32 protein-coding genes, 6 tRNA genes, 2 rRNA genes and 1 pseudogene are annotated in these 43,012 nt (G+C 34.5%); 34 read left to right on the top strand and 7 right to left on the bottom strand.

Features of this window, described 5'->3' with window-relative positions:
- Positions 1-9 precede the first annotated feature (9 nt).
- From rrf (PGC35_RS21335) to PGC35_RS21365, 8 genes are all read left to right on the top strand, one after another.
- A 5S ribosomal RNA gene (gene rrf / locus PGC35_RS21335) occupies positions 10-125 on the top strand.
- A gap of 160 nt (positions 126-285) precedes the next feature.
- Positions 286-411: ribosomal RNA gene (gene rrf, locus PGC35_RS22245) — 5S ribosomal RNA — on the top strand.
- A gap of 586 nt (positions 412-997) precedes the next feature.
- Positions 998-1,072 (top strand) — tRNA-Asn (locus tag PGC35_RS21340).
- A gap of 13 nt (positions 1,073-1,085) precedes the next feature.
- Positions 1,086-1,158: transfer RNA gene (locus PGC35_RS21345), tRNA-Thr, on the top strand.
- Positions 1,159-1,348: 190 nt separating this feature from the next.
- Positions 1,349-1,424 (top strand) — tRNA-Val (locus tag PGC35_RS21350).
- 21 nt (positions 1,425-1,445) lie between these two features.
- Positions 1,446-1,529 (top strand) — tRNA-Tyr (locus PGC35_RS21355).
- A 6-nt stretch (positions 1,530-1,535) separates the two neighbouring features.
- Positions 1,536-1,610 (top strand) — tRNA-Gln (locus tag PGC35_RS21360).
- Between the two features lie 16 nt (positions 1,611-1,626).
- Positions 1,627-1,699: transfer RNA gene (locus PGC35_RS21365), tRNA-Ala, on the top strand.
- A 51-nt stretch (positions 1,700-1,750) separates the two neighbouring features.
- Here PGC35_RS21365 and PGC35_RS21370 read toward each other — a convergent pair.
- Together PGC35_RS21370 and PGC35_RS21375 are read right to left on the bottom strand one after the other, a co-directional pair.
- Positions 1,751-2,296: a histidine phosphatase family protein gene (locus tag PGC35_RS21370; RefSeq protein WP_375220617.1), complete on the bottom strand. Its 546-nt coding sequence runs from the start codon at positions 2,294-2,296 to the stop codon at positions 1,751-1,753.
- A gap of 21 nt (positions 2,297-2,317) precedes the next feature.
- The gene (locus tag PGC35_RS21375) at positions 2,318-3,199 is read right to left on the bottom strand and encodes a LysR family transcriptional regulator (RefSeq protein WP_375220618.1); all 882 of its coding nucleotides are present in this window, start codon (positions 3,197-3,199) and stop codon (positions 2,318-2,320) included.
- A gap of 105 nt (positions 3,200-3,304) precedes the next feature.
- Here PGC35_RS21375 and PGC35_RS21380 point away from each other — a divergent pair, with 105 nt between their 5' ends.
- The 11 genes from PGC35_RS21380 to glmS all read left to right on the top strand — a co-directional run bounded on the left by PGC35_RS21380 (position 3,305) and on the right by glmS (position 15,978).
- Complete coding sequence (locus PGC35_RS21380) at positions 3,305-4,396, top strand: citrate/2-methylcitrate synthase (RefSeq protein ID WP_375220619.1); 1,092 nt, start codon at positions 3,305-3,307, stop codon at positions 4,394-4,396.
- 58 nt (positions 4,397-4,454) lie between these two features.
- Positions 4,455-5,036, top strand: a complete 582-nt coding sequence (locus PGC35_RS21385) for a GNAT family N-acetyltransferase (RefSeq protein WP_375220620.1) — start codon at positions 4,455-4,457, stop codon at positions 5,034-5,036.
- Between the two features lie 70 nt (positions 5,037-5,106).
- Positions 5,107-6,006 (top strand): arginase, encoded by a 900-nt coding sequence (gene rocF / locus PGC35_RS21390; protein ID WP_053591359.1) that lies wholly within the window; start codon positions 5,107-5,109, stop codon positions 6,004-6,006.
- A gap of 353 nt (positions 6,007-6,359) precedes the next feature.
- Positions 6,360-6,935: an RNA polymerase sigma factor SigW gene (gene sigW / locus PGC35_RS21395; protein ID WP_053591360.1), complete on the top strand. Its 576-nt coding sequence runs from the start codon at positions 6,360-6,362 to the stop codon at positions 6,933-6,935.
- Between the two features lie 12 nt (positions 6,936-6,947).
- Positions 6,948-7,577: a zf-HC2 domain-containing protein gene (locus tag PGC35_RS21400; RefSeq protein ID WP_375220621.1), complete on the top strand. Its 630-nt coding sequence runs from the start codon at positions 6,948-6,950 to the stop codon at positions 7,575-7,577.
- A gap of 131 nt (positions 7,578-7,708) precedes the next feature.
- Positions 7,709-8,545, top strand: coding sequence for a diadenylate cyclase CdaA (gene cdaA / locus PGC35_RS21405; protein WP_056830840.1), 837 nt, complete (start codon positions 7,709-7,711; stop codon positions 8,543-8,545).
- A complete protein-coding gene (locus PGC35_RS21410) occupies positions 8,538-9,821 on the top strand; it encodes a CdaR family protein (RefSeq protein WP_375220622.1) in 1,284 nt (427 codons plus the stop codon). The genes cdaA and PGC35_RS21410 overlap by 8 nt, the downstream gene beginning before the upstream one ends.
- A 36-nt stretch (positions 9,822-9,857) precedes the next feature.
- Positions 9,858-11,210 (top strand): phosphoglucosamine mutase, encoded by a 1,353-nt coding sequence (glmM, locus tag PGC35_RS21415; RefSeq protein WP_375220623.1) that lies wholly within the window; start codon positions 9,858-9,860, stop codon positions 11,208-11,210.
- Positions 11,211-11,332: 122 nt separating this feature from the next.
- Positions 11,333-11,842 (top strand): type 1 glutamine amidotransferase domain-containing protein, encoded by a 510-nt coding sequence (locus tag PGC35_RS21420; RefSeq protein ID WP_056830836.1) that lies wholly within the window; start codon positions 11,333-11,335, stop codon positions 11,840-11,842.
- Between the two features lie 125 nt (positions 11,843-11,967).
- Positions 11,968-13,572, top strand: coding sequence for a gamma-glutamyltransferase family protein (locus PGC35_RS21425; protein WP_375220624.1), 1,605 nt, complete (start codon positions 11,968-11,970; stop codon positions 13,570-13,572).
- A 603-nt stretch (positions 13,573-14,175) separates the two neighbouring features.
- Entirely contained in the window at positions 14,176-15,978 is a 1,803-nt protein-coding gene (glmS, locus tag PGC35_RS21430; protein WP_375220625.1) for a glutamine--fructose-6-phosphate transaminase (isomerizing), read from the top strand.
- A gap of 327 nt (positions 15,979-16,305) precedes the next feature.
- Here the strand turns inward: glmS and PGC35_RS21435 are convergent, their stop codons facing one another.
- Together PGC35_RS21435 and PGC35_RS21440 are read right to left on the bottom strand one after the other, a co-directional pair.
- Positions 16,306-18,000 (bottom strand): UvrD-helicase domain-containing protein, encoded by a 1,695-nt coding sequence (locus PGC35_RS21435; RefSeq protein ID WP_375220626.1) that lies wholly within the window; start codon positions 17,998-18,000, stop codon positions 16,306-16,308.
- Positions 17,979-20,048: an ATP-dependent nuclease gene (locus PGC35_RS21440; RefSeq protein WP_375220627.1), complete on the bottom strand. Its 2,070-nt coding sequence runs from the start codon at positions 20,046-20,048 to the stop codon at positions 17,979-17,981. Before PGC35_RS21440 ends, PGC35_RS21435 begins: the two co-directional genes overlap by 22 nt.
- A 204-nt stretch (positions 20,049-20,252) precedes the next feature.
- Between PGC35_RS21440 and PGC35_RS21445 the strand changes: the two genes are divergently transcribed.
- The 9 genes from PGC35_RS21445 (at position 20,253) to PGC35_RS21485 (ending at position 32,531) form a co-directional block, all read left to right on the top strand.
- The gene (locus PGC35_RS21445; protein ID WP_375220628.1) at positions 20,253-21,062 is read left to right on the top strand and encodes a TnsA endonuclease N-terminal domain-containing protein; all 810 of its coding nucleotides are present in this window, start codon (positions 20,253-20,255) and stop codon (positions 21,060-21,062) included.
- A gap of 25 nt (positions 21,063-21,087) precedes the next feature.
- Complete coding sequence (locus PGC35_RS21450; protein WP_375220629.1) at positions 21,088-23,253, top strand: Mu transposase C-terminal domain-containing protein; 2,166 nt, start codon at positions 21,088-21,090, stop codon at positions 23,251-23,253.
- Positions 23,237-24,952: an ATP-binding protein gene (locus PGC35_RS21455; RefSeq protein WP_375220630.1), complete on the top strand. Its 1,716-nt coding sequence runs from the start codon at positions 23,237-23,239 to the stop codon at positions 24,950-24,952. Before PGC35_RS21450 ends, PGC35_RS21455 begins: the two co-directional genes overlap by 17 nt.
- 11 nt (positions 24,953-24,963) lie before the next feature.
- Positions 24,964-26,880: a TnsD family Tn7-like transposition protein gene (locus tag PGC35_RS21460; RefSeq protein WP_375220631.1), complete on the top strand. Its 1,917-nt coding sequence runs from the start codon at positions 24,964-24,966 to the stop codon at positions 26,878-26,880.
- A 13-nt stretch (positions 26,881-26,893) separates the two neighbouring features.
- Positions 26,894-28,729, top strand: a complete 1,836-nt coding sequence (locus PGC35_RS21465; RefSeq protein WP_375220632.1) for a TnsD family Tn7-like transposition protein — start codon at positions 26,894-26,896, stop codon at positions 28,727-28,729.
- Between the two features lie 576 nt (positions 28,730-29,305).
- Positions 29,306-30,769 (top strand): ATP-binding protein, encoded by a 1,464-nt coding sequence (locus PGC35_RS21470; RefSeq protein ID WP_375220633.1) that lies wholly within the window; start codon positions 29,306-29,308, stop codon positions 30,767-30,769.
- A gap of 266 nt (positions 30,770-31,035) precedes the next feature.
- Positions 31,036-31,407 (top strand): YobA family protein, encoded by a 372-nt coding sequence (locus tag PGC35_RS21475; RefSeq protein WP_375220634.1) that lies wholly within the window; start codon positions 31,036-31,038, stop codon positions 31,405-31,407.
- Between the two features lie 133 nt (positions 31,408-31,540).
- Positions 31,541-32,251 (top strand): TnsA endonuclease N-terminal domain-containing protein, encoded by a 711-nt coding sequence (locus tag PGC35_RS21480; RefSeq protein WP_375220635.1) that lies wholly within the window; start codon positions 31,541-31,543, stop codon positions 32,249-32,251.
- Positions 32,252-32,261: 10 nt separating this feature from the next.
- On the top strand, positions 32,262-32,531 hold the full coding sequence (locus PGC35_RS21485; protein WP_375220636.1) for a hypothetical protein: 270 nt from the start codon (positions 32,262-32,264) through the stop codon (positions 32,529-32,531).
- Positions 32,532-33,028: 497 nt separating this feature from the next.
- On the opposite strand, the gene PGC35_RS21490 is transcribed toward PGC35_RS21485, so the two are convergent.
- From PGC35_RS21490 to PGC35_RS21500, 3 genes are all read right to left on the bottom strand, one after another.
- Positions 33,029-35,566 (bottom strand): ATP-binding protein, encoded by a 2,538-nt coding sequence (locus PGC35_RS21490; protein WP_375220637.1) that lies wholly within the window; start codon positions 35,564-35,566, stop codon positions 33,029-33,031.
- Positions 35,567-36,198: 632 nt separating this feature from the next.
- Positions 36,199-36,582: a VOC family protein gene (locus tag PGC35_RS21495; protein WP_375220638.1), complete on the bottom strand. Its 384-nt coding sequence runs from the start codon at positions 36,580-36,582 to the stop codon at positions 36,199-36,201.
- A 120-nt stretch (positions 36,583-36,702) separates the two neighbouring features.
- Positions 36,703-37,641: a sigma-70 family RNA polymerase sigma factor gene (locus tag PGC35_RS21500; protein ID WP_375220639.1), complete on the bottom strand. Its 939-nt coding sequence runs from the start codon at positions 37,639-37,641 to the stop codon at positions 36,703-36,705.
- Between the two features lie 395 nt (positions 37,642-38,036).
- On the opposite strand from PGC35_RS21500, the pseudogene PGC35_RS21505 reads away from it, so the two are divergent.
- The 6 genes and pseudogenes from PGC35_RS21505 to PGC35_RS21530 form a co-directional block, all read left to right on the top strand.
- Positions 38,037-38,488: pseudogene (locus tag PGC35_RS21505) on the top strand (helix-turn-helix domain-containing protein).
- 99 nt (positions 38,489-38,587) lie between these two features.
- Complete coding sequence (locus PGC35_RS21510) at positions 38,588-39,088, top strand: phosphoribosylanthranilate isomerase (RefSeq protein WP_375220640.1); 501 nt, start codon at positions 38,588-38,590, stop codon at positions 39,086-39,088.
- Between the two features lie 255 nt (positions 39,089-39,343).
- Positions 39,344-39,670, top strand: a complete 327-nt coding sequence (locus PGC35_RS21515; RefSeq protein ID WP_375220641.1) for a hypothetical protein — start codon at positions 39,344-39,346, stop codon at positions 39,668-39,670.
- An 832-nt stretch (positions 39,671-40,502) separates the two neighbouring features.
- Positions 40,503-41,633: a serine hydrolase domain-containing protein gene (locus tag PGC35_RS21520; protein WP_375220642.1), complete on the top strand. Its 1,131-nt coding sequence runs from the start codon at positions 40,503-40,505 to the stop codon at positions 41,631-41,633.
- Positions 41,634-41,903: 270 nt separating this feature from the next.
- Positions 41,904-42,443 carry an HAD-IIIA family hydrolase gene (locus PGC35_RS21525; RefSeq protein WP_375220643.1) on the top strand — a complete coding sequence of 180 codons (540 nt, stop codon included), beginning with the start codon at positions 41,904-41,906 and terminating at the stop codon, positions 42,441-42,443.
- A 199-nt stretch (positions 42,444-42,642) separates the two neighbouring features.
- Positions 42,643-43,012, top strand: a 370-nt coding sequence (locus tag PGC35_RS21530) for a RidA family protein (RefSeq protein ID WP_375220644.1), incomplete at its 3' end; no start/stop codon positions are given.

Genomic DNA, 43,012 nt, shown 5'->3' on the forward strand with positions numbered 1-43,012 from the left:
AACTCAAGGTCTAGTGATGATGGCGAAGAGGTCACACCCGTTCCCATACCGAACACGGAAGTTAAGCTCTTCAGCGCCGATGGTAGTTGGGGGTCTCCCCCTGTGAGAGTAGGACGTCGCTGGGCATAGAAAAGTCGTTACCGAGCAATCGGTGGCGGCTTTTTTCTTTTGTACTAGAAAAAAAGCCGAAGGCAAAGAATTGTAATAAACTTGCGAGAAAGTAGAGGAACAAAGAGTTCGAGGAAGCAAGGAAGAGAGACTCGCAGCGTATGATATACGCGAGAATCGAACGACCGCGGCTGACGAAGAAATCTGCCGTTCATCTGCTTTTGCAGCCCGAACACGGAAGTGAAGCTCGCGCGCCGATGGTAGTTGGGGGTCTCCCCCTGTGAGAGTAGGACGTCGCTGGGCAATTGAAAAGTCGTCACCGAGTAATCGGTGGTGGCTTTTTTTGTTGTACTAAAAAAGCCGAAGGCAAAGAATTATAATAAACTTGCGAGAAAGTAGAGGAACAAAGAGTTCGAGGAAGCAAGGAAGAGAGACTCGCAGCGTAGGACAGTAGAAAAAATGGGTCATCTCAGAGAAAGTGAACCCTTTATTGTGAGAAATGGTCGCTTTCATTATCAAATTGATTGCTTTTAGATTATCCTTAGTCGCTTATACGACTCATTTGGTTGCTCTCCAAGACAAATTAGTCTCCCTTATCCATATATAACAAGATTGGTCTCGGATTCACCTGAAATGGTCTCGTATCGAAAGAAATGGTCTCGAATCTAACTTTAATAGTTGTGAATTAAGCAAATTTAGTCTCGTTCTGCCATTAATTGTAATCCCTTAACCACTTTACAATTTATTCAAGCGATCTATCAAAATTATTTCTTAGGAAATAATTAATTGCATGAAAAAAGCTGAGAAATTGTTAGGTATTTATTAAATATATACTTGAAATTTAACAAAGGATTGCTATAATTATATTTGTACTTTAAATATCATCCGTTCCGAAGTAGCTCAGTGGTAGAGCAATCGGCTGTTAACCGATCGGTCGTAGGTTCGAGTCCTACCTTCGGAGCCATTTTTTTGTCTATGCTTCCATAGCTCAGTAGGTAGAGTGCTTCCATGGTAAGGAAGAGGTCAGCGGTTCGAATCCGCTTGGAAGCTTACATATGGAGTAGAAATTTTACAAACTACTTAGAACTACTTGTCTTAGTAGAATAAATATGTTACTATTATTCTTGTCCAGTTTTGACTGACCCTTATTCATAAATCAGGAGAAGCAAGCAGGTCAAGAATACAAATGAACGATAGAAACGCAGAGATGTGAAAGCTTATCGTGAATTTATATAACCCAGGAGGATTAGCTCAGCTGGGAGAGCATCTGCCTTACAAGCAGAGGGTCGGCGGTTCGAGCCCGTCATCCTCCACCATTTTATTTTTTATATAGCTTTGGAGGGGTAGCGAAGTGGCTAAACGCGGCGGACTGTAAATCCGCTCCTTAGGGTTCGGCGGTTCGAATCCGTCCCCCTCCACCAGTTTATTGGGGTATAGCCAAGCGGTAAGGCAACGGATTTTGATTCCGTCATGCCCTGGTTCGAATCCAGGTACCCCAGCCAACACTGTTTTAACTTCGGGGCCTTAGCTCAGCTGGGAGAGCGCCTGCCTTGCACGCAGGAGGTCAGCGGTTCGATCCCGCTAGGCTCCATCTAAAAAAAGGGTATTCCATTCATATGGAATACCCTTTTTTCTATATTCATTATTCTTTCCAAACACGGTGAATTGAATATTCATCATTGGTGAATTGCATTAAAAATACATCTGGATTGCTTAGACTCTTCCATTGCTCAAAGCCAAAATTATCCTGGTAGTGTCTCAATAGTAAGGACAGAATATTTCCATGTGTCACGATAACCGTATTTTCTATATTACTATCTAAGATTTCCTCCACAACTTCCACTATTCGTGCCTGTGCTTCACTACTAGCTTCGCCGCCTTCTAACTTTAAGTCCATATCATCAAAAGTATTCCTTAACTTATCAAGCCAGTCTGGCAGGTTACTCGTGCTTAATACACGTTCTGATAAACGTGTATCTATTTTAATTTCTAGATTTCTATCCTTTGCATATGGATCAATCGTTTGTCGAGCTCTTAAATAAGGGCTTGAAATTATTTGGTCTGCACGAATGTTATTCAAGGAGCTAGCAAGTTCAAACGCTTGCTTGTAACCTTTTTCGGTTAGGGGTGCGTCTGCTTCCTGCCCTTCCGCTTGGCAATGCCTAATTAAAAATAGTTTCTTTTTCATTTAATCACCTCGTAAAATTAATTATCCAAAATAGTAGTTAGATATTTTTTCTATAAACTCCTGCTCGAGATCTCCCCTATTTTTAAGTAATAAAAATGTTTTTACTTTGGGAAGTGGAAATAACTCGAAAGGTACATTCATCACACGGCCTTCGGTTAATTCTCTTTTGATAATGGATTGTGGAAGAAATGAAATACCTAAGCCTTCTTGAATAAAGCGTTTTACTATATGTGCCTGCGTAACTTTCATTGTTCGTATGTTAGTCACTCGCTTGCGCAGCTGTAAAAGAAGTGTATCCCACACAACTGGATGGTGATGAGTGAACAAATAATTGCTGGATAAGTATTCTTCTGGATTCACGATAGGTCCCGATTCCTCGTCATACCCATCGGAAGGAACAACAAATATAAGAGGATCTTCATAGAGCTCAATAGATTGTATTTCTTTCCGTGTAGCCTCTAGTGCTGAGATGCCAATATGAACATCTCCTTTCCATACTAAATCTTCAATGACATTAGATTCTTCAACTCTTATAGATACTTCCAAGTCCGGATGTTTGTCCATAAATGAACGTAATATGTAGGGCAAGATGGTTTCCGCCATTAAGGGAGAAATGGCGATAATCCACTTGTGGGTATATCCTTCAGTAAAAGCATGTAATCGATGCACGCTTTCTTCTAAGTTCTTTGTAAGTAGAACAGCTTCTTCATAAAACAATTTACCAGCATCAGATAAACCTACGCGTCTGTTTGTTCGGTCAAATAAAGAAATCCCTAAATATTCTTCTAATAATTTTATATGAACCGTGACGCCAGGCTGAGAAATTAGTAATTTTTCGGACGCTTTTCTAAAATTACATGTTTCGGCAGCGACAATAAAAGTCTTCAACCATTGATATTCCATTTTTCTTCTCCTTTTAATTAAAAAATATAATCAACTTCATTTAAATTATTTAATTTTATTAATTATAAAACTTTCTTATACTAAAGAAAAGGAAGGGGTATGAATATGTTTCAAAAAGGATTAAAAGGTGTAGTTGCAGTGCATACAAAAGTTGGTCTGGTCGATGGTGACAAAGGAGTATTGAGATATCGTGGGATGGACGTAAAAGATCTAGTACTAGATTATTCATTTGAAGAAGTTGCTTACTTCTTATTGTATAACGATTTACCTTCGGAGAATGAACTGCAGGAATTCCATAAAAAACTAATAAAAGGTAGAAAGTTACCGGAATATGTCTGTACAATCATCGATACTCTTCCGACAACAGTTTCTATTATGGATGCCATGAGAACAGTTATATCTGCATTTGGTACAACTGAATTTTTACAAAAAGACAAGATGGACCAAGCGATTTACTTAACAGGTGCGCTTCCAGTAATAATTGCAAGGCATTATAGAAAGCAACAGGGATTTCCGTTAATCGAGCAAAATAGTGATTTTTCGCATACAGAAAATTATTTGTGGATGCTCCAAGGTACTCCTCCAACTTCAGTGCAGGTTAAAGCACTGGAAACGTATTTAAAGCTAACAATGGAGCACGGATTAAACGCCTCAACTTTTGCAGCGAGAGTGACTATCTCGACCGAATCTGATGTACCTGCGGCGATTACTTCTGCCATTGGTACAATGAAAGGTCCATTACATGGAGGAGCACCAGCCGAAGTATTAAATTTGCTCGATGAAATAAAAGAGGAAGCAAGGATACGACCAGTTATCGAAGAAAAGTTAAAAAATGGTGAAAAGGTTATGGGTTTTGGACATCGTATTTATAAAACCGAGGATCCTCGATCTATTTTGCTAAGAGAAGCATGTGTCCGTTTGCAAGGCTCTGATCCTTGGCTAGATTTGGCGACAAAGGCTGAAAAAGAGATTACTTCACTATTAGAAAAATACAAGCCAGGAAGAAATCTATATACGAATGTAGAATTTTATGCAGCGGCTATTATGCGTTCAATTGACATGCCTGCTGTTTTATTTACTCCAACATTTAGCATAGCACGCATGGTAGGGTGGAGTGCTCATATACTAGAACAGATAGAGGATGCATCTCTCTTTCGTCCACAGTCTCTATACGTAGGAGATATATTAACAAAATAATTCTTTTCAACACCTCACTTTTTCTATTATGATAAAAGAAAAAGTGAGGTGTTTGGATTTGGCAGAAGTAATTGTATTTGGAGATGTGACATTACGTCCATTAGAACAAACAGATATACAACATTTATGGGAGTTGTATAACCCTAAAATCTTTGAATTTATGTTGAATAAAGTAGAAAGCTATGAACAGCTAGAGCAATGGCTACAAGTAGGAATCCGACAAATGAACATTGCCAAAACCGCTCTCGCATTTGTCGTAGAACATACCGACACAAAAGAAATAATTGGTACGACACGTATATATGGAATCGACACAGCAAATCATGCGTGTGAAATCGGTTCAACTTTCTATGGTCAAACGTTTCAACGAACACATGTTAATACGACATGTAAATACCTGTTATTAAAACATTGTTTTGAAAATCTCGGAATGATTCGAGTTCAATTTAAAACCGATGAATTAAATGTGAAGTCACAACGTGCGATTGAACGAATAGGTGGAGTAAAAGAAGGTGTTTTACGGAATGAGCGCTTGCGTTCAAATGGAACCGTAAGAAATGCAGTTGTCTACTCAATAATCGATAGTGAGTGGGCAGATGTGAAAAATCATCTCGTTCAGCTTATGAATAAATATTCATGATTTTGCTTGGTTGAGCCAACAGCCCTTTAGGATTTACAATAGGTATATAAATAATTGGGGGTATAAAATCATGAATAAATTAAATATAACTATTGTTGGTGTACCGATGGATCTTGGTCAAAATAGAAGAGGTGTCGATATGGGACCGAGCGCTATTCGTTATGCAGGTGCAATTGAACGTTTAAAAGCACTTGGCCATACGGTAAAAGACAAAGGCGACATAGTAATAGGAAGAAAAGAAATGTCAAAGAATACAAAGCTACGTAATTTGGAAGAGGTAGTTGAGGGTAATACAAAGCTTGCAAACGAAGTAAGGGAAATTATAGCAGAAGGTGATTATCCTTTGATTTTTGGTGGAGATCACAGTATTGCTATTGGAACGCTAGCGGGATTAGCAGATAAATATAAAAACCTTGGAGTAATTTGGTACGATGCACATGCGGACTTAAATACGGAAGAGACTTCACCTTCAGGTAATATACACGGGATGCCATTAGCTGTGAGCCTGGGATTAGGACATACTGACTTAGTAAAAATACGCTCATACACTCCTAAGATAAAACCTGAAAATGTAGTAATTATTGGAGCGCGCTCCGTAGATCCTGGTGAACGCGAATTAATCAAAGAAAAAGGCATTAAGGTGTTCTCTATGCATGAAATAGACAAACTTGGAATGACGAAAATAATGGAGCAAACAATCGAGTATTTCCAAGAGCGAGAAGTGGATGGAGTTCATCTATCACTTGACTTAGACGGAATAGACCCAATCTACACACCGGGTGTTGGTACTCCAGTTCCTGGGGGAATTACTTATCGTGAAAGTCATTTAGCTATGGAGATGCTTTATTCATCAAACCTAATTACTTCGGCTGAGTTTGTGGAAGTAAATCCTATACTTGATGAAAAAAATAAGACCGCAGATGTTGCAGTTGCCCTCATGGGATCATTGTTTGGGGAAAGTCTTATATAACGTGTAAAAAAGACATTTAGGTGTCTGCTCAGGCTGTAGAGAAACTCAAAAAAAAGAGTTATCTACAGCCTTTTTATAGATGTATAGAAAAAATAACATTTTTTTCTGAAGCTTACCGCAGGAGAGTGGCAGAGCCGCTTCGTCTATGGTCCGGTAAGGTGTCGGTTGTTTCGCTTTTTCTGCAGGAATGGATCGGACGTTCAATCTTTTGAGGTGTTAGCTTTTTCTTTTAGAAAATATCCCACAATTGGAAGATTTTTTGATAAAATTAAAATAAAGAAAAAATAAATGAAACCTGTTACTACCTTTAATCGTATAGGTAAGACAGCCGCATGGAGCGGAGGGGAATCACGATGGATGCGTTGGTGAACAAGCGAATAAAACAAGTGTTAAAAGGCGACAAAGACGCATTCGCGGAGATTGTTGACCTGTATCAGCATAAGCTCTTTCAAGTTTGTTTTCGTATGTTAGGGAATCGTCATGAAGCAGAAGATATAGCACAAGAGGCTTTTGTAAGAGCATATATTAACATTCACACGTTTGATCAAAAAAGGAAATTTTCCACTTGGCTGTATAGAATTGCTACGAATTTATGTATAGATCGTATTCGTAAAAAAAAGCCAGATTATCATTTAGATGCAGAAGTTGCAGGTACAGAGGGACTTAATATGTATTCTCAAATAGCGGCATCAGAAGAACTTCCCGAAGAAGAACTGATGAAGCTCGAGTTACAGGATCGAATACAATATGAGATAAGTCGATTACCAGACAAATATCGATCAGCGATAGTCCTGAAATATATGGAAGAATTATCTTTACAAGAAATAAGTGAGATATTAGAATTACCACTTGGGACAGTAAAAACAAGAATTCATAGAGGTCGAGAAGCACTTAGAAAACAGCTAAGTAAACAGCCTAATTTTTTATAGGAGGGAATCACGATGAATGCATGTCCAGAGCGAATTGTTCACTTTATGCATGAATACTTAGATGGTGAAATTAGCCGTGAACATGAGCTTGAACTTAAATCTCATTTGCAGTCATGCGTGGATTGTCAGGCCCATATGCATGAGTTAAGCGATGTAGTTGCCTTCGTAAAGGGAGCGGCTCGTGCAGAGGCACCTACTCATTTTACCAAATCAGTTATGGCAAAACTTCCAAAAGAAAAATCTCATGCTGGTGTTAGTAGATGGTTGAGACAACATCCCATTATTACTGCAGCAGCATTGTTCTGCTTATTTATGAGTAGCGCTCTATTCACAAACTTCAATGAGGAGCAGCAGTTCTCTTTCACCAAACAGGAAAATGTACTTGTCAAAGGAGAAACAGTTATAATTCCTAAAGGACAAGTCGTGAAAGGTGATCTTGTTGTGAAAAATGGAGATGTTCAAATTGACGGTGAGCTGGATGGGAATTTAACTGTCATTAACGGTTCTAAATATATGGCATCTACAGCAGTTATTACAGGAAAAACTGAGGAAATCAATGAAGTGTTTGATTGGCTATGGTTCCATATAAAAGATGCGGGCAAGCAGGTTGTTTCATTTTTTGAAAATGAGGAAACTAAATAATTTACAATTACCTTTTCAAATAGAAGTCTACCTTATTTTAGGTAGACTTTTTTGCTTCATAAAGGCGGAATGTTCATTATCATGTTATACTTACAGAGTATGGATTTGTTATGAAAAGTGGGGGATGCCACATGTCGTTTATGGAGCAATTTACGGATTTAATGCCAGTAAACGTAATTGTAAACATTTTAGATGTTTTATTTGTCTGGTTTGTTATTTATAAGTTAATTACCCTTATAAGAGGAACGAAGGCAGTTCAATTATTAAAAGGGATATTTGTTATTATTATTGCGCGGGTAGTGACTGACTTTTTAGGTATGGATACGTTAGGTTGGTTGCTTGACAATGTAATTAATATTGGATTTTTTGCAATTATAGTTATATTCCAGCCAGAAATCAGAAGAGCACTTGAACAAATTGGTAGAGGGAAATTGTTTGCAAGAAGTTCTCTACAAGAAGAAGAAGAGCAAAGCCGTCTTATTACTGCGATGACCAAGTCAGTTAGTTATATGGCAAAGCGTCGAATTGGAGCTTTAATATCGATTGAAAGAGAAACAGGTTTATCGGATTATATCGAGACTGGTATTCCATTAAATGCGAATATCACCTCCGAGTTATTGATTAACATTTTCATTCCTAATACCCCATTGCATGACGGAGCAGTAATCGTGCAAAAAAACAAAATAGCTTCTGCCGCTTGTTACTTACCGCTATCAGAAAGTCCTTTTATATCTAAAGAGCTTGGAACAAGACACCGTGCAGCAATCGGGCTGAGTGAAGTAACAGATGCTATAACCATTGTTGTATCAGAGGAAACGGGTGCAGTTAGTTTGACATCTAACGGTGATCTCCATAGAAATCTATCCATGGAAGAGTTTCAAGCACACTTGAAGCGACTTTGGTTTGGACCAACGGATGAACAAGTAACTTCTTCTAAATGGTTATGGAGGGGGAAACAAAATGGATAAAATGATGGATAGTCCATGGTTCTTACGAATAATAGCATTAACTTTAGCTATTCTGTTATTTGTTTCCGTGAAATCAGAAGAGAGTACAGGTTCAAGTACTAGTGGAACTCAAATTGATGTATTACGAGACGTACCGGTTGAAGTTTATTATGATGATGAAAACTCAGTCGTAACTGGTGTTCCTGAAACAGTTACAGTAAATATAGAAGGCCCAACACAAGTAGTATTATCCGCTAAAATGATGAAGGATTATAAAGTATTTGTGGATTTGAGAAAGTTAACCTATGGTGAGCATAGAGTTGCTATTTCAAATGAAAATTTTTCTGATAAATTAAAGGTTCGAATAGACCCTGTATACGTAAATGTAAATATTGAAGAAAAAATATCGAAGGAATTCCGAGTAGATCCGGATATGAATGAAGGCTTGTTAGCAGAAAATTACATCGTTAAGTCCTATGACGTCAATCCAAAAATGGTTACAATTACAGGTGCAAAAAGTGTCATAAATAGCATAGGCTATGTAAAAGCAACTATAGTTGGAGATCCAGGAATTACTAAATCTTTTGATCAAGAAGCGAGTGTAAGAGTTCTGGATCGTGATTTAAACAAACTAGATGTGACAGTGGAACCAAAACAAGTACAAGTAAAAGTAAAAGTGGAAGAACTTAGTAAGGAGGTCCCTGTTGTATTAAGACCAAAGGGTTCACCGAAGCAAGATGTGACGATTAATAGGTTGACTACTAATGTAGAAACGATACGACTATATGGGCCTCGAGCTGTTCTTGATAGATTTGAGCAGTTGACTGTTGATGTAGATATAAGTAAGCTAGAAAAATCTGGGGATTTCGACGTGAAGTTAGCGATTCCGGATGGAGTTACAAGGATGTCGCTCGACAAAGTAAAAGTTACCGCAGATGTCACGCCTGCTCCAGTAACAGAGGAGCCTACAGAAGAAGATAAAGATAAGGAAGAAAAAGAAGAATCTGTATCAGCTGTCAGTGAAAAAACTTTTGAGCAAGTTACAGTGGAAGTTAGAGGACTTTCCGATCAGCTAGTGAGTGAATTTCTAGCTCCTACAGACGGTTTAGTTACTGTGAAAGCTAAAGGAACACCAGAAGCATTAGAAAAGATAAATAAGAACAATATTGCTCTATATGTAGAAGCACAAAATGCACAAGTGGGGGAGAATACTTTTCCGTTAAAAATGGATGCCCCTACAGATGTTCAATGGGAAATGTCTGCGTCCGAGATAAAGTTAACAGTAAAAGAAGCTTAATACGCAGGACAACAGGTTTTTAAGGAGAGAAGATTAATGGGAAAATACTTTGGAACAGATGGTGTGAGAGGAGTAGCAAACTCAGAACTAACACCGGAACTTGCTTTTAAATTAGGACGCTTTGGCGGATATGTACTAACAAAAGAAACAGAAAATCGTGCGAAGGTTTTAATTGGGCGCGATACTCGCATATCAGGTCATATGTTGGAAGGTGCTCTTGTAGCAGGACTTCTTTCTGTTGGTGTTGAAGTAATGCGTCTCGGAGTAATTAGTACACCAGGTGTTTCTTACTTAACAAGAGTGATGAGTGCCGATGCAGGAGTAATGATTTCAGCATCTCATAATCCGGTTGCAGATAATGGTATTAAATTTTTTGGTTCAGATGGGTTTAAACTTTCTGATGAACAAGAAGAAGAAATTGAAATTTTACTAGATGCTGAAAATGACGAACTTCCACGTCCAACAGGAGCAGGTGTTGGATCAGTATCTGATTACTTTGAAGGTGGACAAAAGTATATCCAATACTTAAAACAAACAGTTGATGAAGAGTTTGTTGGACTTCATGTAGCATTGGATTGTGCAAATGGCGCAACTTCTTCACTAGCTGCACATGTTTTTGCAGACTTAGAAGCTGATTTATCCACAATGGGAGCATCACCTAACGGTTTGAATATAAACGATGGTGTAGGATCTACACATCCTGAAGAGTTGTCGAAATTTGTGCTAGAAAAAGGAGCACATGTTGGACTTGCATTTGATGGGGATGGCGATCGATTAATTGCTGTAGATGAAAAAGGGAATATTGTAGATGGCGATCAAATTATGTATATTTGTGCTAAGCATTTAAATACACAAGGACGTCTAAATAAAAATACAGTTGTTTCCACAGTTATGAGTAATATGGGCTTTTATAAAGCGCTAGAAACACATGAAATGACTAGTGTAAAAACGGCAGTTGGAGATCGTTATGTTGTAGAAGAAATGAAAAAGAATGGGTATAATCTAGGTGGAGAACAGTCAGGGCATATCGTGTTTTTAGACTATAACACGACAGGAGATGGCTTGTTAACTGGCTTACAGCTTGTAAACATTATGAAAATTACTGGAAAAAAACTTTCAGAGCTTGCTTCCGAAATGACCATTTACCCACAAAAACTTGTAAATGTTCGCGTAACTGACAAACATGCTGTAACGCAAAATGAAAAAGTAGCTGCAATCATAAGCGTAGTGGAAGCGGAGATGGCAGGCAATGGACGCGTTTTAGTTCGTCCATCTGGTACAGAGCCGCTTGTACGTGTAATGGTAGAAGCTGCAACTGAAGAGGAATGCGAAAATTATGTAAACCGAATCGTCGAAGTGGTAAAAGCAGAGATGGGTTTAGCTGAATAACATATATAAAAATCCGACATGATGTCGGATTTTTTTTTTTTTTTACTTCTTATTTGAATGTTTAGTTTAGATACTTTTGTGGAATAACAAGAGAGAGAGACAAACAGATAAGGAGTGACGAAATGGCTAAAGTAGCAACATTAGTTACAAATATGTTTGAAGACGTGGAATATACGAGTCCAGCACAAGCATTAAACGACGCTGGTCATGAAGTATTCATTATTGAAAAACAAGCAGGAAATGAAGTGACAGGTAAACAAGGTGAAGCGAATTTGAAGGTGGACTATGGTATCGATGATGTAAAGCCAGAAGATTTTGATGCACTATTTATTCCTGGCGGTTTTTCGCCGGACATCTTACGAGCAGATGATCGCTTCGTTAATTTTGCTAAAGCGTTTATGGATGATAAAAAACCTGTATTCGCAATTTGCCACGGACCACAGCTTCTCATTACCGCTAAAACATTAGAGGGGCGTGACGCTACGGGGTATAAATCGATAAAAGTCGATTTAGAAAACGCTGGAGCTAATTTCCACGATGAGGAAGTATTTGTTTGTGGGAATCAACTCGTAACAAGTCGAACACCAGATGATTTGCCAGCATTCAACAGAGAAATTGTGAAATTGTTGTAGATTAAATGGTTGAAAGGCATTCTTAAATGAATGTCTTTCTTTATTTTTTAATTATTCGAATATTCATATAGATTCCCTTTGTTAAATGTATTATAATAATTTATCTAATATTAAGGGGGACTCTTATGGATTATTTATATCATCCGTTTCAAGCAAAACGCCATACTGTTTTTGCTAAGAAAGGTATGGTGGCAACATCGCAACCATTAGCAGCACAAGCAGGTTTGGAGATTCTTCAAAAGGGCGGAAATGCTATTGATGCGGCCATAGCTACAGCTGCAGCTTTGACGGTAGTAGAACCAACATCCAACGGGATTGGTGGAGATGCATTTGCTCTCGTATGGACAAAAGGTAAATTACATGGTTTGAATGCATCGGGTCCAGCTCCACAGTCAATTTCTGCAAAAGCAATTCGAGAAAAGGGTCATGAAACTATTCCTGCATTTGGTCTTATTCCTATAACGGTTCCCGGTGTCCCGGCAGCATGGGCCGAGTTATCCATTCAATATGGGAAACTCCCTCTTCAAGAAGTGCTCATCCCGGCAATCCGATACGCAGAGGAAGGTTATCCTTTAACTCCAATCCTTGGTAAGTACTGGAAAGGGGCATATAAAAGGTTCAAAAGTACTTTTACTACAGAGGAATTTGCAGCTTGGTTTGAGACGTTTGCACCGGATGGGAGAGCTCCTGAAATCGGAGAAATTTGGTCCTCTCCAGATCATGCTAAAACATTACGAGCAATTGGTGAATCAAATGCACGAGACTTCTATGAAGGAGAAATTGCTACTAAAATAGAAGATTTCATGAAAAAACACGGGGGCTTCTTATCCAAAGAAGATTTAGCAACATACAAACCTGAGTGGGTAGAACCAATTTCTACGAATTATAAAGGATACGATGTATGGGAAATCCCTCCAAATGGACAAGGCATGATTGCACTTATGGCATTAAATATATACAAGCAACTTAATAAGCCAGAGTGGCAAAATGCAAATATCCTTCATGAACAAATAGAGGCGATGAAGCTGGCATTTACGGACGGGAAAGCGTTCATTACTGACTTAGATGCAATGCCTGTAAAAGTAAATCATTTATTATCAGATGAATACGCTAAATCGCGAGCAGAAACCATTTTGGAAGAAGCAAGCGATCCAGAACCGTATGAATTACCTAAAGGCGGTACTGTGTATTTGGCAACTGCTGATGAAGAAGGGAACATGGTTTCATACATACAAAGCAATTATATGGGGTTTGGCTCAGGTATTGTTGTGCCAGGGACTGGTATTGCATTGCAAAATAGAGGACATGATTTTACATTAAATGAATCACATCCTAACTTTATTGAACCGGGGAAACGTACATTCCATACAATCATTCCTGGATTCCTAACGCAAGATGGTCAAGCAGTTGGGGCATTTGGAGTGATGGGCGGATATATGCAGCCACAGGGTCATTTTCAAGTAGTGACCAATACAATTGATTATCTATTAAATCCCCAAGCTGCTCTTGATATGCCACGCTGGCAGTGGATAAAAGGAAAGACGGTTCACGTAGAACCTGAATTTCCTAACTATCTTGTGCAAAGCTTAGTTAGGAAGGGGCATGACATTCATGTCGCATCCGACACCGGATCTTTCGGTCGTGGGCAAATAATTTGGAGAAACCCTGAAACAGGAGTCTTGCAAGGTGGGACGGAATCTCGAACAGATGGATCCATTGCTGTCTGGTAGATTAGTAGTTTTCTTGATTCGTTTGAACCTTTTTTAACCATAGTTCCATCAACCTGCTTGCAAAAGAGTCCGTATACTGGCTCTTTTGCTTAGCAAAATATCGTTTTATAGCATATATAGATAGAGGTACTTAATTGACTATCATATGTAATTTAAGTATTATAGATAAAGTGCAGACCCAGAAAATTTAATCGTTTCTGTACCCGCGTTGAAATGGAGGGAAAAGAAAACGCGTAAAAATAAGGAAAACAATTATAGCGCCTGAGCTGAAGAAATTGGACGAAACAGATCTTCAGCAGACGAGGTGGAGGTTATCGAATTTTCGGCGGATGCCTCCCGACCGTATTTGCCCGGTTGTTATTCTTTTTCATAAACCATGCAAGTGATTGTATGACAGAGGGAAAAGAAGGCATTCTTAGCATAATGAGCTTGGTAAGACTTAGTAGAAACAAATTCTTCATTCGAATGTGGAACTAACCGCAGGAGCAAAAGCCCTTCTTTGCGACGAGTAACCGCAGGAGCAAGTAACGAAGAATGCGAGCGTTTCTCAACAGTCTGAAGCAAGTTTATTTTGACATGAATGTAAACGGAGGAAATGAAATTATGTGTGGAATCGTAGGATATATTGGTGAATCAGATACAAAGGAAATTCTATTAAAAGGTTTAGAAAAATTAGAGTACCGCGGATATGACTCGGCGGGAATCGCTGTGTTAAATGAAGAAGGTGTAGTCGTTTTTAAAGAAAAAGGACGTATTGCAGACTTACGCGATGTAGTAGACGAAGAGGTAGGCGCTAAGCTTGGAATTGGTCATACACGTTGGGCTACTCACGGTGTTCCGAATCAGTTGAACGCCCATCCACACCAAAGTACTACAAAGCGTTTTACTTTAGTGCACAATGGTGTAATTGAAAATTATCACCTTATGAAAAAAGCGTACTTAGCAAATGTAGAAATGGCATCTGACACGGATACAGAAGTGATTGTACAGCTTATTGAAAAATTTTCACAAGATGGTTTATCTACTGTAGATGCGCTTAGAAAAACATTGCATCTTATTCACGGATCATATGCAATTGCTCTTATTGATAGAGAAGATCAAAACACAATTTATGTAGCAAAAAATAAATCACCTCTTCTTGTTGGATTAGGAGATGGATTTAATGTAGTAGCATCTGACGCAATGGCAATGCTCCAAGTGACAGAGCACTATGTAGAACTTCATGACCAAGAAATCGTTATCGTGCATAAAGATTCTGTTGAAATTCAAAAGCTTGATGGCACAAAAGTAGAACGTGCTCCATACAAGGCAGAACTTGACATGAGCGATATTGAAAAAGGGACATATCCTCACTATATGTTAAAAGAAATGGATGAACAGCCAGCTGTTATCCGTAAAATAATACAAGCGTACCAAAACGAACAAGGCGAGCTTACAATCGACCAAGCTATTTTAGATGCACTGAATGAGGCAGATCGTCTGTACATTATCGCTGCAGGAACTAGCTATCATGCAGGATTAATTGGGAAAGAATACTTTGAGAAAGTTGCAGGTATTCCAGTAGAAGTGCATATTTCTAGTGAATTCGGCTATAACATGCCACTTCTATCAGCAAAACCAATATTTATGTTCATCACGCAATCAGGTGAAACAGCAGATAGCAGACAAGTGCTAGTGAAAATCAAAGATAAAGGCTTCCCAACTATTACGATGACTAACGTGCCTGGGTCAACCCTTTCTCGTGAAGCAGACCATACATTACTACTTCATGCTGGCCCTGAAATTGCCGTTGCATCAACAAAAGCGTATGTTGCACAAGTTGCGACATTAATGGTAACAGCATCTGTATACGCGCAATCTCAAAACAAAGAATTAGACTTTGATGTTGTCAAAGAACTAGGTATTGTAGCAAATGCTGTCCAAACAATTGTCGATTCCAAAGAAGAAATGGAAGAAATCGCAAAAGAATTTTTAGCAACAACTCGAAATGCATTCTTCATCGGACGTAACATCGACTTCTACGTAAGTCTTGAAGGTGCATTAAAACTAAAAGAAATTTCTTATATCCAAGCAGAAGGTTTTGCAGGTGGGGAATTAAAACACGGTACAATCGCTCTAATTGAAGAGGGTACACCGATTATCGCACTTGCAACTCAGCAAGCGGTAAGTTTAAATATTCGCGGTAACGTAAAAGAAGTAGTAGCACGTGGTGCAAACCCATGCATCATCGCAATGGAAGGCTTTGAAGAAGAAGGCGATCGATTCATTCTTCCGAAAGTACACGAGCTATTCGCTCCACTCGTAGCAGTAATTCCACTTCAACTAATAAGCTACTACGCTGCTTTACACAGAGACTGTGACGTCGATAAACCAAGAAACTTGGCGAAATCGGTAACTGTGGAGTAAGTAAAATATTATTTGTGGCTGTTTTTGTTTGTGTCCAGTTACAACATAGTTGGTAACTTTACAACATAGTTGGTAACTTTACAACATAGTTGGTAACTTTACAATATAGTTAGTAACTCAATCAGATATGAACATTAATTTACCATTTCAAAAAAACAATCATAAAGCATGAAAATGGTTATAAATCTATAAATCAAAATTACTGTTAAAGACGCCTGTGGATGCTACAAAACCACAGGCTGTTTTTATTTGATGTAAGAGTTAGTATTAAATAAATTTCGTGAGACCTCATCTGTAAAAATAAGACCGAATTAGGTACTTTTTTGCTTATAAGTATATGTGGTCTATATTTAGATGCGTTAACTCCTGAAGTAATTTACTAGAAACATGAGGGACATTGATATATAATTTCTTTTTTGCTCTACTTAATGCGACATAGTAAACGCGGTGATCTTCTTTACTCATATCAGGTGTCAGCAAAAATTCAAGGCTTTTTACACTATTGGTCTCTGGAATTACAACAAGAACATTATCAAACTCATCGCCTTTTGACTTGTGGATAGTCTTGAACTCACTTATATCATCTGAAATTTTTACTTCAGTTGCTGCTCTCTTATAAAGTAGTTGTTCATAGTAGTCTTTCACTTTTCCACTCGAAATTTTTCCTTTAATTCCATAATGACCAAAAATGTAATTGTTATAAAAATCTTTAATATTTCCCTCGCAAAAATTGTTATATGCTTCTAAGAGTCTTTTCAGATTGTTAAATGCTTTCTTATCCGAGAATCCATCAATCTTTCTGTAAGCTTTTTTCATAAATTTGATGGCATCTTGCAACTTCAATTGTCTGCCGTATTCAATTGCATGAATAATATAATAAACCATCCATCCTCTCGAACTATCTCCAAAAATTAAATCTATTCCCTCAGTGTAATTATCCTTGAAATTATATTTAATAGCATTAGTCTCATTATTTCGGTAAGCCAGTGTATAGAAACTGTTAATCCCAAGAGTTTTTGAAACATACTTATGAGCTGTAAATGAACTCCCAATTAACAATACAGGCATCTCGCCAACCTTTTTGTCTGGACTGCATTGATCAAAGTCCTTCTGGGTTCGTATATGATTTAGTATATTGATGATTTGTTCAGTAGATCTATGATTGTTTTCTAAATAATGAAGTGACATACCATCAAGTTTAAATTCATCAAACAAATTTTCATCAGTACCCTGAAATGAGAATATAGCCTGACAAGGATCTCCAATAACTCCGATTACCGTTTCTTTCTCGGCAATTAATTTAATAATTTCAGCCTGTAAAGGGCTTGTGTCTTGAAACTCATCTAGTAGAATATAAGGAAATTTTGCTCTAATAATTTCTCGTATTTCATTTTTTTGAAGTAGAAGTAAATATGAAAAGTATAAAACATCATCATGACTCAAAAGTCCATTTTCCCAACATAATTCTTTATAAACTATGTATGAATTTTTTTTGATATTATAGCGTCCAACCTTTGATTGGTATACTTTGAGAAAATTCAATTCTATTGTAGTTCCATTTAACATCCATATTAAATTTCCCAAAGAATTAGCTAGATCCTTATTGAGACTCTCATCAAAATATTGTTTACTTCTAGTTTTGTATTCTTGAAGTAAAGACCTTCCTAATTTCACTTCTTCGTGTCCGTCTAAATGCTCAATTGGAAAAGGACAGTCATCTAGCATCCATAAATACGGTTTTAAAATATGTTTGTAAAGAAAGCTATGTATAGTGCTTACTTCAACATCTTCACCTGTATCTTTGAGACGACTTTTTAAGGTTTCTACACCGATATTAGTGTAAGTAATACAAGCAACTTTTTTACCTTTCGATAACTTTTTTGATTGATTTAAAATCCAGTGAATATGATGAGTTAAAAACGTGGTTTTTCCTGCACCGGGACCTGCATAAAGTTTGAAGTGTTTGTCAATTGGTATATTTTCCTTACTATCTTTTAACTTTACTGCTTTTGAGAAATCCATGTTATCGCCTCTTTAATATAGTCTGGTGGACTAATTTTATCTTTGTTACTTGTAGCAACAATATAAGCTAATTCCTGTGCTACTTCGCCTTTTTTTATAGAATTTAAATATCGTCCGGCTATTATTTTCGCTTTTATCTTTTCCACTGTTTTAGGTTCATCAATTTTTGCACTACTAACATACTCTCTAACTTCCTTTCCATAATTATTATTGCTTAATATATCTGTAATAGTTTGAATTGACTTCCCATCATTAAAAGCGCTCATTAATCGTTTTATTTCTTCTTTATTAGAGACCGATTCTGTTAGTAGGCTTTCAGTAGTAATATTTTTCAATAAAAGATCATATTCAAATGTTGAACTTTCATTTTCTTTTTGGCTAAATACCTCTATTAAATCGTGTTTATTGTTTTTTCTTTTATCAATCAACGTATTCGAATAAGATTTATATTCATAGTTATTTGGGGCAGCGTCTAGAAACAATGGTGAACATGCAACCCAAGAAGCACCCTTCTTTCTTTCTTTTCTAACAGGATCTAGATCTGTAATACATGCAATTTTTTTCTTAATAGCATACTCGCTCTTTTCTTGATCAAACAATTTTAAAAAGTGATCAAAGTAGCGACCACCAATATTAATGATTGAAGTATGCGTATCCACTAGGTCAATACCCATCTTTTTTGCAAACTCTGGAACTAACAACAGCTCTGCTAAACCCTCCACCAAAATTAAACTGTGAGCAAAGAACATATCAGCTTTTGTCACATCAATAAAACGTTTTACGTAATATTTCGATTTTTGGTCTTCGGTGCTATCAGTAAATACTCTCCCTGGATAAGCCACATGAATATTTTCCTGTTCTTTTTGCAATACAATGATATCATCCAATTCAACAGCTGCAGTGATATTTGGTGAATGAGAGGTAATAAAAATTTGATTTACTTGCGAACTTTGATTTTCTTTTAAGAACTTCAAAAACTTATATTGCATATTTGGATGTAAATGTGCTTCCGGCTCTTCAATAGCTAAAATTGAATAGACCTTTGCATTTGAGCCTAAGTAATCTCCGGAAGCATCTTTCTGCATTTTTGCTAGCAGTAGAGAAATGTAAATCAAGTTATTGTAGCCAAGACCATTATGTATAGCGGGAAGTTTAATACCCGTTTCACTTTCTATAATTAGTTTTAGAGCAGAATATAGTTCTGTATCTAATATTGTCCCATCAAAAGAGGGCTTCATACCTCCAATTCCAGCTCCAGTATCTTCAACATATTTAAGCATGTGAATGTTGCCTTCACTCATCCGGGCTTGCAATGAAGTAATCAAAAGTTGTGCATCAGTTGAAAAAGCTTTCTTCTTAGCCTTTATTTGTTGTATTTTTTCATCTTTGTTAAGATTTTCATTTATTTTAATCTCGTAGTCCATAAAAAAATCTATTACTTCTTTTAGCAAGGTATTTCTTCCAGTGAATAGATCACGTTCAACATCTCTAATGGCAGTTAAGAATTGAAAGGCAAATTTATTTATGTTTTCTTGATCTATTAGATTTTTTTGTTCTGGATTTCCTACATAAATTTTTTGTGTGTATTTTCTCAAAAAAATGTTACGAATAGTGTTCCAGTATTCTTCAGTTTGGTTTTCATCTATGCTAGACATCGTTTTTACGTAAGAATCTACTTCCTTATCTGGTAGGAAGAACTCGTAGGTAATGCTAGCTTCATACGGACTCTCAATTTTAGTAAGCCAAGTTGATACAGTTACAAGGTGATCGGAGTACTCAGGTTCCGCTAGTGACTCAACTAATTTTGCTGAAATTATTATTTTTGGGGGAGCCTTTTTTAATTCTGCAGTAGTAATAGTTCTATTAAAATCATCAACAGATAAACGTTTGTTCTGTTGATTGTCAAATAATAACTGCAATGCTTTGATAACTGTTGTCTTTCCAGCATTATTTTGACCGATTATCACATTAGTACCTTCGTGAAATTCAATTGTTGTTCTAGAATTAAAAGTTCTAAAGTTCTCTATACTTAATTCAGCGATATACATGGTTCAATTCATCCTTTACTTTAAGGTTCCTACTATTTTTTAAATAGTGTTTTAAAATAGTCCATTAAGGTTATTATACTACATATAAAATAAATAATTTGACTTTTCTGATATATCAAATTCAAAGTGAAAATTATTACAACTATCATTGAGGTGCATAATGGAATACCGTTATGTGCCTTTTATTATATTGGAGGTTGTTAAATGAGTAATAGTAGTGTTAGTAAGTCACATGTAAATCGTTTGAATGATGGGAGGGGCCAGGGGAGAGGGAAAGACTATACACCTTTTATACAAGCAAATGACAATAAGGTAGCTTCTGAGGGGTGGTTGACAAGGACGCTTGGTTGGAAAACAAGGAGAATCCATCATACTCTTTCCAAACATGAATACCAGTTTCTTCTTGTTCAGGAATGGTCGGACAGTGTGGTTGATATTCGGGAACAATATCCGTTGACCCCAATAGAACTGACTATTGAAATTGCAGATAAGTTAAATATTCGCCATCCACATTACAAAGGTGAGAAGGTAATTATGTCAACTGATTTTATGTTAAGTGTTGTAAATGAAGACGGAGAAATAACTGATGTAGCTAGAACTATAAAACCAGTAACAAAGCTTACAAAGAGAACATTAGAATTATTTGAAATAGAGAGGCGGTATTTCCAAGAGATAGGTATAAGTTGGAAAATGGTATTTGATACACCAAAACCAATAAATATGATTAAAAATATAGACTGGATGTATGATGCAAAATTTTTAGGTACACGGCCAGGTGTTGACTCAGAAATAATAGATTTAATTTGTGATCCTTTACTTAAAGCTCTTGACTCTTGTAGCCCAAAAGATTCTATAAGTAAAAACTGTTTGAAATGCGATATGAAACTTGGTTTGGAGGCTGGTACATCTTTATATATTGTTCAACACATGTTGGTAAATAAATTATGGAAAACAGATATGAATTTGCTTATAAGAGAAAATAGACCTCTAACTTTGATTGTTAATGGACAGTAGTATAAAAAATATGAGGTGAGTTATTATGCATATATTTGAAAATACCATAATAGAATTTGAGAATGTTTCCAACCAAGAATTAGTGTTGGAAAGAATATTATGGATTTCTGAGGATCGTAGTGAAGTAGTTCTTATAAATATAAAAGACAAGAAAAAAATGCAATTTCCCTATTTTCGTTCTTATCAAGATTTAATCCAGCAAATTGAAGGTGGAGTTGCAAGAACACATCATATAGAGCCAGATATAAGGTTAATTAAAGCCGATGAAGAATATTCGAAAAGGCATATTGAAAGCAGAGATATTAAGTGGGAGATAATAAAGTCAATAGTTACGAAAGAACCAGAGATATACTATCCAGAATCTAGAGGTTTAATGGTTAGAGAGGTAATGAGTAATACAGGAAAACAAAGAAAAACTATCCATGAATGGATAAAAAAATACTGGTTTTATGGAAAATCGATTAATGGTCTATTAAATAATTACCTTGATTGTGGTGTAAATAATAGACAATATTCTGATAAGAAAGCTGGTCCAAAAGCTGAAGATGGAAACGAATATATTATCCGCGATGAAGACAAGGAAAATTTCCTTTGGGCAATAAAAAAATTCCATATTGAACAAGGATTAACTATTACAGAAACCCATAAAAAACTTTTACAACATAGGTATAATACAGGATTTTATCGAGAATTTAACGAAATGGTACCCATAGTAGAACCCGAGAAATGTCCAACAATAAGAATGTTTCGCCATTGGTATCAAAACAATTTTAACAAAAAGCAGAAATACAGTGCGAGGTATGGTGAGCGGAAAGCAGAGATGAATGCAAGAGCTTTTAAGGGAACGCCAGAGGAAAATGTTCAAGGTCCAGGTGCTTATTATGAGATTGATTCGACTCCAGCAGATGTAATTCTTGTGTCGTTAGATAGAGAAACGGTAATAGGAAGGGCACATGTATACTTTGTCAAAGATGTTATGTCCCGAATGATTGTCGGTGTAAACATTTGCACCAACCCATCTTGGGAAGAAGAAATGGTAGCTTTAGAAAATGCTTCTACTAATAAAGTAGAGTATTGTAAAAGGTTTGGAATAGAAATAACGGAAGAAGATTGGCCTTGCCTTCATTTGCCTAAATTTATTGTTGGAGACCGTGGAGAACATAAAAGCAGAAACTCAAATAATTTAGTGGACATTAATGTGAGAGTCGGAAATACACCTTCATATCGTGGAGATTTTAAGCCATATATTGAACAACAATTTCGTAGGTATAATGCAAGAATACGAGAATCCATACCCGTTAGTGCCGTTCGAAAGGAGCATCGAGAAAGAGGGGACAAGAACCCAGAGAACTATGCAGTCCATACAATCGAGGCTTTTTCGAAATTGACTATTTTATTTGTCCTTGAGTTTAACAAATCTGCTTTACCAGATGAATATCTAATGACGAGGGAGATGTTTGAGGAAAAAGTTGAATTAACTCCATTGGGAATGTGGAATTGGGGTTTAAAAAAGAATCTCCTCCACGAAATGCCACGGGATTTAATTAGACTAAAATTACTACCAAAAGGAGAAGGGTTAGTAACAAGAAGTGGTATTATCTTTAAGAAAATGACCTTTTCTTCAGATAGAGGTTTTGAGGAAAAGTGGTTTGAACAAGAGAGCGTTTATGGACAAAAAAAAGTAATTGTGAATTATGATCCTAGAAATTGTAGTAGTATCTTTATTAGTTTAAAGGATGGAACATTTGAACAGTGCTTCCTAACACCAAAATTCAATGATTATAGGGATTTACACTTCAATGATGTTAACGTGTTAATGAGTTATAAGAATAAACAGCTAAAACAGTTAAAAAAACAACGGGTAAATATAGAGGGACCCCTAGATGCTGTTGCAGAAAGTTTGTCTTTATCTGAGAAAGAGAAAACAAGTGATGCACAAAGAGGAATGCCGAAATCTGGAAAGTTTAAGAATAAGCGACTTGCACGTAATTTAGACAAGAGGATGACTTCTAGTGAGGATGCATGGACTACAGTTAAGAGAGAGGAACATATTCAACATGTAAGTAATGAGGTCTCAAGTAATAGTGAAAATACAAAGCGTCTATCCGAAAATACAAAAATGACAGATATGCAGCTTTTCCTGATGTCTAAAAACAAGGAGCGTCGAGAAAATCGTGGAAGTGAAAAGTGATCGATTTATCTATTTAAAGGGCTATCAAGTAAAAGCAGATTATAAAGACCAAATCGTACCTGAAAATATAGGGAATCCTTTTATTGAGGCACTTCCTAATCGTTTGTCGCGAGAAGAACTCTATGATTTGCTATATTCAGTGCCAATGTTCAATGGTAATATAGAAAGCCTCGATGACGAAGATAGAATTGAATTGGTACAACAAATAAAACCAAGTTTTTGGCTGCCCATTTCGTCGCACTTCAATAAATATAGAAACTTATATAGTATGATAAAAATTGGTTACCAGTCTAGGAATCCTATGACACCTTTATATCACAGGCATCTTTCTGTTGGATATGACAAAATATTTGAACATGGAACTGATGAAAAAGGAATGAATTTACTCGGACAAATTCAAACTGCTCAACAGTGTGCAGAAATTGGATTAAGTGGCATGGGGAAATCTAAGTCATACGATAAACTTTTATCGTTAATTCCTCAAGTGATTCATCATACTAGCTACAAGAATAATCAATTAACTTGTAAACAAGTAGTTTGGCTTAAAATTGAATGTCCTAGTAACAAATCAATAGGTGCTCTGTGTCGTAATTTTTATACAGCTGTAGATGACTTGTTGGGCACCACATACTATGCGGATTTAGCAGAAAAGGATGGGAGAATTGAAGTATTAGCTAAACGTATGGCAAAAGTTGCTGGCTTAATAAATTTAGGAGTTTTAGTAATTGATGAAATTCAAAGAGTAAACCGTGCTCACTCAGGCGGAGATGAGAAGATGATTGATTTCATTACAGAATTAACTAATTCAATAGGTATTCCAATTATAATTATCGGAACTTTTAAAGCTCTATATATCTTTAAAACAAGCTTAGCGAATACTCGCAGGGGAGTATCAGATAGCTATGGAGAAAATATCACGGACAGAATGAAAGATGAATGGGAATGGGAACAGTTTATTGAAAGTTTATGGGATCTGCAATATACCAAATGCTTCACTGAAATAACTCCTGAAATTAAATCTGCCATGTATTATCATACAATAGGAATACCAGATTTTGCGGTCAAACTGTTTATGCATATACAATCCCATGCAATTCTTTACAGTGATACTGAAAAAATTGATGTCGATATGATAGAGATAGTTGCTAATAAAACATTAAGACTAGTACAGCCTATTTTTGAACGTATACGAAATGGTGAGGAAGTAAACCCCGATGAGTTTGATGATTTAAAACCTGACTGGATTTCATTTAATAGTTATCTTATGGATATTCGTCACCGTATCCAAATTGACGGTCAGATGTCGGAAGAACATAAAAGAATTTTATTGCAAAGAAATAAGAAAATTTTGATTGAACAATTAACTAGTTTTGCTGCAAGGATGGGTTGTACAGAGGAAGAAGCTAAAAAGTATGCAATAAGAGTGGAAAGAGAAAACAGTGGTTTAGAAGATAATGAGCAGTTGTATGCAGAAATAGCAAAATTAGTATTGGAAAACAAAGGTATTATAGCTGACGTAGAGGATAATAAGCAAATAGATAACAAAAATAAAAAAAGGAAAAAACAGCCTAGAAATTATGATCATGATGATATTAGATTCTTGGTTCTTGAAGGTTTAAATGAAAATAAAACCACTGATGAATCACTCCGCGATGCTGGGCTGGTTGGTTTATATGACGAATTCGCTATTAGTGATTGAGGAGGCTCGATATGACCAATATTGTATCTTTTCCAACTATGTTTCCAGATGAAGATTTTCGAAGTATTTTATTTAGATATCATTTACGTTCCCCACATTCATCTTATCTGAAAAATAGAAAAGAATTATTAGGAAAAGCATATTCTACCATGGTTATGTACCCTCAAAACCTAATAAATGTTATCAATCAGCTTGGAGTATCGGAAGAATTTATTACAAACCTTGTTGATAATCACACATTTTATCCTCTATTTAGACCATTTGTAAATAAAGAACTACATAACACAATAACAAATAGATTTTACAATTCTAGTAGAGGTTTAGGATTAATAAATAAAAGATTGGAAAACCAGTTTCTATCAAAAAATATTAGGTATTGTCCGTCTTGCCTAAGTGATGATTATGTAAGGTTTGGAGAAGTATATGTGCATAGAACTCATCAATTTTCTTTTTTAACCGTTTGTCCTATTCATGAAATTAAACTTATTCATAGTTGCTCCCAATGCGATATACCTTTTGCAAGTAGTAATGCAAATTTATTGTTATTGGAACCCACCTGTTCGAATGGTCATGCTATTAATGAAAACACGGAACCAGAATTGATGGATACCTTTAAATATGAATTTTTAGAGGATCTCCAAACACTTATGTCATCTAACAAATTATCATTAAACTATGTTTATCAACAATTAATGGTTCTCTTAGGAAACAGAGGATACATTCATTTTAAGGGAGAAGTGATTTTTAAGAAAGATCTTGTTCTCGATATGGTTGATTACTATGGTAAAGAAGTTCTAATTGAGCTGGGTTTGAATATTAAAGAGCTTTTGAAAACTAGAGTAATGCCAACTCTATTCACTCTAGACGATATGAGGAAGCAAATTATTTTTTACATTTTATTAATGCGTTTTCTTTCAGGTAATACGGATAACTTCTTAAAACAGGCGGAAACTTATTATTTCCCATTACCATTCGGGTATGGCCCATGGATATGTAATAACCGAATATGCCCCAAGTATAATCAAAGGGTAATAAATATATGTACAAGAAAAGTACATGAGTGGATTACTGGCTATTTTACTTGTAATCATTGCGGAATGACTTATTATAGAAAAAGTTTTCCTCATGAGGAAGATGAAAATCTATTTTCAATTGAAACAATGGGCACATTATTTATTAATCGGTCAAAAAAATATTATGAGAATGGGTATAATATTACTCAAATCGCGGAGTTTCTTCAATCAAATAGAACAACCGTTAGAAAGTATTTAAGGCCATATAGGAAAGAGATTCAAAATAACTTGTCAGCAACAGACCAGAAAAGTGCCCATAATGAGATTTTGCAAGGAAAACTTGAGATAGCGGTAACTGGCGACAATTCAAAGTTAGAACTATGTAAAGAGACTGTTCTCGAAGCTATTAGAATTCTAGGTAAGCGAGCAAATAGACCTCAAATTAGAAAATACAATATTCATCGATATGATTGGGTAATGAAGTACGATAGTGCTTGGATGGAACTTCATTTGCCTCCCAAGAGAAAATTGCCTAAATCACTCAATTTAGAGACCTTAGATGATGAAATGTACCAACTAATTTCAGGAGCCATACTTAGATTATGGGAGAGCCCTCCTAAAACGAAGATTACAAAAGCTTCAATCTTTAAAACACTACCAAGTTTTGCACAGGCCCGTTGCTATAGTTTTAGTGAGTATCTTCCAAAGACAACACACTTAATAGAGAATAGTTTAGAAACAGACGATCAATATTTAATTCGTAATTTTCCGGCAGTGGTTAAGTGGTTTAATGAGTCTAGATATAAAACTTTATCGTTAAAATTGATTCAAAATAGATTTAAGATGTATAAAAAGTGTTCACTTGCGGTTATACAATGGTTAGAGGATCAAATCGATCAAATTAACTCGCCGTAAGGAGAATTAATAAGTGCACTTTTTTCCCACGCTCTATCCAGACGAATTATTGTATAGTGCATTAGCAAGATATCATACTTATTCGGGAAATGAAAATTTTAAAAAGACCATGCGAGATTTATTCGGGTGTGAAACAGTATGTTCTGTAATTGATTTACCATGCATGCTAGAAGTATTATGCTCACGTATTCCTGGTAATGTTATCAGCAAAGAGCAATTGCTCCAAGATCACACACTAATGCCTTATTATAGTCATTTTATTCCCTGTAATCGACTAAAAATTATTAAGCAAGAAATGTATTTTAATAATGGGAGCTCAATACACATGCTCTTAGGTCTAACAGCTAATGGGGTAAAACCATCCAAAAGTTTAAAGTACTGTACAATTTGCGCAAGTGAAAATAGGGTGAAATATGGTTTAGCTTATTGGCAGCGTTCTCACCAACTTCCTGGTGTTACAGTCTGCTATAAGCATAAAATCAATTTATGTAAGACTAATGTTCTTTATTCTCAAAGAAGAAATAAGCATGAATTTGTTCCTTTAGATATGATTACTGAAATTATTAATACTGACGAGGTAATTGTAGAAAATCATATCAACTTATTTATAGCTCAGAATTCCTTTTATTTACTACATTACAATTCAGATAAGATTGTAATTAGGGATAATATAAGGAATAGGTATTTACAAGAACTACAGAATAATAATATGTTATCGGCGAGGGGAAGAATTAAGTTCTTTAAACTAATCCAAAGTTTTAACAATTATTATGGACGTGATTTACTAGCAATAATGGGAAGTGAAGTGGAAGAAGGAAAACAGCATACTTGGTTACATAAATTGTTGCGAAGTTCTGATGAGGTGATTCACCCACTTAGGCATATATTATTACATGGTTTTTTGGGTATGAATATAACTTCTACTATGAACGAGCATGATTTTTCTTTACCGTTAGTTAATCCGTTCTTCAATGGCCCCTGGCCGTGTTTAAATAAAGCTTCAAGTCATTTTGGAGAGAAAATAATTTCATTATGTACTATTACAAGATGCTCGGATACAGGGAAACCAGTTGGAACTTTTTCTTGTGAATGTGGATTTGTCTATTCACGAAGGGGTCCTGATAAGTCTGAGGCGGCTCAATTGGTCATTGGTCGTATTAAAGAGTTTGGTGATGTTTGGCAAAATAAACTTTGGGAGTTATGGGAAAATGAAAAGTTATCACTAAGGGAAAAAGCACGACAACTAGGTGTAGATCCGAAGACCGTTAAAAAAAAGGCCAACATCTTGATCTCTGATAAGAATATACCCATGAGCAAACTAAAGCCCTTAAATAGTTATATAATAACGAAGAGAAACGAATGGATAACTGTTAAAAATGAAAAGACATCTCCGTTAAGGAAATCAGTATATAATTGGTTGTATAAGCATGATAGAGACTGGTTAATGCAAAATCAAAATAGATACAATAATATTACTCAAGACTCTAATAAGATTCGTATTAATTGGAATGATAGAGATGAGGAAATGGCAATAGAGGTAAGGGAAACAGCAAACCAATTAATATCTATAAGACAAGTTCGTATAACTAAGACTGAAATAGGTAGAAGAATAGGGAAATTATCTTTGATTGAAAAACAGATAGAAAAACTTCCAAAAACCAAAAGAGAATTGGAAAGGGTTGTAGAAACAACAGAACAATTTCAAATTCGTAGGATTGATTTAAGTATTGAAGAGCTGATTATAAATAATGAGATATTAAAAGTATGGAAAGTTGCTAAAAAAGCGGGATTAAGAACTGAGGCTTTAAATCAATTAAAAGAAATAATAATAAAAAAAATAGGTGTGTAATAATATAGTTAGTGTCAACGATACAAACATATTAGTTGTAATAAAAATATTTCTGAAAATACGACCTGTTTTTAGGCACTTGAGACAATAAGCACAAAGTAATAAAACCGCCCCTGAGCCTACAAACTTGGAACGGTTTACTCGCCTAACGAGCTAATCGCCTTTGAAGTGATGCTATTTTACTACAAGACTGTTTGGGGTTGCACACCGCTCAGTCTTTTTTATTATGTGAATTCTTAAGCTCATTATACCAAGAGTATAAACCATTTTTAATTTTACTAATTACCTATCCCTAATTTCTCAATTCTTTGTATTCATCAACCTTTTTGGACTGTCATGAGGATACAGAATATTATTTTAGTATTAGATGATAAAAGTTATAGTTTCTTATTATGAATTTCAATGAGTTGAAAAGAATCAATAGTGTTTAACTTACATCTTCACTAGAGACTGAAGGGGAAGATTGTTGTATTTGTGATCTAGGTGCGAGTTAGCTTTAATATAAATTACATAGACTCACTATTAATTATAGTTATATGGTAATATATACTAAATATAGCAATAGTAAAAGTGTGGGTGAAATTATTGAAAAAACCAATGGATTTAAACTCTTTAGTAAGCAGTTATAACGATTTATCAAAAGAGACTTTTAATGAACTTCTGAGGTTGTTCGATTTTGATTTAAGAGAAGATGAAATAGAACAGATTTCAAAGTTTATAGCCAACTTAACAATTGAAAATAAATATTTTGGGTATTTTTATTTGGGTTACAAGATACCTCAATTAGATAAAGAATTTGATTTACTTAGATTTGGAAAGAATTATATCTTAAATGTTGAAATAAAATCTATCTTAAAGGAAGAAGATGCAAAGGAACAATTAATTAAGAATAGATATTATTTAGCTTCTTTAGGCAAGAAAATAAAGTCATTTACTTATGTCGCAGAACATAACAGCCTTTATCAACTAGATGATGATGAAAACTTTCAACAAATAGAATTTGATGTATTTGAAAAACTTTTGACTAGTCAAAAGTTGGAGCACCATTCGAATTTAGACGACTTATTTGATCCATCTGATTATCTAGTATCCCCCTTCAATGATAGTGAAAGGTTCAATAATGGCTCTTATTTTTTGACTAAACAACAACAAGAGTTTAAGGATGCTATATTAAAAAGTTCCGCAAAATTTACAATTATAGAGGGTCTACCAGGAACCGGGAAGACACTATTGCTTTACGATTTAGCAAAAGAATTTAGTGTGAATCATGATATTGTAATCATTCACACAGGAACATTAAATACGGGGCATTTGATATTGAATCAACAATATAAATGGAACATCATTCCTATAAAAGAGTGTAAAAGGATTGAGCAAATCAAACCACAATTTATCTTTGTTGATGAGACTCAAAGAATGAGACCTTTACAACTTGACTATCTTATTAGATATGTAATTGAAAATGATATATTCTGCATTTTCTCGATTGATCCAAGACAAATCCTCTCTATTCAAGAATGGGATTACGATAATAAACGTACACTCATGACCTTGGAAGATAGTGAAGCATATATATTAAGTAAAAAGATTAGAACAAATAAAGAGCTTGGTGCATTTATTAAAGGTTTATTTAACTTAAATCATATGAAGTATTGTAATAATACCGATAATATAGCTATTCATTACTTTAATGAGATTAATCGAGCTAGAGGATTTGCAGAAGGCTTGGAAATAGAAGGATGGCAGGTTATCGACTATACAGGAGAAAATTGGAATGGTCATTTAATCGAACGGATGCGACTATACAGAGGATTAAATGCGCATGGTGTTCTGGGACAAGAGTTTGATAAAGTTCTTGTTTTAGTAGGACCTACTTTTTACTATGGTGAAGACGGTGGTCTTGCTGTAAGAGGAAAAAATCATTATGATCCAGAACGCATGTTTTATCAATCAGTGACTCGTGCAAGAAAACAAATCATGTTACTTGTAGTAAATAATATTGAGTTTATGAGCAAACTTATAAATGGAATGAATAGATGAATTAAAATGGCTTTCTAGTAATGTTTAAGACCTGTATCTAATATCTTTATTAAGAGGTGGTTTGGGTTACCAACTATAATGTAACTTTACATTAAAGTCGGTTATTGATATTTATAAAGAAATTTTAAAATCATCTCTCTAGTTTAACTGAGAGGTGATTTTTTTTTTGATACTTATGTTAAAATAGCTAATGATTGTGAAGGGTTTCACTTAAACTAACGCAGCAGGTTAGTTTAACAAGGAATGTAATTTTTAGGAGGGATAAAATGAAATTTTTACGGTATTTTTGTACAATTTTTATCTCGCTGAGTTTTATTCTTTTAATAACTGGATGTACAGAAAATATAACCACACCAAAAGACGAGGATTTAAAGATAGAAGGTTATATACTTGAAGTAGAGGAAGGAAGAATATTGGTTGCTGAAGATATTACTTCGGAAAAATATGAAGAAATTAAAGATAAAACAATTGACGAAATTCAAGAGGTGGATAATGAAAGGATTTCACTTATCTTCCTAAGTTATGAAGATACCAGTAGTTTAAAGGTAGGTCACAAAGTGGATATATGGATTGATGGTGGTATTAATGAATCTTATCCTTCTCAAGCTGGAGCAAAAAAAATTGAGATAAAAAATTAAAAATTTCTTCTTCAACTAACGGGTGCTTTAGTTGAATATTCGTTTCTCGAACTAGTCAAACAATATAAAATTATTGTATATAGTAAAACTAAAAACATAACATTAAGAAAGACAGTGGGTTACCAAGGGTGGGTTGACCCGTCACTTAGGTTGGAAAACGAAGAGAATTCATCATACGCTCTCTAATTTTGAAAGAATGTATCTTTATTTCCTTGAATGGGTGGATGAAGTTGTAGACATTAGAGAACAGTTCCCTTTAACCCCACTGGAAAGTACCCAAGAGATCTCATATCAATTAGGAATCAAGCATGCCAATGTTGACGGGGTGCCTGTAGTTATGACTACAGATTTTGTTATTACAGTAAAAACTCCAAAAGGCTTGATAGATATAGTGAGAACTGTAAAGCCTGCCTCAAAGCTTACAAAAAGAACCTTAGAGATATTTGAAATAGAAAGTAGGTTTTTTATAGAACAAGGTGTTAGTTGGGGAATTATTCTAGGTAACAATTTGCCTAAGAATTTAATTTCAAATATAGAGTGGTTGCACGAGGGAAGATATTTAGATACAAGACCAGGAGTGGATGAAGAACTTGTAGACTTGATTGGAAACTCCTTATTTCTACAAATTACTGAAGATAACTGTTCAACATCCATTGGTAAAATTTATCTACGTTGTGATGATAAATTTGGAATTGAACCGGGAACGAGTATGTTTATTTTGAAGCATATGCTTGCAATAAAAAAATGGGGAACTGATATGAAAGTAAAAATAAAAGAATCGAAACCATTGCAAATTTTTAATTTAGAAGAACAGCAACAATTTATTAATAGGGACATTAGTTAGAGTGGAGATGTTGGATATATTACTTTTTGAAAATAATGTTATAGAGCTTTTGGATAATGAATTAAAACCAGAATCTTTATTAAGGGTTCTTTGGATAGCACCTGATAAAATGGACATTATTCTTGTAGAAATAAATGACCATAGAAAAATGAAGTTCCCTTTTATTAGCAAATACAGTGAAATTATCAATGAAATTGAGGGAGGTAAAGCAAGAGTACTTGAAATTGATCCCGACATAAGGTTGATTTCACCAGATGAGAACTATTTAAGAAAGTACTAGTCCCAAGGGCGTCAGGACTTAAATAGAAATTTGCAATTCAGCTCGAGATGATAATTGAACAAGAAGCTTCGGTTAGATATTAATTACTGTAGGTAACCCAGGTAGAGTCTCTTGTAAAGGAACAATTCGTAGGTCTTTGCTGGTCATACAGGTCCCAAATAGGATAAAGGCAGGGATACATGTAACCTAAAGTCGGTTGCAAATTTTATTCAGTACTCTTCGAGATTCCTAAAATTAAGGAACATTAAAAATTTTATATTTCCCAAAAACCTCATTTAGCCATCATTACGGTAAACCCACCATAAGTAATCCCTGTGCCAGAAGAAAAGCACTGCTGAAAGCAGTGCTAATTTGCTAAATAAATGGTCTTTAATTAATACCTAAAAATAATGTCATTTCGATGTTTCTTTTGGTTTTGGTACATGTTTTCTGAAGGGGTTAGCCTTTAAAACTTAACCCCTTTTCCTCCTTCAAAAAAACCTTCAATATTTTTATTACTATTTGATATTTTTTGATATTTTTTGATATTTTTTGATTTTTATTTCAATTCTGTTGAAATCCTCATGCATTTTATCTCGCTTTGTTTTGAAAATATTTTGAGCTTGTGATCCCAAGAATATTTTGCCAAACCTATCTCTTGAAGTTAATATTTTATTTATATCGCCCTTAACGCTAATTAAACATTCCATTCGAACTAAAAGAGATTCTAAATAAAATATAGTAGCACTCGTATCGTCGCTAACATAATATTCCTCATAGTTATTCAATAATGTTAAAGCTTCTAAGGGATTTTCTTTTTTAAAATATCTTGAACAATATAATTTGAATTGTGCAGTCAAGTTTGTAGGAATATCCTTTGGATACTGTTTAATAATCGCCCTGCATTTCTCGATATTCTCTAAACATTTTTTTCTATCCATTCCAGATGCATCACCAACTTGCTTCATATAAGAAATGAATAGTTCTTTTATTAATTTTGGTTCATTTTTAACAAGAAACTCTACTTTCTTGTATTCTTTAACATTATTTAAGAGTATACATGCTTGTTTTTTTATATTAAGACTTATGCTTCCATTTTTAAGAATTGGTATATTATTTTCCATTTGGGTATAGTAACCTAATAAATCTCTTTGTCTTATCTTATTAATTTTTCCGGATAATATCATTCTGTTGATTTCAACTAAAGACTTTATTGTGATAGATAGGATTTTCTCTTGATTAATCTTCTCAGCTTTACTCTTTAAATTCACATCGACTTTATTCATCAAATTAAAATTATTTAGGATTTCTACTTGATTTGAAGAACTAAATATTTTAATCAACTTATCTAAATCTGGCTCACAGAAAAATGCTTGTATCAAAAATTTCCTATCATTTTTACTTTGGTATTTAGATAAGTATAATTTTGAAAGTAGTTTTCCAATTGATACCTCTTCATCAAACTGAATTTCGTTAATATGCGTTTTTAATTCTTCTATTTCTGAGTACCATTCAAGTTCTTTTAATTTAAATACATTAAATACATTATCGGAAAAATTCCCATCTAAATAATTATTAAAGAGCTCATTTACATAATATTTATCAGATAAAGGTATTGGTTGTAAAAAACCAATATTTGTGAATAATTGAGATCTTAAATTATGTTCCCCTAATGCCTTTAAACCGACCTCATCTTTTAGATATGTAAGAAATTCTTCATTAATCTCAGCAATATTTGCCTCCGAGCAAATATAACATAAAACGGCCAGAAACTTCTGTGATTCAATTGCCATACTTTCGATAGTGTTCTCAAAGCAAAATACTAAAAATTCCTCCAATTGGTTATGAAGGATTTTTGACTCTTCAGTATATTTAGTATGATATTCTACCCTCAGGTCCATTACCTTCTTACGGGTTGATTTTAAAGTGTTACAAAAAGCAATAATAAGTCCTGGGTTACCCTTTGTATAACTTTGAATCCAGTCCCAATCATCCTGTTTTATTTTTTTCTCTTCAAGAATTGCCTCACTTAAATAACTTTTAATCAAATCTTTTGTATTTTCAATTTTAAATTGGTGCAATGGTAATTTGGATTCCCTGTCACCTAACCCATACCGACTTGTTATAATTAATCTCGATGGTTTAGAAAATTCAGCGATGAACCTTTGTGCTATATCTGTAAATTCTTTTAGGTTACTTTTAACTATTTCAGTTTCTAAATTATCGAGAATTAAAAGTGATTTTTCCGAAAACATTTTTTCCCAGACTAAGTTCTCAATCTCATTAAATTCATACATTTTTGTATCAATTCCCATAAAAGTAGCGAGCTTAAGAATTAGATCACTATGATTATTTATAGCCTTTTCAAAACGTCTAATATTTCCATTTTCAAAGGCACTATTTTTAAAACTCATAAAATAAATATTTTCAAAAGGAATATCCGGAGAATAAAGAAAATCTTCTATTAATTGAAGAACTAATGCTGTTTTTCCTAAACCACCATGCCCAACTATTGAAACTGGTGTGGGTCTAGTTACTTCTCTTTTTAGTTCAATCAACTCTATATTACGACCAATTAATTTATCAAAATTTTTACCTAATGGATACACCATATGTACTAAAGGAATTCTATACTCATTGATATCAGTGGAAATGAATTTATTCCACTTTGTATTATAATTATTATCTTTTAAAGCAATCGATATAGCATCACAGGATTGTGAAATTTTATCCATTTCAATATGTGTAATAGATCTCGAATGCATAATATCATTACGTCTCTTAATCAAAACAGAAATATTTACATGCTCTAATGAATTTTGTTTGTTTTCTTTAAATTTTTTACTTCTAATGAAATCTACCAATTCACCTAGATGTGAATATTTCAATAGGTTATGATATTCATTGGGATCCTCGTTATTTGCCAATGCTGTTTCGCTATATTTTAACTTCATTGCTTCACTTAAATCTTCTTTTTTAGAATACTCTTCACAATATTCCCTTAATAAATTTTCTAAAAAGTATATCATTTTGTAACCATTTAAATTGAGATGCATTTTGTGATCCCCCGTTCATTTAATAATTAACTATGCTTACTCATATTGTAATACATTTTCCCTGTAATTGCCTTTTATTTATATAACTTTAGAATTAAAAATTTAAGTTGAGATAACCATTCTGTTAAGGGAGTACTTAGAAAGGTTTAATTCTTTAGATAGGATTAACGTCTGAATAGGAAATCGTGATATAAAATACTGTTGAATAGAAATTTCCTGGTATTATATTAGGGTTTTTCTTTTCGAGGGGTTTTCCGTGGAGGCGTTAAATGAACAAGTAAAGAAAATGATTCATCCAGACAGTATAAAGCATCATTGGAAAATGAGAATTTTAGAAGGCACCAATACAATATCAAAGTAAGAAGGAAAAAAAACAGAAAGTACAAGAAAAAACTGTAACAAATTAAGTCAACAATTAGTTGGCTTTTTTGTTCCATCGTTCTTGTTCCACTAACGGGTGCTTTAATTATACAATTGGCTGCCTGTAAGAGTAGCTTGTTCTTATTGAACTAACGCAGCAGTTTAGTTGAAGAAGGGATATGAAATTCCATTCTTTTTATGTCGCATTCGACACAAACTGAGAAATAAAAAAAGAGCAATGGTAGATAAATCTAACCTTTGCTCAAAAATTTTTAACAGTTGCAGATCATTAATACGTTTCCATCTAAATCCAGAAAGTTAAAATAGGCAAAATCACCAATACGCTCTATTTCTCTAACAACTGTTATTCCATTGTTTTTGATAAATTTGTATGCTTCATCAATATCTTTGACGAAGAAATTAAATAAAACATGGTTTGAAGGATTTAGTATAAAGCTCGGATCGAAAGTATGGTCGTCTAAAGTAAGTCCAGTCTCAGCTGTAATAGGGATATTGTAAACAGGAGATGAAACATTATCATTATTAAAGGGTATTCCAAGTAGTTTGCTGTACCATTCTGCAGACCTTTCTAAGTCACTAACATGGATAAAAACATTATTTACCTTACAGGTAATTGGAGAAGCGATTGAATTCATTAACATTCCACCCTTTGTTTTAATTTTCTTTTACTAATTCAACAAATCGTAAAAAACATTAGCAGTATGAACAAACTTTGAAAGAAAGAACCGAAGAGGTCTTTTGACATTTCAAAATAATTAATTCCAACTTACTGGTGGTTTTACTAATTGTGCCTTTATTCCAAGTTCTTCAGCAGCAGCTAAAATAAATTCTTTCCTGAAAAAATAACTTTTATGGCTTACTATTTTACCGTTTTCAATCTCTTGTGTTTGAATGTCATGTATTTCAGGACTATGGTCATTATTAGTTAGCACAATAATAACTGGTTTACCCCAAAGTTCTATTTCTTTAGCAGTATGGCCAGGCAATCCAAATCTTAGAGAACCTTTTCGCATCTCCTCTTTAGAGAATTCCTGGAATCCAAAGAACGCTTCATTTTGTGCTTGATCACTAAATAATCTTAACATACTATTTAAATCTCCATTATTAAAGGCTTCTAAGTATGCTTGAATGGTTACGTTATGACTTTGTGTATCTATTTTAGTTTTTGATTCTGAAAAATCCAAAGAAGCTATTTTTCTTCTCGCACGTTGAACTGAAGAATATACACCACCTGGAGTGCTTTGGACAATCCCAGCTACTTCATCTGCACTAAACTTGAAAATATCCAATAGTAGAAATGCTGCTGTTTGTTTAATGGTCAAATTCGACTCCAACGATATTAGAATCTCTTCCAATAATAGACGATCTGAAAAATCAAGACTTGGCTCAGGTACTTCATCTAAAGTTCCTATTTCACGATTGAGCTTTCTACATTGGTCCAGCCAGGTGTTTGTTGCAACTTTGAAGAGATAGTATTTTTTATCAGTAATCTCACTCCAACGTTGGGGTAGCAATCCAAAGGACTTTATCATTGTCTCTTGATAAAGATCTTCGCCATCCCAAGGGGAACCAGTTACATATTTACAATAGTTCCACAGGTCTGATGAGTATACTGAAACTATTTCTTCAAATTCATCTCTTAATTTTCGAGCTTCATCCAAAAAAACCTTGTTAATGTTATTACTTAGTTCCATATAATTTCCCTCCTAATGTACTTACAATAAATAGACGTTTGAGAATAGAAAAATTATACGGCTTAGTAAAAAAAAATTAAAGATACTAAAATTTGTTCCAAAGCAATAGCAAGAAAGACTAAATTAGAGAGGGTGATAATACACAATACGAACAAAATGTGCAATAGAAAAAAAGATACTTATTCAACTAACGGGTGCTTTAGTGAAAAATCGTTGAGCTTCTAGATGGTCATTTGTGGAATACTGGTGGGCTGTTAAAATGCTGAAAGTCGTCAATATATATGGGAACATTTTATTTGGCAACTTAAGGTTGCGCCTTGATGCACCTAGAACTAGCTTTACTTCATCTACTCACATCTTTAATACTGAAATTGTAAGGAAAGGCGATGAGAAATATGATTTTTAGTGAACGCTTAAAAAGAGAAAGAGAAAAAAAGGCTGGTCACAAACAGAGCTTGCTGAAAAGATTCATGTTAGTCGCCAGTCCGTTTCAAAATGGGAGACAGGCAAAAACTATCCAAATATCGAGGTAATCATCGATCTGAGTGATTTATTTGGTATTACGATAGACGAACTATTAAGGAGTGATGAAGAGTTGAAAGAGAAAGTAATTCAAGATAGTAAGAAATTGGCGTATCCATGGTGGAAAGTTTTGTTAGATAGTGTGTTTTTATTAGGTGCCTTTTTGTTAGTGTCAAAAATAATCATTATCGCATTAAATCACTTTTTCGGTACAAATATTCTTATACTAGAAGGCTTACCAAAAGTTGTTACTAATTTTTTACCGCTAATTTTAATGGTTATTGGAGGCATTGGCAGCGATCAATTGAAAGATAAATATATTTGATTAAACGAGTTATTTTAGAATTAAAATCAAAGCATACAAAAACATCGAGATATACAAAACAAATGAATAACTACAAAAAAGCAAAAGGTGGAGTAACAAATGGAGAATAACAAGTTTAATGAGTTTATTAAAATAGCAAAAAAACTAAATGAAATTGAAATTATTCCATTGTTAATGGGTTCAGTTGGTTTAGAAATCGTTACGGGTCAGGGGTGGGATGCCCAAGACTTAGATATTCATGTATCTGGAGATAAAAGAGGATGGGAAGTACCTCCTGAAATGTCTATATTTAACTGGGATGATATTATGAAAATCATGATTTCAATGGAATATACCCTAATTGATTTGCATGAGCATGAGTTTTCTAAAAAAGGGTTATCCGTTGAATTTGGTATCATCGACACGTTACCAGATTTCGCAGGAGTACAATTAGAGGATTTAGAATTACATCAAAAGGGGGAAGTAAAGTATTATTTACTAAATCCTGAGCAATATCTATCTGTTTACGAGTCTTCATCTAAGGATAGTTACCGAGCAGATAAAAATAATGATAAAGATCTTAAAAAAATTGATTTCTTAAAAAGTATGATATTACAATGACTAACCATATTATTGTGCTAACGGGTGCTTTACTTCAAGAAGGGGTAAATTCTTTTTTCTTATTGAACTAAAGCAGCAGGTTAGTTTAAAAGGAAAATGAACGATTTAAACGAAAATAGAGCAAAATGGAATTAAAGGGGGGGTATTCATTGCATCCAATAGAATTAATTGAATTGATGATAGTCGGTGGAATTTTACTTGTTATTCTATTAGTTTCTTTTATTTTGAAAGGAAAATGGAGAAAAATAACTGGGATTGGCTATTTTATTTTTGGTGTCTTTTGGTATCTTTTATTTCGCACGTCCATATTGGATTGATATGCAAATCGAAAAAAAAGTAGGTTATATACAGATGCATTTGGAAGAACAGTACCCTGGGGAAACGTGGGAATATAGGACAGTGCCTCATCGTGAGGACGGCTATGAATCCTCGAATCCATATTATATAGGTGTAATATTTGATACTGAACCACTAGTGGAATATAAATATTTCGTACGTAAAAAAGGTTATATTATCCAACAAGGGTGGTATACAACTGAATTACAAAGTGACTTATTACATTTAGAAGTGTTTGAAGAATAATTACTGTTTATTATGAAGTTCCATCTTCTCTTATAGATTTGAATATTAATCTCCATTATTTTCTTAATCTTATTCAACTAACGGGTGCTTTAGTTAAAAATTCGCTTTCCGAAATAATCAATATTATAATTGTGTATTTAAAAGTTAAAACAAAACCATAACATTGGGTTACTAACTATAATGTAAAAACCTTAAAGTACGATTGGATGGGTTACCAACTATAATGTAAATTCAAGTTTTTTAAAACATACGTATTTTCGTTGCTGTTATTGAATTTTGGAGTTACCAACTATAATGTCACTGGACAGTTTGCATACAACTCAGTCGTGACGTAAATAACTCAAGCGTGACGTATACAACTTAGTCGTGACGTGAACAACTCAATCGTGACGTGAAAACTGGTTAGATTAACTAACCAGTTTTTTTCATTTTCTATTGGTATTTATAAATAAAAAGTGTCGTGGGCAAAAACAACGAAGTCGTACATAATACTATTGTTATTAAACGAATTAGTTGTGCATAGAAACGGGTTAAACTAATATTGATAAATAGGGATATATTAAAGGTAAAGGTTGATTTATCTAAAGTGATTTTATGACCGCTACCCCACATCTAATAGAATAAGTTTGTGAAAGAATGTACTTAAACTAACGCAGCAGTTTAGTTGAATAAGAAAATTAGAGTTAAATAATCTTAAGTGCAAAATTCTCTATAAATTGGAACCTCTATTCGTGTCAACCGTATTAGAGTAAATAAGCAGGTTAGTTGAAAAGTAATAACAATAATAAAATTATTTCAAACAAAATTAAGTAAATTAATAATGGAGGTTAGCATGGGGCATTTAAACGAAAAGTTCAATCAGATAACGGATTATATCAATGGAATTTTAAATGACCATCAGGGAGTTGGGTTGAGCGTCACAATTGTAAAAGACTCAGACATTATTTACTCTAAAGGTTTTGGATACTCACAGATTCAGCCTTTAAGCCAACCAATTGATGGAGATACATTAATGAGCATTCAAAGTATTTCAAAGAATTTTATGGCACTTTCGATAATGCAACTTGTTGAAAAGAACCTGATTTCATTGAATGATACTGTTGTTAAATACTTACCATACTTCAGAACCAAAAATAAACAACAAAGTGATACAATCACGATACGGCATCTCTTATCTCATACGGCTGGTTTTCCGTCTAATTTAGGAATTGCAAATATGATAGCTCCGAATGTAAGAGAAATTTTTTCTGAAACACCAACTGAGTTTCAAGAAGCATTAGACTATTACAATCTTACAGAAGATGAGATTAGAAGTGTACAATGCAGAGAAGATGTAACGAAATGGTTCCAAAAAGTTGAATTGGAGTATCCGGTGGGAGAGGGATGGAATTATTGTACAGATTCGTATGTAATATTGGCAGATTTGTTCGAAAAAGTGACAGATTCCAATTGGGAAAACTATCTTAGAAATGAAACCCTTACTCCCTTAAATATGGAACGGACAACTAGCGATTCAGATAAAGTTGAAGGAGATTTAAATAGTGCAAGATATTACTTGGGCGAACATAAAATAGAAACACCTTTTCCAAAAAACTCAATTTCAGCTCCAATTGGTTATTTGTATTCATCGGCAAATGATTTAGGGAAATATTTAGCATTTCACTTAAATAAAGAGCCGAATATTTTACGTACAGATTTAATCGAAGAAATGCAGAATCCTATTCATCCTGTCAGTGAGGAATGGAGGTTCGGAAGTGAAGTCAGAAGCTACGGACTTGCATGGTTTACTGACGTGTATAGAGGGTTCAAAGTTGTAGAACATGGAGGCGGTCAAATGGCTGTAAGGTCTCTGATGGCAATGGTTCCTGAACTTAACTTGGGGGTAGTTGTCTTACTCAATTTTGACGGGACCGCTCATCATGATATTTGTGACAAGGTTATAGACGCATTCATTGATTCCTAACATAAGAATTGTTTTAAAATTTTATACTCGACTGAATACAAATTAATTATGACCGTTTTCTTTCGATTAAACTAGCTAAGAAAAGCTGATTCTTATTCCACTAACGGGTGCTTGAGTTGAAGAACATTGGGCTGCTTAAGAAGCTCTTGTTCTTATTTTACTAACGCGGGCAGGTTACTTGGAGAAGAATATCCTAAAATACACAGGAGTTCCATTGTATATTACAGAATATTATTATGAATATACATTGATTCCGGAGGTAATTTAGCTATGTACATACAAGCAGTTTTCATAGATAGGGATGGAACAATCGGAGGTAGTGATAGTGTTGTTTATCCTGGGGAGTTTGAACTATTCCCCGGTGTTGCAGAGTCAATACAACAATTGAAAAAGTCTGGTGTTTTAATTTGTTCTTTTACAAATCAACCTGGAATTTCTAAGGGAGAAGCCTCCTTTCAAAGTTTTGAAGAAGAACTCAAAGATTTTGGTTTTGATAAAATTTATCTCTGTCCACACCAGCATAATGAAGGATGTCAATGTAGAAAACCTTCTCCAGAAATGCTAAAAAAGGCTGCTAAAGATAATAACTTTAATTTAAATCAATGTGTAGTAATTGGGGATAGATGGACTGATTTATTAGCTGCCGATGAAGTTGGATGTAAGAAAATTTTAGTGAAAACAGGTAGTGGTAAAGAAACCTTTGATAAATACATAAACAATGAGTTTTTTGGTCGGTGGGGAGAACTAAAGCCCGATTTTATAGCGGAGGATTTAAATGAAGCTGTTAATTGGTTAATGTCAAACCAATAAAATTACCCCTCTTCAAATATCGGGTGCGTTGATCCAAGAAGAATTAAAGCTTTTTTTGTTGAACTTACTTAACTAACGGGGCAGGTTAATGTAATAAGAATTTTTTTCTAAGCAAGAAGGGTTTTCACTGTGTATTCCGGAATAGTTAGTTTATAAGTATATTTTTAACTTAATTAACATTGCGAATGGAGTTTTTGATATGAGTGCGATCGAACGTCGTTTGGAAGAATTAGGTTTAGAGTTACCTGAGGCTGTTGCCCCTTTGTATAGTTATGTTTCCGTTATGATTCATAATGGAGTGGCTTATATTAGTGGACAAGTTCCTAGAATAAATGGTGAAGTTCCTTATACAGGTAAAGTGGGCAGAGATGTTACAGTCGAGCAGGCTCAGGAACTTGCTGAGTTCTGTGTGTTAAAAGGACTTAGCAGTTTAAAAGCAGCCATAGGCAGTCTTGACAATGTGGAGCAAGTATTAAAGGTAACTGGCTATGTACAAACTGCACCAGGGTTTAATGAACCTTCCAAAATCCTTGATGCCGCTTCTGAATTACTTGAGAAGATATTTGATG

This window comes from Psychrobacillus sp. PGGUH221 (genome assembly GCF_042055255.1).
In the GTDB taxonomy this organism is placed as follows: domain Bacteria; phylum Bacillota; class Bacilli; order Bacillales_A; family Planococcaceae; genus Psychrobacillus.

What these genes read in the sequence shown, in the direction of transcription:
- PGC35_RS21370 (WP_375220617.1), bottom strand. Translation starts at nt 2,296, where the DNA reads ATGAAAAAGAAACTATTTTTAATTAGGCATTGCCAAGCGGAAGGGCAG.
- PGC35_RS21375 (WP_375220618.1), bottom strand. Translation starts at nt 3,199, where the DNA reads ATGGAATATCAATGGTTGAAGACTTTTATTGTCGCTGCCGAAACATGT.
- PGC35_RS21380 (WP_375220619.1), top strand. Translation starts at nt 3,305, where the DNA reads ATGTTTCAAAAAGGATTAAAAGGTGTAGTTGCAGTGCATACAAAAGTT.
- rocF (WP_053591359.1), top strand. Translation starts at nt 5,107, where the DNA reads ATGAATAAATTAAATATAACTATTGTTGGTGTACCGATGGATCTTGGT.
- sigW (WP_053591360.1), top strand. Translation starts at nt 6,360, where the DNA reads ATGGATGCGTTGGTGAACAAGCGAATAAAACAAGTGTTAAAAGGCGAC.
- PGC35_RS21400 (WP_375220621.1), top strand. Translation starts at nt 6,948, where the DNA reads ATGAATGCATGTCCAGAGCGAATTGTTCACTTTATGCATGAATACTTA.
- cdaA (WP_056830840.1), top strand. Translation starts at nt 7,709, where the DNA reads ATGTCGTTTATGGAGCAATTTACGGATTTAATGCCAGTAAACGTAATT.
- PGC35_RS21410 (WP_375220622.1), top strand. Translation starts at nt 8,538, where the DNA reads ATGGATAAAATGATGGATAGTCCATGGTTCTTACGAATAATAGCATTA.
- glmM (WP_375220623.1), top strand. Translation starts at nt 9,858, where the DNA reads ATGGGAAAATACTTTGGAACAGATGGTGTGAGAGGAGTAGCAAACTCA.
- PGC35_RS21420 (WP_056830836.1), top strand. Translation starts at nt 11,333, where the DNA reads ATGGCTAAAGTAGCAACATTAGTTACAAATATGTTTGAAGACGTGGAA.
- PGC35_RS21425 (WP_375220624.1), top strand. Translation starts at nt 11,968, where the DNA reads ATGGATTATTTATATCATCCGTTTCAAGCAAAACGCCATACTGTTTTT.
- glmS (WP_375220625.1), top strand. Translation starts at nt 14,176, where the DNA reads ATGTGTGGAATCGTAGGATATATTGGTGAATCAGATACAAAGGAAATT.
- PGC35_RS21435 (WP_375220626.1), bottom strand. Translation starts at nt 18,000, where the DNA reads ATGGATTTCTCAAAAGCAGTAAAGTTAAAAGATAGTAAGGAAAATATA.
- PGC35_RS21440 (WP_375220627.1), bottom strand. Translation starts at nt 20,048, where the DNA reads ATGTATATCGCTGAATTAAGTATAGAGAACTTTAGAACTTTTAATTCT.
- PGC35_RS21445 (WP_375220628.1), top strand. Translation starts at nt 20,253, where the DNA reads ATGAGTAATAGTAGTGTTAGTAAGTCACATGTAAATCGTTTGAATGAT.
- PGC35_RS21450 (WP_375220629.1), top strand. Translation starts at nt 21,088, where the DNA reads ATGCATATATTTGAAAATACCATAATAGAATTTGAGAATGTTTCCAAC.
- PGC35_RS21460 (WP_375220631.1), top strand. Translation starts at nt 24,964, where the DNA reads ATGACCAATATTGTATCTTTTCCAACTATGTTTCCAGATGAAGATTTT.
- PGC35_RS21475 (WP_375220634.1), top strand. Translation starts at nt 31,036, where the DNA reads ATGAAATTTTTACGGTATTTTTGTACAATTTTTATCTCGCTGAGTTTT.
- PGC35_RS21490 (WP_375220637.1), bottom strand. Translation starts at nt 35,566, where the DNA reads ATGCATCTCAATTTAAATGGTTACAAAATGATATACTTTTTAGAAAAT.
- PGC35_RS21495 (WP_375220638.1), bottom strand. Translation starts at nt 36,582, where the DNA reads ATGAATTCAATCGCTTCTCCAATTACCTGTAAGGTAAATAATGTTTTT.
- PGC35_RS21500 (WP_375220639.1), bottom strand. Translation starts at nt 37,641, where the DNA reads ATGGAACTAAGTAATAACATTAACAAGGTTTTTTTGGATGAAGCTCGA.
- PGC35_RS21510 (WP_375220640.1), top strand. Translation starts at nt 38,588, where the DNA reads ATGGAGAATAACAAGTTTAATGAGTTTATTAAAATAGCAAAAAAACTA.
- PGC35_RS21520 (WP_375220642.1), top strand. Translation starts at nt 40,503, where the DNA reads ATGGGGCATTTAAACGAAAAGTTCAATCAGATAACGGATTATATCAAT.
- PGC35_RS21525 (WP_375220643.1), top strand. Translation starts at nt 41,904, where the DNA reads ATGTACATACAAGCAGTTTTCATAGATAGGGATGGAACAATCGGAGGT.